The 57671-nt window shown below is 63.4% G+C and carries 46 protein-coding genes and 1 tRNA gene (2 of these 47 cut by a window edge); 27 read left to right on the top strand and 20 right to left on the bottom strand.

From position 1 onward, the window contains the following. The 11 genes from hpaD to OXH56_03785 form a co-directional block, all read left to right on the top strand. On the top strand, positions 1 to 180 hold the 3' portion of the coding sequence (hpaD, locus tag OXH56_03735; GenBank protein ID MCY3554414.1) for a 3,4-dihydroxyphenylacetate 2,3-dioxygenase. 816 nt of this gene lie to the left of the window's left edge; the window shows 180 of its 996 coding nt (coding positions 817–996); its start codon lies off the left edge, out of view; its stop codon occupies positions 178 to 180. Positions 181 to 222: 42 nt separating this feature from the next. After that, positions 223 to 1608 carry an amino acid permease gene (locus OXH56_03740; protein MCY3554415.1) on the top strand — a complete coding sequence of 462 codons (1386 nt, stop codon included), beginning with the start codon at positions 223 to 225 and terminating at the stop codon, positions 1606 to 1608. 25 nt (positions 1609 to 1633) lie between these two features. Next, complete coding sequence (locus OXH56_03745; protein MCY3554416.1) at positions 1634 to 3043, top strand: sulfatase-like hydrolase/transferase; 1410 nt, start codon at positions 1634 to 1636, stop codon at positions 3041 to 3043. A gap of 33 nt (positions 3044 to 3076) precedes the next feature. Then, positions 3077 to 4027: a phytanoyl-CoA dioxygenase family protein gene (locus OXH56_03750; protein MCY3554417.1), complete on the top strand. Its 951-nt coding sequence runs from the start codon at positions 3077 to 3079 to the stop codon at positions 4025 to 4027. 138 nt (positions 4028 to 4165) lie between these two features. Beyond that, complete coding sequence (locus OXH56_03755; GenBank protein MCY3554418.1) at positions 4166 to 5218, top strand: amidohydrolase family protein; 1053 nt, start codon at positions 4166 to 4168, stop codon at positions 5216 to 5218. Positions 5219 to 5221: 3 nt separating this feature from the next. After that, positions 5222 to 6514, top strand: coding sequence for a kynureninase (gene kynU, locus OXH56_03760; GenBank protein MCY3554419.1), 1293 nt, complete (start codon positions 5222 to 5224; stop codon positions 6512 to 6514). 156 nt (positions 6515 to 6670) lie between these two features. Next, positions 6671 to 8044 (top strand): NAD(P)/FAD-dependent oxidoreductase, encoded by a 1374-nt coding sequence (locus tag OXH56_03765; protein MCY3554420.1) that lies wholly within the window; start codon positions 6671 to 6673, stop codon positions 8042 to 8044. Positions 8045 to 8232: 188 nt separating this feature from the next. Then, positions 8233 to 9675: an aldehyde dehydrogenase gene (locus tag OXH56_03770; protein MCY3554421.1), complete on the top strand. Its 1443-nt coding sequence runs from the start codon at positions 8233 to 8235 to the stop codon at positions 9673 to 9675. A gap of 21 nt (positions 9676 to 9696) precedes the next feature. Then, complete coding sequence (locus OXH56_03775) at positions 9697 to 10110, top strand: Rid family hydrolase (protein MCY3554422.1); 414 nt, start codon at positions 9697 to 9699, stop codon at positions 10108 to 10110. Positions 10111 to 10126: 16 nt separating this feature from the next. Next, complete coding sequence (locus OXH56_03780) at positions 10127 to 10651, top strand: 3-hydroxyanthranilate 3,4-dioxygenase (GenBank protein MCY3554423.1); 525 nt, start codon at positions 10127 to 10129, stop codon at positions 10649 to 10651. Positions 10652 to 10927: 276 nt separating this feature from the next. After that, a complete protein-coding gene (locus OXH56_03785) occupies positions 10928 to 11182 on the top strand; it encodes a hypothetical protein (protein MCY3554424.1) in 255 nt (84 codons plus the stop codon). Between the two features lie 37 nt (positions 11183 to 11219). Here OXH56_03785 and OXH56_03790 read toward each other — a convergent pair whose 3' ends face one another. Continuing rightward, a complete protein-coding gene (locus OXH56_03790) occupies positions 11220 to 12416 on the bottom strand; it encodes an LbtU family siderophore porin (protein MCY3554425.1) in 1197 nt (398 codons plus the stop codon). Between the two features lie 392 nt (positions 12417 to 12808). Here OXH56_03790 and OXH56_03795 point away from each other — a divergent pair, with 392 nt between their 5' ends. Then, complete coding sequence (locus OXH56_03795; GenBank protein MCY3554426.1) at positions 12809 to 13813, top strand: tRNA-dihydrouridine synthase; 1005 nt, start codon at positions 12809 to 12811, stop codon at positions 13811 to 13813. On the opposite strand, the gene phoU is transcribed toward OXH56_03795, so the two are convergent. The 6 genes from phoU to OXH56_03825 form a co-directional block, all read right to left on the bottom strand. Then, positions 13746 to 14450 (bottom strand): phosphate signaling complex protein PhoU, encoded by a 705-nt coding sequence (gene phoU, locus OXH56_03800; GenBank protein MCY3554427.1) that lies wholly within the window; start codon positions 14448 to 14450, stop codon positions 13746 to 13748. The two genes, OXH56_03795 and phoU, sit on opposite strands and share 68 nt — an antisense overlap. A 5-nt stretch (positions 14451 to 14455) precedes the next feature. Then, positions 14456 to 15253 carry a phosphate ABC transporter ATP-binding protein PstB gene (gene pstB, locus OXH56_03805; protein ID MCY3554428.1) on the bottom strand — a complete coding sequence of 266 codons (798 nt, stop codon included), beginning with the start codon at positions 15251 to 15253 and terminating at the stop codon, positions 14456 to 14458. A 110-nt stretch (positions 15254 to 15363) separates the two neighbouring features. After that, positions 15364 to 16791, bottom strand: coding sequence for a phosphate ABC transporter permease PstA (pstA, locus tag OXH56_03810; GenBank protein ID MCY3554429.1), 1428 nt, complete (start codon positions 16789 to 16791; stop codon positions 15364 to 15366). Between the two features lie 34 nt (positions 16792 to 16825). Next, complete coding sequence (locus OXH56_03815) at positions 16826 to 17956, bottom strand: ABC transporter permease subunit (protein ID MCY3554430.1); 1131 nt, start codon at positions 17954 to 17956, stop codon at positions 16826 to 16828. Between the two features lie 30 nt (positions 17957 to 17986). After that, positions 17987 to 19714 carry a T9SS type A sorting domain-containing protein gene (locus OXH56_03820; GenBank protein ID MCY3554431.1) on the bottom strand — a complete coding sequence of 576 codons (1728 nt, stop codon included), beginning with the start codon at positions 19712 to 19714 and terminating at the stop codon, positions 17987 to 17989. 98 nt (positions 19715 to 19812) lie between these two features. Continuing rightward, entirely contained in the window at positions 19813 to 22761 is a 2949-nt protein-coding gene (locus OXH56_03825; protein ID MCY3554432.1) for a TonB-dependent receptor, read from the bottom strand. Between the two features lie 338 nt (positions 22762 to 23099). Here OXH56_03825 and ppk1 point away from each other — a divergent pair, with 338 nt between their 5' ends. Next, entirely contained in the window at positions 23100 to 25343 is a 2244-nt protein-coding gene (gene ppk1, locus OXH56_03830) for a polyphosphate kinase 1 (protein MCY3554433.1), read from the top strand. A gap of 132 nt (positions 25344 to 25475) precedes the next feature. On the opposite strand, the gene OXH56_03835 is transcribed toward ppk1, so the two are convergent. The 7 genes from OXH56_03835 to OXH56_03865 form a co-directional block, all read right to left on the bottom strand. After that, complete coding sequence (locus OXH56_03835) at positions 25476 to 25805, bottom strand: hypothetical protein (GenBank protein MCY3554434.1); 330 nt, start codon at positions 25803 to 25805, stop codon at positions 25476 to 25478. 113 nt (positions 25806 to 25918) lie between these two features. Further along, on the bottom strand, positions 25919 to 26248 hold the full coding sequence (locus OXH56_03840) for a hypothetical protein (GenBank protein MCY3554435.1): 330 nt from the start codon (positions 26246 to 26248) through the stop codon (positions 25919 to 25921). Positions 26249 to 26667: 419 nt separating this feature from the next. Beyond that, the gene (locus tag OXH56_03845) at positions 26668 to 28569 is read right to left on the bottom strand and encodes an ATP-binding protein (GenBank protein MCY3554436.1); all 1902 of its coding nucleotides are present in this window, start codon (positions 28567 to 28569) and stop codon (positions 26668 to 26670) included. A gap of 8 nt (positions 28570 to 28577) precedes the next feature. Continuing rightward, a complete protein-coding gene (locus tag OXH56_03850; protein ID MCY3554437.1) occupies positions 28578 to 29255 on the bottom strand; it encodes a response regulator in 678 nt (225 codons plus the stop codon). 305 nt (positions 29256 to 29560) lie between these two features. After that, positions 29561 to 30199: an endonuclease III gene (gene nth / locus OXH56_03855; protein ID MCY3554438.1), complete on the bottom strand. Its 639-nt coding sequence runs from the start codon at positions 30197 to 30199 to the stop codon at positions 29561 to 29563. 136 nt (positions 30200 to 30335) lie between these two features. Beyond that, the gene (gene polX, locus OXH56_03860) at positions 30336 to 32057 is read right to left on the bottom strand and encodes a DNA polymerase/3'-5' exonuclease PolX (protein ID MCY3554439.1); all 1722 of its coding nucleotides are present in this window, start codon (positions 32055 to 32057) and stop codon (positions 30336 to 30338) included. Between the two features lie 183 nt (positions 32058 to 32240). Further along, positions 32241 to 32627: a hypothetical protein gene (locus tag OXH56_03865; protein ID MCY3554440.1), complete on the bottom strand. Its 387-nt coding sequence runs from the start codon at positions 32625 to 32627 to the stop codon at positions 32241 to 32243. A 303-nt stretch (positions 32628 to 32930) separates the two neighbouring features. Between OXH56_03865 and OXH56_03870 the strand changes: the two genes are divergently transcribed. The 4 genes from OXH56_03870 (at position 32931) to OXH56_03885 (ending at position 36953) form a co-directional block, all read left to right on the top strand. Beyond that, entirely contained in the window at positions 32931 to 33623 is a 693-nt protein-coding gene (locus tag OXH56_03870; protein MCY3554441.1) for a metal-dependent transcriptional regulator, read from the top strand. Beyond that, positions 33620 to 34636: a metal-dependent transcriptional regulator gene (locus tag OXH56_03875; protein MCY3554442.1), complete on the top strand. Its 1017-nt coding sequence runs from the start codon at positions 33620 to 33622 to the stop codon at positions 34634 to 34636. The genes OXH56_03870 and OXH56_03875 overlap by 4 nt, the downstream gene beginning before the upstream one ends. A gap of 68 nt (positions 34637 to 34704) precedes the next feature. Continuing rightward, positions 34705 to 35538 carry a 50S ribosome-binding GTPase gene (locus tag OXH56_03880; GenBank protein ID MCY3554443.1) on the top strand — a complete coding sequence of 278 codons (834 nt, stop codon included), beginning with the start codon at positions 34705 to 34707 and terminating at the stop codon, positions 35536 to 35538. Continuing rightward, a complete protein-coding gene (locus tag OXH56_03885) occupies positions 35535 to 36953 on the top strand; it encodes a ferrous iron transporter B (protein ID MCY3554444.1) in 1419 nt (472 codons plus the stop codon). The genes OXH56_03880 and OXH56_03885 overlap by 4 nt, the downstream gene beginning before the upstream one ends. Here the strand turns inward: OXH56_03885 and cysN are convergent. The 3 genes from cysN to cysC form a co-directional block, all read right to left on the bottom strand. Beyond that, entirely contained in the window at positions 36931 to 38853 is a 1923-nt protein-coding gene (cysN, locus tag OXH56_03890; GenBank protein ID MCY3554445.1) for a sulfate adenylyltransferase subunit CysN, read from the bottom strand. The genes OXH56_03885 and cysN overlap by 23 nt on opposite strands. 78 nt (positions 38854 to 38931) lie before the next feature. Then, entirely contained in the window at positions 38932 to 39837 is a 906-nt protein-coding gene (gene cysD, locus OXH56_03895) for a sulfate adenylyltransferase subunit CysD (GenBank protein ID MCY3554446.1), read from the bottom strand. 8 nt (positions 39838 to 39845) lie between these two features. After that, positions 39846 to 40382, bottom strand: a complete 537-nt coding sequence (gene cysC / locus OXH56_03900) for an adenylyl-sulfate kinase (GenBank protein ID MCY3554447.1) — start codon at positions 40380 to 40382, stop codon at positions 39846 to 39848. A gap of 282 nt (positions 40383 to 40664) precedes the next feature. On the opposite strand from cysC, the gene OXH56_03905 reads away from it, so the two are divergent. The 10 genes from OXH56_03905 to OXH56_03950 all read left to right on the top strand — a co-directional run bounded on the left by OXH56_03905 (position 40665) and on the right by OXH56_03950 (position 55959). Then, complete coding sequence (locus OXH56_03905) at positions 40665 to 42143, top strand: TolC family protein (protein MCY3554448.1); 1479 nt, start codon at positions 40665 to 40667, stop codon at positions 42141 to 42143. Between the two features lie 3 nt (positions 42144 to 42146). Further along, positions 42147 to 43355 (top strand): efflux RND transporter periplasmic adaptor subunit, encoded by a 1209-nt coding sequence (locus tag OXH56_03910; GenBank protein MCY3554449.1) that lies wholly within the window; start codon positions 42147 to 42149, stop codon positions 43353 to 43355. Continuing rightward, positions 43352 to 46633 (top strand): efflux RND transporter permease subunit, encoded by a 3282-nt coding sequence (locus OXH56_03915; GenBank protein MCY3554450.1) that lies wholly within the window; start codon positions 43352 to 43354, stop codon positions 46631 to 46633. The genes OXH56_03910 and OXH56_03915 overlap by 4 nt, the downstream gene beginning before the upstream one ends. 122 nt (positions 46634 to 46755) lie before the next feature. After that, complete coding sequence (locus tag OXH56_03920; protein MCY3554451.1) at positions 46756 to 50511, top strand: UvrD-helicase domain-containing protein; 3756 nt, start codon at positions 46756 to 46758, stop codon at positions 50509 to 50511. Between the two features lie 302 nt (positions 50512 to 50813). Continuing rightward, positions 50814 to 51380, top strand: coding sequence for a peptide-methionine (S)-S-oxide reductase MsrA (gene msrA / locus OXH56_03925; GenBank protein MCY3554452.1), 567 nt, complete (start codon positions 50814 to 50816; stop codon positions 51378 to 51380). A gap of 86 nt (positions 51381 to 51466) precedes the next feature. After that, positions 51467 to 51829, top strand: coding sequence for a spore germination protein GerW family protein (locus OXH56_03930; GenBank protein ID MCY3554453.1), 363 nt, complete (start codon positions 51467 to 51469; stop codon positions 51827 to 51829). Next, positions 51826 to 52611, top strand: a complete 786-nt coding sequence (locus OXH56_03935; GenBank protein MCY3554454.1) for a DUF2953 domain-containing protein — start codon at positions 51826 to 51828, stop codon at positions 52609 to 52611. Before OXH56_03930 ends, OXH56_03935 begins: the two co-directional genes overlap by 4 nt. Positions 52612 to 52686: 75 nt before the next feature. Then, entirely contained in the window at positions 52687 to 54402 is a 1716-nt protein-coding gene (locus tag OXH56_03940) for a dihydroxy-acid dehydratase (protein MCY3554455.1), read from the top strand. An 18-nt stretch (positions 54403 to 54420) separates the two neighbouring features. Beyond that, positions 54421 to 55113 (top strand): phytanoyl-CoA dioxygenase family protein, encoded by a 693-nt coding sequence (locus tag OXH56_03945; protein ID MCY3554456.1) that lies wholly within the window; start codon positions 54421 to 54423, stop codon positions 55111 to 55113. Between the two features lie 33 nt (positions 55114 to 55146). Continuing rightward, positions 55147 to 55959, top strand: a complete 813-nt coding sequence (locus OXH56_03950) for a sugar phosphate isomerase/epimerase (protein ID MCY3554457.1) — start codon at positions 55147 to 55149, stop codon at positions 55957 to 55959. Here the strand turns inward: OXH56_03950 and OXH56_03955 are convergent. From OXH56_03955 to ddlA, 3 genes are all read right to left on the bottom strand, one after another. Further along, positions 55946 to 56587: a tetratricopeptide repeat protein gene (locus OXH56_03955; GenBank protein MCY3554458.1), complete on the bottom strand. Its 642-nt coding sequence runs from the start codon at positions 56585 to 56587 to the stop codon at positions 55946 to 55948. The genes OXH56_03950 and OXH56_03955 overlap by 14 nt on opposite strands. 55 nt (positions 56588 to 56642) lie before the next feature. Next, positions 56643 to 56715, bottom strand: a tRNA-Gly gene (locus tag OXH56_03960). A 294-nt stretch (positions 56716 to 57009) separates the two neighbouring features. Further along, positions 57010 to 57671 carry the 3' portion of a D-alanine--D-alanine ligase gene (gene ddlA / locus OXH56_03965; GenBank protein MCY3554459.1) on the bottom strand. 427 nt of this gene lie beyond the right edge of the window, so the window shows 662 of its 1089 coding nt (coding positions 428–1089); its start codon lies beyond the right edge, outside the window; the stop codon is at positions 57010 to 57012.

The raw sequence follows: 57671 nt of genomic DNA on the forward strand, positions 1-57671 counted from the left end.
GACTACGTCACCGTCGACCCGGACCATCCCGCGCGGGTCTGGGACCTGAAGGACACCCGGCGGCAGACGCTGTGGGGACAGGCCGCCCCGCGGTCCTGGTTCGAGCACGGCACCCGATTTCACGGGGTCGAGCCCGTCCCTCCGCGACTGGATGCCGCACCGGTCATCGCGCCGGAATGAGTACACGACGCACATCCAGGCCGCAATTCAACAGGAGCGCTCATGTCACATACCCATGACGACGAACTCGTAGAAGAGATATTGCCGGCGGGCCAACCCCGGCTGCTCCGGGTACTGACGGCAAAAACCGGTACGGCGGTAATCATCGGTGCGATCATCGGATCGGGCATCTTCATGGTGCCGAGCACGGTGGCCTCGCAGGTCGGTTCGCCCGCGCTCAGCCTGTTCGTATGGATCATCGGCGGCGTGCTGGCCCTGGCGGGCGCCCTGTGCTACGCGGAACTCGGCGCGGCCATACCGCGTAGCGGGGGCACCTATGCCTTTTTGAGGCGCGCCTACAACACGGACCTTGTCGCCTTTCTTTTCGGGTGGGCCTTTCTCTTCATCATCATCACCGGGGCCATGGGCGCGGTGGCCACCGTATTCGCCCGGTACGCCGGCGGACTCTTCGGCATTGAAGACCTCTGGACCGAACGGTGGCTGGCCGTGGGATGCATCCTCTTCCTGACCGTGGTCAACTGCCTGGGTGTCAAGATCGGCGGATCGGTTCAGAACGTGTTTGCCTTCATCAAGGTCGGAGCCGTCCTGGCCGTCATCCTCCTCGGGTTCTCCCTGGCATCGGGAACGGAAGTCTCCTGGACCCCGCTGGTGCAGGAAAAGACGGGAACCGCGCTGCTCGGCGGCCTGAGCCTGGCGATCCTGGGAGCGCTGTTCGCCTACAACGGCTGGTTTTTCGTGACGTTCATCGCGACCGAGATCAAGGACCCGGCGCGGAGCATTCCACGGGCGATTTTCGCCGCGCTGGCGATTGTGGCCACGGTCTATATCCTGGCCAACGTCGTCTACCTGACGGTTCTTTCCTTCGAAGAACTCCAGGCGTCCCGACGGCCGGCCGCCGATACCCTGCAGGCCCTGGTGGGACCCTCGGGCGCGATGGCCATTTCGGCGGCCATCATGCTGACCACTTTCGGCACGGTCAACGCCCAGCTGATGGTGGCGCCCAGGGTCTATCACGCCATGGCGAACCACGAGATCTTCTTCCGCGTGTGCCAGTACGTGCACCCCCGATTCCGGACGCCGGTGGTTTCCATCGTGATGCAGGGACTGTGGGCTTCGGTCTTCGCGCTGACCGGCACCTTCGTCGAGATCGTCAGTTTCGCCATGTTCTACACCTATATTTTCCTGACGCTGGCGGTGATCGGCCTCATGATCCTGCGGAGGAAGGAACCGGAACTGCACCGGCCGTACCGGGTGTGGGGCTATCCCGTAACCCCAGTCCTGTTCCTCCTGATCGCCGCGGGCGTGCTGGCCAACGCCCTGATCGGCGACTACACGCGTCCGTTGCTGGGCGTTCTGATCCTGGCCGTGGGCCTGCCCTTCTATTTCTACTGGAAGCGGCAGCAGCGGGCGAAACCGACGGCCGGCTAAGGCCGTCACGGAGTAAATCCGGCACATGTCCCGACCGCACGTCATCTACATCCTGTCCGACGAACACGCAGGCCAGGCCATGGGCCACGCGGGGGACCCCAACCTGCGGACCCCCAACATGGACCGCATGGCCGCGGAGGGCGTAAGTTTCGTGCGCGCCAGGGCCAACTGTCCCGTATGCACACCTTCGCGGGGCACTATTTTCTCGGGCCGCCATGCCCACGCCGGACCGGTGCAGGGGTTCCACGACGTGTACAAGCCAGCGGCACCGAGCACGGCTACGCTGCTCCGTAAAGCCGGCTACCATACCGCCTATTTTGGAAAGTGGCACTGTGGGACGGTGCGGGACCAGATCCCCCCGGAGGTGCGACGCGACCCGGGCTACTACGACCTCGAAGCCGCACCGCGCACGCCGGAGTTTCACCGGGGCGGTTTTCAGGACTGGTACGGATTTGAGATGAATAACGCGCCGTTCAAGGGATTCTACTATCGGAACGGCGACCTGAATCCCACGCGCATGCCGGGTTACCAGACCGACGCGTTGACCGACATGGCCATCGCGTACCTGCGGGACTACGACGGCGATCGGCCGCTCTTTCTCGTCCTCAGTGTGGAGCCGCCCCACTGGCCCCTGGAAGCGCCGGATGCCTTCATGCGGTTCGATCCCGCATCCCTGAAGACCCGCCCGAATTTCGGCCGCCAGGCCGGCCTCCTCGAGCGGCTCGCGGCCTACTACGCCATGATCGAGAACCTGGACGGGAACATCGGCCGCCTGCTTGACGCGGTGGGCGGCTTGGATGGTTTCCGGGACAACACGGTCACGGTGTACTTTTCGGATCACGGCGACTTCATGGGAAGCCACGGTCAGATGGAGGACAAGGGGCATCCCCACGAGGAGTCCGTCCGGGTACCCGCGGTCTTTCACGCTCCGGGGATCCTCGAGCCACAGGGTGCGCGGCCGGACCTGTTCAGCCTGGTGGACATGGCGCCCACGACCCTGGGCCTGGTGGGGGTGCCCGTGCCGGATCACATGCAGGGCGCCGACTTCTCTCCGGCTCTGAGAGGCGCGGACTTCGACGGACCCGGGGAAGTGTTGCTCGAAATGGTGGGCGCGCCGAGGGTGCACTTCGACTACGCGGACTGGCGCGGGCTGGTTACGGACCGGTGGAAGTACGCCTTCTACGAGACCGGCCACGAAGTGCTCTTCGACCTGTGGAAGGACCCCTACGAAACGCGAAACCTGGCGGACGCGCACCCGCCTGTGCTGGCGGACCTGAGGACCCGCCTGCTAAGCCTGCTGGAAGCCACGCGGGAACCCTATTTCGACGTGATCGTCCAGCACGGCGTCCGTCCCGACGGCCCGGCCCTGAACATATCCCGGCGACGGCGGGACGGCATCGCGCCGTCGTGGGACGACCTCATTCGCAACGCCTGACGCAGACGATCCTGCCCGATCCAGGGAGGCGACATGCTGGAACAATTTCAACGCGACGGATATGTCCTGGTGCCCGGCGTTTTCGACGACGAGGAAATGGACGCCGCGCTGGAAGCCATGGAGCGGAACTTCTATGGGAAACCCTACGCTTCCTGGCTGGAAGACTTCGAACGCGGCAAACAGAGATCCGTGGGCGACGGGTTCACCACGAAGCAGGACGAAGTGGTGGGTCGGTCCCAGTTTCCCGTCGGCGATCCGGCCCTCGACCGGCTCATCGAGAACGACCGCTACCTCGATCTTTACGAGCTATTACTGGGGGATCGGGCGAGTTACTGCAACGCCCACCTGTTCATGCGCACCGGACCGGTAGACGAGCGGTATCCCGATGAATCCTGGAGCGGATACCACGTCGACCACAACACGAACTGTGTCCTTCCCCCATCCGTGGACGCCTCGCGATTCTCGTACATCAACTCCGGGGTCTATCTCCATGACGTCGACGACGACGGCGCACCCATGCTGCTCGTACCCGGTTCGCACACGCGGGCGGCCGAGGTCTTCGCCGAGGGATGGGAAACAGGCAACATGGCGAGCGTCAGCCACGTCCGGGACATCCGCAAGGCCGGCCTGCAAGATCCGGTCCCGGCCGTGGGCACGAAGGGAACCGCCGCCTTTTATTCCTCCTACTTGCTCCATTCGGCGCAGCCCTTTCAAAACAAGCAAAAGCAGCGGGCCTTCTGGACCCTTTCCATGTGCCGCCGCGACGCCGATCGGTGGACCCGGTTTGCGAATCCATTCATCTACGGCGAGCGGGAATACATGATTCCCTTCATAACGGATACGAACCCACGCGTCCGGTCGTTGTTCGGCTGGCCCGAGCCCGGCCATCCCTACTACACGGAACAAACCCTGGGTCTTCTCGCGCGGGCCTTCCCGGGTATCGACCTGGTCCCCTATCGCCAGGCTTTGCACCGGGCATCATGACCTTGACAATACCGCGTGTTCCCCGTTATCCTGATCCTGTATCGTCCGTCCCTTTCAGGATGCGGAACGCGTCGCCCTGATCGCTTCGGGAAGGCGATCCGGAGGTCCCGTCGCCACCCCAGAACCTCTCCTGTAACCATGTGCGTATACACCGGCCCCAATCCCATACCCAAGATCGACATCCACACCCATATCCTGCCGGAGAACTGGCCGGACCTGCACAAGCGCTACGGATACGGCGGATTCGTCGAACTGGACCACTACCAGCCGGGATGCGCGCGCATGATGATCGACGGCAGACAGTTCCGCGAGATCCAGGCCAACTCGTGGGACCCGCCGACCCGGATCGGGGAATGCGACCACGCCGGCGTGCAAGTCCAGGTCCTCTCCACCGTCCCGGTGATGTTCAGCTACTGGGCGCAGCCGGCGGACGCGCTGGACCTGTCCCGCATGCTCAACGACCATATCGCCGATGTAGTCCGTACCTGGCCCCGGCGTTTCATCGGCCTGGGGACCGTGCCCATGCAGGCGCCCGAACTGGCCATCCGGGAAATGGAGCGGTGCGTCCGGGAGCTGGGACTGTCCGGCATTGAGATCGGGACCCACATCAACGGAAACAACCTGAGCGAACCCCACCTTTTTCCGGTGTTCGAAGCGGCGGCTGAACTCGGCGCGGCGGTGTTCATTCATCCCTGGGACATCATGGGACAGGAGTCCATGGAGAAGTACTGGCTGCCCTGGCTGGTGGGCATGCCCGCCGAGACCTCCCGGGCGATCTGTTCCATGATCTTCGGCGGGGTGCTCGAGCGCCTCCCCGACCTGCGCGTGGCCTTTGCCCACGGCGGCGGGTCCTTTCCCGCGACCATCGGACGGATCGACTACGGCTTCAAGATCCGGCCCGACCTGTGCGCGGTGGACAACGACGTGCTGCCGAGCGACTACCTGGGCCGGTTCTACCTGGATTCCCTCGTCCACGACAGCCGCATCCTCGACTACCTGATCCAGCTCATCGGACCGGACCACATCGCTATGGGATCGGATTATCCCTTCCCGCTGGGTGAAGCGGTGCCGGGCAGGATGATCGAGTCCATGAGCCACCTGGACGATGACGTCAAGTCCAGGCTGCTGTACCGCTCCGCGCTCAACTGGCTGAACCTGGAAGCAGACCGATTCTTCGGTGGGAACGACTAGACCATGGACACGCGATCCGACCAGCGAACGGACGCCGTCGAGATGGACGCTGTCGAGATGGACGCCAGGGACGGACTTGCGGGCTTCCGGCCGCGCTTTCATTTCCCGAGGGCCGGAAACGGGACGGAGGCGGTCTACCTGGTGGGCCATTCGCTCGGACTCCAGCCCATCGCCGCACGCGATTACGTGGAACGGGAACTCGACGACTGGCAGAGCCTGGGCGTCGAAGGGCATTTCAAGGGGGAGAACCCCTGGATGCCCTACCACGAAGCGCTGGCGGACCCGCTGGCCCGATTGGCCGGCGCCCTGCCCGGGGAAGTCGTCGCCATGAATACGCTCACGGTGAATCTCCACCTGATGATGGTCTCCTTCTACCGTCCGACCCCGAAGAGGTACCGCATCCTCGTCGAGGGCGCCGCCTTTCCCTCCGACCAGTACGCCGTCGCTTCCCAGGCGGCCTGGCACGGTTACGATCCCGACGAGAGCGTGATCGAACTGCATCCGCGGGAAGGGGAGGACACGATCCGCACCCGGGACATCGAGGACCTGCTCGAACGGGAGGGCGAGTCCATCGCCCTGGTTCTCCTGGGCGGGGTGAACTACCTGACCGGCCAGGCCTTCGACCTGGGCCGGATCACGGCGGTGGGCCATCGGCAAGGGTGCGTCGTGGGATTCGACCTCGCCCACGCCATGGGAAACCTGGAGCTGCGGCTGCACGACTGGGACGTGGATTTCGCCGTCTGGTGTTCCTACAAGTACCTGAACGGAGGGCCCGGCTGCGTAGGCGGGTGCTTCGTTCACGAACGGCACGGAAGGAGAGATGACCTGCCCCGGTTCGCAGGATGGTGGGGACACGAAAAGTCCACCCGGTTCCGGATGCCCTCGGCTTTCGAGGCGATCCCGGGCGCGGAAGGCTGGCAGCTGAGCAATCCGCCCATTCTCCCGCTGGCGGCCCTGCGCGCCTCGCTGGAGCTCTTCGACGAGGCGGGCATGGACCGGCTGCGCGAAAAGAGCATGAGGCTGACCGGGTACCTGGAACACCTGCTGCGGGAACGCTTCCCCGATGAACTGGCCATCATCACCCCGGCGGATCCGGAAGCGCGTGGATGCCAGCTTTCGCTCCGGACGGGGCCGCGAGGCGGCCGCGTGCATCGGCATCTGTCGGAACACGGCATCTGGTGCGACTGGCGCGAGCCTGATGTGATCCGCGTCGCCCCCGTACCGCTGTACAACGGTTTCTCGGACGTCCGCCGTTTCGTGGAGGTCATGGCAGAGGGCATGGAACGGACCGGGTGAGTCGAGCGGACCGGGTGAGTCGAGCGGACCGGGCGAGTCGAGCGGACCGGCGGACCGGGAGGACCAAGCGGACCAGGAGGACCGGGTGAGCCGCGAGGGCTGAGCGCACCAGGCAAGACGGTTTACGTTCCAGTTTTGAAACAATCGAGGGTTCTCATGGGGACCAATCGGGAAACCGTAACCCTGATCGGCGCGGGCCTGGCCGGATCCCTGCTGGCGATCTTCCTCGCCCGCCGCGGATTCCGGGTCGAGGTGTACGAGAAGCGGCCCGACATCCGACGCGATCCGGTGGGCCAGGCGGGCCGGTCGATCAACCTGGCCATGTCTGTGCGGGGCCTTCACGCGCTGGGGCAGGTAGGCCTGCGTGACGAAGTCCTGGCCATGGCGATCCCCATGGCGGGGCGGCTGATCCATCCCGTGGAAGGCGACCGGGTCCTGCAGCCCTACGGCCAGCGGGAGGACGAGGTCATCTACTCCGTATCCCGGGGTGAACTGAATCGGTTCCTGCTGAACGCCGCGGAGAGGCAGGACGGCGTGCGGCTGCATTTCAACGCCCGGTGCACCGGGCTGGAATTCCGTACCGGCGTGCTGTACGTCCGCGACGACGCGACCAATCACGTCCACTCCCTCCGTCCCGACCGGGTCATCGGCGTAGACGGCTCGGCATCGGCCATCCGGACCGCCATGATGAACGTGGACCGGTTCGACCTCTCCCAGCAGTACCTGACCCACGGATACAAGGAACTGACCATTCCCGCCGGACCGGACGGCGCATACAGGATGGAGCGCAATGCCCTCCATATCTGGCCGCGGGGCATGTACATGCTCATTGCGCTACCCAACCTCGACGGAAGTTACACCTGCACCCTCTTCTTCCCCCACGAAGGCAAGTACAGTTTCGCCAGCCTCCTGGAACCACGCCAGATACTGGACTTCTTCGAGATGCAGTTTCCCGATGCGACGGCGCTGATGCCCGATCTGGCCAACCTGTACCGCGACAATCCCACCGGGTCCCTGGTCACCCTCAAGTGTTTTCCCTGGCACTACCGCGACCGGGTGCTGCTTCTGGGAGACGCCGCCCACGCGATCGTGCCGTTCTTCGGCCAGGGAATGAACTGCGCTTTCGAGGACTGCACCGTCCTCGACGAATGTATCGAGACGCACTGGCCGGACTGGGGAAGCGTATTCGAGTCCTTCGGTCGCCGCAGGAAGAAAGACACGGATGCCATCGCCGACATGGCGCTGGCCAATTACGTCGAAATGCGCGACCTGGTCAGCGACCCCGGTTTTCAGTTGCGGCAGAAGGTGGGTTTCCTGCTGGAACAGAAGTATCCCGAGCGGTTCATCCCGCGGTATTCCATGGTGTCGTTCCACCGGTTCCCCTACAGCGAGGCACTGCACTGCGGCGAGATCCAGGAGGGCATCCTCCGGGAACTCTGCGCCTCCATCACCACGGCGGACCAGGTCGACTGGAACACGGCGGAGCGGCTCGTAGGGGAGCGCCTCGATGCCCGGATGACCCCCGGATGACCCCCGGATGCCCCCGGATGACCCCCGGATGACGGAACATGGCGGGGTGATCGTGATGCACGGCCGTCCGCCGGCTTGACAGGGCCACCGGCTTGACAGGTCTCCCGGACCGTTCTACATTACCTGTAACCTGGCGCGGCCCACCTGGCCTGACGTATCCAAAACCACATTTCCGGCGGTTTCGCAGCATTATGCATGTACTCAACTACATCGGCGGCGAATTGCGCGAACCGACCGGCGGCGCTTACCTGGACAATATCGAGCCCGCCACGGGCGCCGTAATCGGCAGGACGCCCGACTCCGGCACGCGGGACGTGGAGGAGGCGGTCGGTGCCGCGGAAAAGGCTTTCCCGGCCTGGTCGTCCCTGTCCGTCCAGGAACGATCCGGCCATCTCCTCCGCATCGCCGGCCTGATCGAGGAGAACCGCGAGGAACTGGCCCGGGCGGAATCGGACGATACCGGCAAGCCGGTAGCCCTGGCGGATACGGTGGACATCCCCCGCGCCGCGAGCAACTTCCGGTTCTACGCGACGGCCATCGAGCACTTCGCCAGCGACGCCCACGCCATGGGCAACTCCGCGCTCAATTACACCCTCCGGGCGCCCATCGGCCTCGCCGGGTGCATTTCCCCCTGGAACCTGCCCCTCTACCTGCTGACGTGGAAGATCGCACCGGCGCTGGCCGCCGGCAACTGCGTGATCGGCAAACCGTCGGAACTGACGCCCACGACCGCGTTCCTGCTGTCCAGGATATGCATCGAAGCGGGACTGCCCGCCGGGGTGCTGAACATCGTGCACGGCTACGGCCACAGGGCGGGCGCCGCCGTGGCGGACCATCCCGGCATTCCGGTCGTTTCCTTCACGGGCGGGACGGCCACGGGCAGGCGCATCGCGGCCGCGGCCGCGCCGAACTTCAAGCGGGTCTCCCTCGAAATGGGCGGCAAGAACCCGAATATCGTCTTCGCGGACTGCCCCTACGAGGACACCCTGCAGACCGCCCTGCTGTCCTCCTTCTCCAACCAGGGAGAAATCTGCCTGTGCGGTCCGCGCATCCTCGTCGAACGGTCGCTGTACGAGACCTTTCGGGACGATTTCGTGGAACGGACCCGCCGCCTGACCGTCGGGGATCCGAGGGATGCCGGCAACCGGCTCGGCGCCGTCGTGTCCGAAGCGCACATGGAAAAGGTCCTGTCCTACGTGGAACTGGCCCGGGAAGAAGGCGGGCGGGTCCTCTGCGGAGGGAAGCGGGTGCGGGTAAACGGCCGCTGCCGGGACGGGTGGTTCGTCGCGCCCACGGTGATCGATGGACTGGCGGCGGACTGCCGGACTAACCAGGAAGAAATTTTCGGTCCCGTGGTGACGCTCCTGCCCTTCGATTCCGACGACGAAGCGGTGGCCCAGGCCAACGGCACGCCCTACGGCCTTGCCGCCATGGTCTGGACCGACAACCTCGGCCGCGCCCACCGCGTGGCCGAGCGTCTGCACGCGGGCATCATCTGGATCAACTGCTGGATGCTGCGGGACCTCCGCACGCCCTTCGGCGGCATGAAGCAGTCGGGCGTGGGCCGCGAGGGAGGATTCGAGGCCCTGCGGTTCTTCACCGAGCCCAAGAACGTGTGCATCAAGATGTAGGCGGAACGCGGAGACACGGCCATGCAACAGCATTACGATTCCGACCGGGCCCCCGAACCGGTGGGACCCTATCCCCATGCCCGAAGGGTGGGAAACCTGCTGTTCCTGTCGGGCATCGGACCCCGTGCCAGGGACCGGCAGGACATTCCGGGCGTGACCCTGGGACCGGACGGTGAGATCGCGTCCTACGATATCGAGCAGCAGTGCCACGCCGTATTCCACAATGTCCGCTGCATCCTGGAAGACGCAGGCAGCACCTGGGAGAACCTCGTGGACATCACCGTGTACCTCACCGACATGGAGAAGGACTTCGCGGCATTCAACCGGATCTACCGCGAGTATTTTCGGGAGCATCAGCCCTGCCGCACCACGGTTGGGGTTTCCCGGCTCCCCACCCAAATCGCCATCGAATTGAAGTGCATCGCTACGATCTGAACAAGGAGGTCCGATCATGGCCGTAACGGCTCCATTCAATTTCAAGGCCTGGATAGACGAACACAGGCACCTGCTCAAGCCTCCGGTCGGCAACCAGTGCGTCTATTCGGAGGCCGAAGACTTCATCGTCATGGTCGTTGGCGGACCGAACGCCCGCAAAGACTACCATTACAATGAAGGCGAAGAGTTCTTCTACCAGGTGGAGGGCGATATCGTCCTGAAGATCATAGACGACGGAAAGCCGGTGGACGTCCCGATCCGGGAAGGCGAGATCTTCCTCCTCCCGGCCGGGGTTCCACATTCGCCCCAGAGACCGGCGGACACCGTGGGCCTGGTCATGGAAACCAAGCGGAGACGCGGCGAGATCGACGGATTCATGTGGTACTGTGAAAGTTGCGGGGAGAAACTTTACGAGGAACGTTTCGAACTGGAAGACATCGTCAGCCAGCTGCCGCCCGTCATGAACCGGTTCTTCAGCAGCGAAAAACACCGTACCTGCAGGATCTGCGGCGCGGTCATGCCGAAACCGGAAGGCGGGTGATCGGGAGACACGAAACCTTCGAAGTCGTATCCCCTGGTTTTCTGCGGGATAATGCAGGCCTTTTCCGACTAAGGGAATGTACCGCATCAAGATCGCGTTTACTGGGATTCCAACGTCCGTGTTCATGCGGAATGCGCCACGAATTTTGGATTTCTGTGAAAAAACGCGTTCATAGTCCGGATTTTAAGCAAAAAATCGACAAAAAGTTGACAAATTGCCGATTTGTGCTTATCTTTTGTTTAGTAGTCCGGTGATGCTTTCGGAAAGGGGTAGAATATGGTCCTGATTTACCGCGGATTCGAAGGCAACAGGGTGTTCAAGTGGTGCCGGGGAGACTCGGACCGGGTCAGCGTGATGTTTCCGGCGAAGCCCTTCTTCAACCGGTGCATCAGCCGCGTGCTGGACGAAACGCGTGCCGGCAAAAACGTCCTGGCCTGGGGAGATCCCGAAGGTCTGTCCCGCCTGGGAATGGCCCTCAACGAGCGGCACATACCGACGACGCCCTTCGGTGATGGCATCGCCATGCACTGATCGCGGCGACCGGAATCTGAATCGGCTTTACCGCTGCTCAGAATGCGACGCCCAGCTGCAGGGTGAAATTGCTCGTGTTCTCGCCGCTACCGCCCCTGGGTGTTCCATATTCTCTGTCGTGGAGCCACTCAAGCGTGCCGGAGAGCGTGTCCTTCCATATGTCGACGGAGACCGCGGACAGGTAGCGAATCGACGGTATGCCGAGTCCCGCCGCCTCCGAGGTACCCTGGTACCCCAGCGCGAGTGCTCCGCCCCTTCCCGCCAGTTCGAACCCATATCCGACCTCCAGGGACCAGGCCGCAGGGCGGGCGCCCCGGCCATCGAACGCCAGTACACCGGGAGCGTATCGATCCTGGGAGATCATGTACTCGGCGGTGATGGTCACACCGCTGTAGCGAATGGCCGTCGCCGCGGCCCATCCGGGCATCCGTTCATCGCTGCCTGTGGGTGGCCCTTCGTGGTCGGCGCCGTGGTGAGCGCCGTGGTGAGCGCCGTGCGCCTCCTCATCGTGTCCGAACACCTCTTCCTGAAAGCCGGCCAGCGTGCCCAGGTCATCGATAAACGACAGGTTGAAGGCGATTTCGTCGTCCTCGTTCACGTGTTTTCCATAGCCCACCACGGCCCCGAAACCGGACCGGGGTTTATTCGAACGCGCATCGTCTCCGTGGTACCCGTAGACGCTGCCCTGGAATTCGCCAAGGGAAACGCCCAGCAACAGGGACTTTTCCCTTTTGGACCCGAACTCGTAGGATAGCGGATCGACAATCGCACCGTTCTCCAGGGGACCGATACCGGCGTCTTGCACCGCCTGGAATCCGGCTGTTTCGAACAGGGTGAAGGGAAGGAACTGCACACCACCTTTGAGCCACCAACTGCCATCGGGCGGTCCGACGACGACCGAGCCCGTGATGAACCCCAGGTTGCGCCCGTCCTCCTCTTCACCGTGATCTTCTTCGTGCTCGCGTATCCATCCGAACTCCGAGCCAATCCACGCGTGGGGCTCGATGCCAACGCCCACTTCCAGCTGCTTGGCCGCGGTGGACGTGGAACTTTCTCCATCGGAAAACCGGCTCCGCTGCAGGGTAAACTCCGCAACCCCTCCGATTTCAATAAACCCGGGAAGTGACGCCTTGCCGGTATTCCCTTCGTTTACCTGTGCGGAAGTGATGCCCAAGCACAGCAAGGCTGGAAACACCGTGGCAAGGGCGGCCAGGATCTGTAACGTGTTTTTCAATGAATGAATCCCCTTGGTTCGTACTTCCGCTCCTTTGTGAATACCAGAAAACGTACAACATTTTTAGCCGAGACTAAATAATAAATTATAGGTGATAGATGTCAATAATTAGAATTTGATAAATCCAGATACGATCTTCACTATGCGGGCACCGCGTGATTGACGCCGCGCAGCATTGAATACACACCTGCAGGAAGGCAGATCGACGAGGCACCCACCGATGTTCGGCAACAGCCGGCAATCGTGCGGACAAAGACCTTGCGATCCGCCGGCGCCGCGGCTTACTTTGAACGCGACTGAGGGGATCCCGCGCGACGCCGGGTTGTCAACCGGCGTCACGTGCGGAATTGGATAAAATGCAGGAGTAAAAGACGCAGAACCACCCGGCACACATGACCCACGAAATCGCCATAGGTCCGCACCGCATAAAGTCGCTCAGACCCGGCATGCCCATCCTCACGCTGGCGCCCATGGCGGGCATCAGCAACTGGCCGTTCCGGTTGATCTGCGCGAAGATGGGCGCCCAGATGGTCGGCGTGGAGTTCATCAACTGCAATGCCATTCTCCACAAGAACCCGAAGACGCTTCAGATGATGAACTTCTGCGACGCCGACATCTACCGCGACACCGGCATGTCGCTGCTCGCGGCGCAGATCTACGGGAACGACATCGGCCGCATGGTGGAAGGCGCGCTGGTACTGGAAGAAAAAGGCGCGCAGATCATGGACATCAACTTCGGATGTTCCGTACCCAAGATCCTGCGTTCCGATTCCGGGGCCGCCTTCCTCAAGGACATCGACCGGATGATGAACGCGGTGCGCAGCGTGGCCGAGGCCGTTTCGATCCCCGTCATCATCAAGACGCGGCTGGGCTGGGACCACGACAACATCAGCATTCTGGAGGTGGTGAAACGCGCCGCGGACTCCGGCGCACACGCTGTGGCGGTCCACGCCCGCACCGTGGCGCAGAAATTCAACGGGAACGCGGACTGGTCATGGATCGCCCGCGCCGTGGAAGTCTCCCCCGTGCCGATCTTCGGAAACGGCGACGTGTTCACCTACAAGGACGCGGTGCGCATGGTGGAGGAGACGGGGTGCGCCGGCGTGATGATCGCCCGGGCCGCGCGGGACAACCCCTACATCTTCTCCGGCGCGCGGATACCGACGTTTACCGAGCGCGTCCGGCTTGCCCGGGACCACCTGGGCATGATGGTGGAGTACAAAGGGGAGAAGGTGGGCGTGATGGAGATGCGCAAGTTCTTCGCCTCCTACTTCAAAGGCTTCCCCAACGCATCCCACCTGCGGACCAGCCTCGTGCAGGTGGACACCGTCACGCAGGCCCACCGGATCCTGGACGAATGGGTGACGGAGTCGGATCTTCAACCGCATGATGCTTGATCACGCGGCCCTGGGAGAAATACACCACGCCTTCGGCGATGTTCGTGGCGTGGTCGGCCAGGCGTTCGATGTGGCGGGAAATGAAGATCAGTTGCATCGCCTGGGGCACCGACCCTGAATCCTCCTTCATGCAGGCCAGCAGTTCCTCGAAGATCTGGTCCTGCAATTGATTGACCTGCTCGTCCCGGTCGCAGACGTCCATGGCCAGTTGCTCGTCTCCGCGCACGAAGGCGTTGAGGCTGTCCTTGACCATGGACTGGGAAAGGTCCGCCATCCGCGGCAGGTCCACGAGCGGCTTCAGGAGAGGCAACCCGGCGAGCTGCTTCGTTTTCTTGGAAATGTTGACCGCTATGTCGCCCAGCCGTTCCAGGTCGATCGTGATCTTCATGCTGGCCGCGACAAAGCGCAGGTCCCGCGCGATGGGGTGCTGAAGCGCGAGCAATCGGATGCACTGCTCGTCGATCTCCAGTTCCATGGCGTCGATGGGTCCATCGCCGGCGATGACCTGGTCGCACAGATCGACGTCGCGCTCCATGAACGCGGTGACCGCCCTGGCGATCTGTTCCTCGACCAGCGCCGCCATGCTCAGCAGGGCGGACCTCAGGCCTTCCAGCTGTTGTTGGAGATGGGTTTCCATGACTTCTATCCCGCACGGCCCGTGATGTAGTCCTCCGTACGTTGGTCGCGGGGCGTGGTGAACATCGCGTCGGTCACGCCCATTTCCACCAGTTCGCCCTTGAGCATGAACCCGGTGGTTTCGGAGACCCGCGCCGCCTGCTGCATGTTGTGCGTCACGATAACAATGGTGTAATCGTCCTTCAGATCAAGCATTAATTCCTCGATCCTGGACGTGGCGACGGGGTCCAGCGACGAGCACGGCTCGTCCATGAGCAGGACTTCGGGTTCGACGGCGATCGCCCGTGCGATGCAGAGCCGCTGCTGCTGTCCGAGGGAGAGCCCGAGGGCGCTCTCTTCGAGCTGTTCCTGGACTTCTTCCCACAGGAAGGCCCGACGCAGGCACCGTTCCACGATCTCGTCGAGAAAATCGCCGGACTTCACGCCATGGATCCGGGGGCCATAGGCCACGTTCTCGTAGATCGACTTGGGAAAGGGATTCGGCTGCTGGAAGACCATGCCCACGCGACGGCGCAGCCGTGTGACGTCGGTGTCCGGTCCGTAGATGTCCACTCCGTTCATCCGGATCGTGCCCGTCATGCGGATCCGGGGAACGAGGTCGTTCATGCGGTTGATCAACCTGAGCAAGGTCGTCTTTCCGCAGCCAGACGGGCCGATGAAGGCCGTGATGACCTGGCGGTCGATCGCCATGGTCACGTCCTTCAACGCGGCCCGGTCCCCGTACCAGAAGGACACGCGCTCGACGTCCAGGATCGTTTCATCACGCAGGATCTTGGGCGTGACCGGTGCGTTTTCCGTCGTCATTCGCTGAGACCTCCTGTGCGCGCTTCCAACGTGCGCTGCTCGTGCGTGCTGCTTTTGCGCTGCTCGTGCGTGCTGCTTTTGCGTACCGCTATTGAGCGCTCCAGGAACTCCTATGCCGCGGCCAGCGAATAGCGTTTCCTAAGCCGGCTTCGGAGACCGATCGCCGCGGCGTTCAACGCGACCACGATGGCCAGCAGCAACAGCGTGGACGTGTACGCCATGGGTAGAGACGCCTCCCCACTGTCCGCCCTGAAACCCGTATCGAAGATATGAAACCCCAGGTGCATGAACTCGCGTTCCAGGTGCACGAAAGGCCAGGCGCCGTCCACGGGCAACTCGGCGGTAAAAGCGACGACCCCCGTGATCATCAGCGGGGCCACGGTCCCGGCCGCCCGCGCCACGGACAGGATCAGGCCCGTGAGTATGGACGGCAGCACCACCGGCACGACGACACGCCAGAGCGTCTCGAACCGCGTCGCGCCCAGGGCGTGAGACGCTTCGCGGAGTCCCGGGGGCACGCCGGCCAGACCCTCCTCCACGGCCACGATGACCACGGGCAGGGTGAGCAGGGCCAGGGTCAGCGCGCACCAGAGGATGCCGCCGCGGGCGAAGGTCGGTTCCGGGAGATCCGCCGGGAACAACAGACGGTCCAGGGTTCCTCCCAGAAAATACACGAAGAACCCGAGTCCGAAAACCCCGAATACGATGGAGGGAACCCCGGCCAGGCTGTTCACGGCGATCCGCACTGCGTTCAGGAACGGACCCGGTTTTCCGTATTCTCTCAGATAGAAGGCCGCCAGCACGCCGAAGGGCATGACGACAACCGACATGAGAATGACCATCGCCGTGGTGCCGAAAATCGCCGGATAGACTCCTCCCAGCCGGTTCTCGTCCCGAGGAGGCGACCACAGGTAGGACCAGGCGCTACCCATGTAGTGGCGCACTTTCGTCCACGTGGTCATCGCATTGGGTGCGTAGATCCGCTGAACGTTCGCGAGGGAAACGGTGTGTTGCCGGTCATCCGCCAATGACAGGACGATGGACAGCGCCCGCTGCCTGCGCAGGCGTTCCAGTTCCGGGGACTGCTCCTGGTAATGGGCCCGAACGGCTTCGTAACCCCGGGCGACGACCATACCGTCGTCCACGAAGGAATCCAGGAAACCGAAGAGGTCCCCGCCCCGGACCTGCTCCACGACCACGGCCTCGCGCGGGACGTCGCGCCTCGCGACCCGCCCTTCATTCAGCCAGGTGAATTCGTCCGGATACCGTGCCCGGTCACCGGTTCGGACCTGCAACCGATACGCCGCGGTACGTTCCCCTGCTAAGCCGGTGATCCGGACACTGACGCGGGATGTCTCCTGGCCCAGGACAACCCTGCCGTCGCGCAGTACGTACCGCGTCAGTTCCTGGGGCCAGAACCCGCCCAGTCCGTGCACGACGATAACCAGGATCAGTCCCGCCACCATCAGGAAGCCGAGGATCAGGGCCCCGCCGGACATCCAGATCAGGGCGTCATCCTTTGACCACTTCGAAACCATCGCGTCTCCCTGCGGCCGGCGGATCATCCGGCGCTCAAGCATAACGCCGTCTCAGCCGCCTTCGAACCAGTTCGGCCGCGGTGTTGATCGCAAAAGTCGAAACGAGCAGGAGAAAGGCGGCGAAAAACAGGACCCGGTAGAGCGTGTCGTCCCGCGCGGCGTTCGGCAGGTCGAGAGCCACGCTGGCGGACAGGGCCCGGAACCCGGTGAAGGCGGACCAGTCCATTACCGGGACATTGCCCGAGATAAACAGCACGATCATGGTCTCCCCGATCGCCCTGCTGAATCCCAGCAGGACGGCGGCCAGTATGCCGGATCCCGCGGCGGGGAGGACGATGCGCACCGCGGTCTGCCAGCGCGTGGCCCCCAGTGACATGGATCCTTCCAGGAATGAGCGGGGCACCGTGGAAAGCGCTTCCTCGGACAGGGTAAATATGATTGGGGTCACGGCCAGGCCCATGACCATGCCCACGACGATTGCGTTCCGCTCCGCGAAGGCCAGACCCAGCGAGGCTTCGAACCAGGTCTCGTAGCCGGCCCGCAGCCAGGCGGCCTTCAGCAGCGCCCCGCATTCCAGGGCCAGCCATCCGCCGGCGAGGACGGCAACCAGAAGCAGCCAGATCTCCCGGCCCGGAGGATCGAACGCCCGGAACCGGACCGGGGCATGGTGCCTGATGAGAAAAGCAGCCACCACCGCGCCGGCAATGAATACCGGGGCCAGGAAGAGAGCGAAGACGTGGGAGGCAAGGAACGGCGCAAGCCAGACGCCGCCGATGAAGCCGAGTACGACACTCGGCACCGCGGCCATGATTTCCACCAGCGGTTTCAGTCTTTCCTTCAAAGCCCGAGGCAGGAACTGCGACGCGTAGAGCGCGGCGAGCACCGAGACGGGCACCGCGAAAAGCAGGCTGTACACCGCGCCTTTCAAGGTCCCGGAGATCAGCGGCAGGATGGGGTACCCGGCGTCGATTCCATTGGTGCCGGAAACGCCCCACCGGTATTCCGCGGGCGACGTGAACAGGGGGTAAATCACCCACATGACCACGGCGAAAACCGACAGGATGGTCAGGATCAACACTGCGCCGCCAAGCGCGGCGAATCGTCCGACCAGCAGATCCAGCAGGCGGCGCCGGTCCATCCGGCGTCCTCGGGGGCGATCGGTCATCCGGAGGTCCTGGAAAAGGATTTAACCTGATTACTTCAACAGGGTCATCTTCCGGTTGAATACGTGGGCGGTCCGCCCGTCCGCGGTCGCCTCGAAGCGATAGAAATACACGCCGCTCGAGAGTTGCCGCGCGTCCCAGTGCTCGGTGTAATGTCCCGGAAGCCTGATATCGTTCACCACCGTCGCCACCCGCTGGCCAAGGAGATTGTACACTTCGATCAATACATGGCTCGTCGACGATACGGTGTAATCGATGTTCGTGGCCAGGCTGAAGGGGTTCGGACTGTTCTGCGCCAGGCTGAAGCCATCGGGTGCATCTGCGCCGGGATCAGCCGGTTCCGGCGGCATGGGTGCCGGTGCGGTGCTGAAATAGCCCAAAGCTGCAAGCGCCGACCAATGATCCGCCCAGTTTTCGGTTCCGAAAGCGCCCGCGTAATCGACGTCCGCAAAGAACCCGCTGCTCCGGGGTGCTTCCATGAGCCTGCTCCCATCCCAGGCGGGACTGGTGCTGCCGGGACGCGGATCCAGGCCCAGGTTCCGGTTCCAGCTGATGCCCTGCAGCTGCGGGTCCGTGATCCTATTGGCGTTGCCCTCGTTGGCGAGCAGTTCCCTGGTGTGGTTATCACCTCCCAGTTCCGCGGGCGAACTCCCGGCACCGAACCTGCCCAGGATATTATACCGGAAGGCCAGGTCGCCCGCGTCCAGGCGCGCCTTGCTGTCCTGCGCGCCGCGGGTCGGATCCAGGTCCTCGATCGACAGCGCGTGGCCCTGGAACTCGGTGAAGATGCTGTTGAAATACATCCCGCCCGCGTTGTCGCGGAAGATGAGGGCGTTGTTGTCCTTGCCGCCCGTCGACGCCGCGCCGCGGCCAATGTAGGTAGCGTTCATGATCGTGGGACGGGCGTATGGCCGGCCGTCCTCCGGGTCCGTGCCGCCGTCGTGCTCGCCGGCATGGTCGCCCAGGGACGGGTCCTGGATCGAGAACCAGAACTGGTGCTCGCCCCGGAAGCCCTCGTCGTAGTCGAAGGCGTCATCGCCTCCGAATGCGGATATCAGGTAGCGCGTATTCACCGTGCCGCCGAACCATTCGAAGCCGTCGTCCTGGTTGTAGAACACTTCCACGTACTCGATGGTCGTGCCGCGGCCCACACCGGCCATGGTCAGCCCGTTGATCTCGTTGTCCGCGCCGATGACCGCGCCGCCGTGCCGGATCGACACGTACCGCAGCACGCCCGAGTTGTCGTCGTCGTCGGGATGCGATCCACCACCGTAGATACCCCGCGGTTCGGTCGTCGCGTCGATGCCTTCGATGTTGTTTTCACCGGTGGCGGTGTTGATGGACGCCCGGCCCAGAATGATGACGCCGCCCCACAGCCCGCGGGAAGCGGTGGGGGACGACAGCAGGATGTCATCCGGATCATCGACGTCGTCCGCTTCGGCCGTGAAGATAATCGGATTCCGGGCGGTCCCGTCGGCGAGGATCCTGCCGCCCCGGGCTACGATCAGGGCCGTATCCTCGCCCTCGGTGGTCGTGGGACGGGCCTTGATCACCGTGCCGGCCTCGATGGTCAGCGTCTCGCCGTCTTCGACGAAAACCAGGCCGGACAGCAGGTAGGTGTTATCTGAAGTGAAGGCTGTATTGCCGACGATGTCTGCGTCGGTGATAGTGACTACGGGATAGGTGGGGGGCTGTGCTTCTGCGAGGACCGGGAAAACCAATGATGCGGAAACCAGGGCGATGGGTATCCACCGATGCATGCCTTCTCCTAAAAGGGGTTGCGGTCGAGTTGTGAAGATGAAGTCATAGTCGTCCTTTCGGGCCAGCGGGTCGGCGGGCCGGCCCGTCGGCGGGTCTGTTATATCCCGTACGAGAAACCCAGGGAGAACGTCCGGCCCCGCTTGTACAGGCTTCGGATGAACTCCTCGTTGTTGAACGGATGCACCTTCTTGATGTCCGGATCCAGCAGGTTCTTGGCGGAGAACTTCAGCGTTACCCGGTCCCACAGCCTCTGCGATCCCGTGATGTCCAGCATGCCGGCGGGCTGCTCGAAGGCGTTGGGCGTCCCGCCCGTGCTCACTTCGGAAAGCCTTTCGCCGAAGATGTTGTAGTGGACGCTCACCAGGGTACCGATGTCCGTGTTGTCGTACATGGCGTCGATGTTGACTACGTAGGGAGACTGGCCCTGCAGCTTGCGGGTCTGCGCCGCACCGGGATCGAGCGCCCGGATGATGGCGAGTTCTGACGGCGCGATATCCACCTGGGACCTGATCAGGGACAGGTTGCCGCCGACCTGGAAGTTACCCAGGGACGGATGAAGCTGGTCGAGCTGCTTCCGGAATTCCAGTTCCAGCCCGGAGACGCGCGCCCTGTCGACATTCTGAAACTGGATTTCGCCGTTCGTCGTCACGATTGCGCGCTCGATCGGGTTCTCGAACTTCTTGTAGAAATAGCTGAGGGCATAGATCTCGCCGGGACGGTTGAACCACTCCCATCGGAAATCGTAATTGTCGATCAGCGTACGCTTCAATTCGCTGTTCCCCACGAAGATGTAATCGCCGACAAAGAGGAAAGAGGCGAATGGGGCCAGTTCGCGAAAGGAGGGCCGCGCCAGGGTCCGGCTGTAGGCGCCCCGGACATTCATGTTGTCCACGACCTGGTACACCGTGTTGATCGAGGGCAACCAATCCTTCTCGTCCAGCCTGCCGGGTGCAAGGGAGGTTTCATGGCTGGCCACGTCCAGCAGGGTGGACTCGTACCGGGCGCCGCCCGTGATCTTGAACCGCCTGGTGAGCGGCAGGTCCAGCATCAGGTAACCGGCCCGGATTTCCTGGTCGCCGTCGTAGTTGTTCTTCAGGTCCGTGTCCTCGGAAACGAAATTCCCGAACCGGGTAAACCCGGGCGTATCCTGAAGTTCGTCGGGAAGGATCCCGGTGCGTGCCGTGGAGAAGAAGACCACCGGGTCATTTCGGTACTGCAGGGCGTCCTGCCTGAAGGAAAAACGCCGCTCCCTGAAGGTGTGGTCCTTGTGCAGGTAGGCCCCGCCGAACTTCAGGCGAGCCGTCAGTCCGTCCCATGGCGTAAAGGGCAGCGTCATATCCAGCTTGAAGTCCCGGTTGGATTCTTCCAGGTTGCGGAAGTATCGGGTCGGCGCCGCGTAGTTGGACAGGGCGATCGTGTAGCTGTCGATATCCGGCGCACCTTCGCCGGCCGCATCGACCGTCTGGAATTCGTTGGTAAAGTACCGCAGGTCCGGCTCGTCCTGGTTCGACCTGATGAAGGCGCCGGTCCATTCGATTTCCATGTTGGATACGGACGGCATAACGTGCTTGCCGCGGAACTGCAGGGACCGCATCTCGCGCTCGATGAAGGACAGCACGCGGGTCTCGTACCGCACGTTTTCACCGGGCAGGGAAGAAGGCCAGGCGCCGGTCTGGAATCGGGACAGTTTTTCGCCGCTGCGGTTATAAAGTACATTGACGCCGATCTCGTGGGTGATGCTCGGTTGGTAGGTCGCGTTCACGAGGCCGCCCCAGAGCACTTCTTCGGACCCGCTCATGTCCGTCGCGAACCGCTCCCTGTTCAACCCTTCGGACTCCCGGGACACGCGCTTCCAGATCCCGGACGCGCCGTTGTCATACGCCGAGATGTTCCGATTGTAGCTCACGCTGCCCAGCATCCCGAACGGACGTTCCGCGATCTCGGTCTGGTTGCCGATCGAAAACGCGTAGCTCTGACCGAGTCCGCCTTCAATGGTGGTCGGCGTCATCGACTTGTCGGTAAACGACCTGGAATACAGATCCAGGAGTTGCGCGGCTTCCGGGTCCCGGAGTGCGCTGGTGATGCTGGGAATCTCCACGTCGGGATTCCGCAGGGGCAGGGGAATATCCCGGGTGCCGTCGTCGAAGCCCAGGAAATCGTATTCGCCGCCATCGTAGCTCAGCATGTCCTTGAAGGAAGACTGGGTGTTGTACTTCGTGGCCGTGGAGAAGGACATGGTGAAAGATTCGGGCAGGGACTTGGTCTTTACGTTGACGCTGCCGCCGGTGAAGTTGCCCGGCTTGTCCGGCGTGAAGGTCTTTTCCGTGGTGATGTTGTCCAGCAGGTTCGCCGCGAAGATATCCATCTGGACCGACTTGCTGTTGGGATCGGCGTTCGGCAGGGAGGTACCGTTCAGCTGGGCGGTACTGTACCGTTCGCCCAGTCCGCGAATATAGACGTACTTGCCGTCCACCACCGAAGCGCCGGTGACGCGGGTCATGGCCGCGGCCACGTCGCCCTGGGCGCCCCGGGAGATATCCTCGGCGCTGATGGCGTCGCTGATGGAAAGGGCGTTCTGGCGGCGCTTCAACAGTGACGCTTCCGTGTTTTCCAGGGACCGGGCCGTCACCTCCACCACGTCCGCCACGATGAGTTCCTGTTCGACGGTTATGTCTATTCTGCTCACCTGGCCCGGGTCGACCTGGATCTCGGTGACCCGCTTCCGCGCGTACCCGATCATGGATACCTGGACGGTGTGCAGTCCCGCGGGGACATTCCGGATCAGGAAGGCGCCTTCGAGATCGGCCATCGCGCCAAGCTCCAGGCCCACCACCACCACCGTGGCGCCGATGAGCGGATCGCCTGTCTCCGCATCCACGACCGTACCCGAAATGCGGCCCATGGACGCCTGTCCGCGGGCCTCCATCGCGGTGAACGCCAGGAGCGCGAGTGCGGCCGCGAATACCGCTGCCTGCATCCATGTGGTCCGCCAGGTTCCGTCGTATTTCGCGTCGAGGCTGTTCCCGAACCGGTATGTCTTCGCCATGTGCGGCATCTCCCCATGTTTACGTCGAATCAGTCCTTCTGCAGGTGCCTGGGATGCAAGCTTGAACCGAACACGGCATTATTATAACAAGGCTATTTGACGATTCTGTTACGAACAGCGTACAAGGCCATGACGATATGATTAAAGTTCGTTTTTCCTGCCGGAAGGGACCGGCGGGTCAAAGACGGCTTGACAAGAACGCCGTCCGGCCTGCTTTATGGATACTTGATCCGGCGGACGAGTCCGCAGACATCCGGAACGGCAGTCGCAGTGCGGAATCGCACGCGTCGGGCCCGCCACGCGGCGTGAATCCGCATATCCTCCAGGTGGCTGAAGTCATGTCTTCCCCGAATGGAAACAACACCCGAACCGCCACGGTTCGAACCATCGCTTCGAGGAGAGCGGGACGCCGTTTTACCCACAAACCCCGGCCTCCCGTCGCGCCGCTGGTGACGAACTACTGGCGCCCGGAACACTTCTTCAACCGGGAACTGAGCTGGATGGAGTTCAACGCGCGGGTGCTGGAAGAAGCGCTCGACCCGACGGTTCCCCTGCTGGAACGGGTGAAGTTTCTGGCCATTTTCAGCACCAACCTGGACGAGTTCTTCATGATCCGCGTCGCCGGCGTCAAGCGACAGATCGACGCGCAGGTCCAGTCCACGCGTACCGCCGACGGCCTGAGTCCCCGCGAGGTGATGACCGCGCTCTCGTCCCGGATGCACGAACTGGTCAACAAGCAGCACGGCCTGTTCATCAACGAGATCCGCCCGCAACTCACCGAGCAGGGCATCGACATCCTGGAGCCCGAGCAACTCAGCCCTTCGCAGAAGGCCTATCTGGACGAGTACTTCCGGAAGACCATCCTGCCGGTGGTGACCCCGCTGGCGGTGGACCCCGGCCATCCGTTTCCCTATCTGGCCAACGGCACACTCTGTCTCGTGGCCGAAATCCGCAAGATCCAGAAGTCCGTTTTCCCCCATACGGACCTCTCGGTCATCCATCTGCCGACCTCGGTCATGCCGCGGTTTCTCGAACTCCCGTCCGAGAACGGCCGGCAGGCGTTCTTCATGCTGGAGGACGTCATCCAGATGAACCTCGACCTGTTCTACAACGGTTACGAGGTGCTGAACTGCGCGTCGATCCGCGTGACGCGGGACGCCGACGTGGATTACGTGGAGGAGGGCGCGGAGGACCTGCTCAAGGTCATCGAGGAGGGTATACGCAACCGGCGCAACGGTGCCGCGGTACGGCTGCAGTACGACCCCGAGCTGTCTTCGCGCATCCTGGACGTCCTGGTGGATGAACTGGAACTGGAGCCGGAGGACCTCTACCCCACGGAAGGCTTCACCGCTTTTTCCGATCTCATCGAACTGTACGATGCCGTCGACCGGCCCGATCTCATGGACGAACCCTTCCCACCCCAGCCGGCGACGTCCTTCGAAGGCGCGCCTTCCATCTGGGAAGCCATCAAGAAGGACGACATCCTGCTGCACCACCCCTTTCATCAGTTCAACGCGGTGGTCCGGTTCGTCTCGGAAGCGGCGGAGGATCCCCAGGTTCTCGCCATCAAGATGACGCTGTACCGGGTCAGCGCCAATTCGCCCATCACCCGGGCGTTGACGCGGGCGGCGCAGAACGGCAAGGAAGTCTCGGTGCTGCTGGAGTTAAAGGCCCGGTTCGACGAGGCCGCGAATATCCAGTGGGCCAGGCAGCTGGAGGAGGCGGGGGCCCATGTCATCTACGGCATACCGGGTATCAAGGTCCACTGCAAGGCCTGCCTGGTCGTGCGCCGGGAGGGCGAGGGGATACACCGGTACTGTCACCTGGGTACGGGGAATTACAACGACAAGACGGCGCGCATCTACGCCGATTTCGGCCTGTTCACCGACAAGGAGGAGTTTGGCGAGGACGTAACGCAGCTCTTCAACCTGCTGACCGGCTATGCGCTGCCCTCGCGCTTTCACCATCTCATCCTTTCGCCCACGTCGATGCGGGAGGACATGGTGAAGCGGCTTCAGCGGGAGAGCGACCGGGCCCGCACCGGGCATCCGGCCCTGGTGATCGCGAAGATCAACTCCCTCGTCGACCCGGACATGATCGTGGCCCTGTACCAGGCTTCCCAGGCCGGCGTGCGGATACAACTGATCATCCGAGGCATATGCTGCCTGAGACCGGGCGTCCCGGGATTGAGCGAGAACATCAGCGTCATCAGCATCGTAGACCGGTTTCTCGAGCACGTCCGGCTGTTCTATTTCTACAACGACGGGAACCCGGAATACCTGTTTTCCAGCGCGGACTGGATGGACCGGAACCTCAACCGGCGGGTCGAGATATCGTTCCCGGTCATCGACAGGGCGCTCCAGGCGGAGTTGTGGGCGTATTTGAAGATCCAGTTGAAGGATAATGTGAAGGCGCGCGAATTGCAGTCGGACGGGACCTACCGATACGTGAAGAAGGCGGGAAGGCGATTCCAGTCGCAGCGGGAACTGTACGAACTGGCCTGCGAGACCGTTAGGATAAACGCGGACCGGAAGATGAAGCAGTCCGCGGCTTCACGGACTGCGCTGACCGCCCGGAACTGAGGAGATCGGGAGGAAACCGGTACCAGGAGCAACCGGTACCGGGGACAACCGGTACACAAAAAAAACAGGCGGACCAGGGAGGTCGTGAATTCCCCGGTCCGCCTGTGTGTTTTTACGTCGACTATCTCTCTGTTACCACCCGATACGGGCCTTCGTCCTTTTCAGAAGAATGGTAACGACGCCGGCGTACAGGACGGTGCTGACCGGATCAATGATCGCGTCAAGGGTCGCGCCGATGGCCGGTATGTTGCTAAGCACGTCCATGCCCGCTGCCGCACCGACGGCAATCGTAACCGCCAGGTAGCCCGTGGCGTCTTCCGCGTCGACCGAAAGGTGCGCGTGCAACAGGCCGAGGATGACCAGCAACAGCCCGACAACGGTACCGTCAAGCAGCATACCGCTGACCAGCCCCTCATGCAACGCCAGCAGCACCGCGAGTCCAACGACTATCCGGGATGCCATATATCTTACCTCCTAAGCACTTGAAAACGACTCGGTTCAGGGAAGGCCGGGTGAACCTTCGCGGCACGGAACGCCGCGGGTCCCCGGCACGGAAGGCCGCGGGTCGCGGCCGTCTATCCCTTGAGCCGGTTTAACGTACGCATGATCAGGATGGAAAACACGCTGGCGTACAGCGCTGAGCTGGCCGGATCCAGAATGCCGTCCAGGGACATTCCGATGACCGGTATGCCACTCAACACATCTGCGCCCGCAGCCGCGCCTACCGCGATAGTCACGACCAGGTAGTCCGTCGCGTCCTCAGCGTCTACTCCCATGAAGCCGTAGACGATACCCAGGAGCACAATCAGGATCATTATGGCCCCGCCATCATTCATCATGCCACCAGCCAACCCCTGGATGATCGCCAGAAGGGCGATCAAACCCACAATTACTCTGGTTGCCATATCTACCTCCTGGAGGAGAATGGTTTTGCCACCGGCCCGCACCAGCGCGTTACCGTGGCGGGAACTACGGCGAGACGAACTTGCGTCGCGTACGCACAGTAAGCCGCACCTGTAACTAACTTCCTTCGAAACGGTTCAGTCGGACGCGCGCGTCCGCGCATCGTGCGACTGCCTTCAGAAGCCTGGCCGGAGAACTGCGTATCGGGGTCGTGTTCCCGATGGATTTATTCTATTTTTTGGGTTATGTACCCAATAAATATCAGAAGGAAAGCACTGTCAAGGGTAAATGTTTGTTTTGATCCAAAAAACACAGGAATTACAGCGGATAAACACGACGGCCCGTCGATCGAGCGGACCATGGAACGAATGGTCCTGTCCGGCACATCCCGCCGGGTGCTTCGCGGAAGAAATGGTGCGGTCTAAGTGGTTCCGCCCGTTGAAGTTTCGCTGACCGATTCTCCCGGTGCCCGGGTGGGGCTTTCGGACGCTTCGGTCTCTTCGGACGGCTCGTCTTCGGACGGCTCGTCTTCGGACGGCTCGTCTTCGATCCACGCGGGAAGGGAGAGGTAGAAGGTCGCGCCTTCGCCGAGCCTGCTCTCGACCCACGCCCGGCCGTTAAGCAGTTCCATGGTGTGCCGGACGATCGCCAGGCCCAGGCCAGTTCCGCCAAGGGCCCTGGACCGCGCCCGGTCAACCCGGAAAAACCGTTCGAAGATCCTTGGAAGCGCCTCGGACGGAATACCCGGTCCGGTGTCGGCGACCGAAAGGACGATCTCGTCGCCCTGCTCCTCGGTGCCGATGGTGATCGATCCTCCATTCTCCGTGTATTTCACGGCGTTGTCCACCAGGTTGGACAGGGCCCGTTCCATGAGTTCGGGATCTCCGCGCACCGGTCTGTCCGTTTCGAACCGCAGGGAGAGCGTCAGCTGCTTGCGGTCGATCTGCTTCGCGAAGATCTCGGCGACCCGTTCAGAAACCCGGTCCAGGCGGCAGGACGTGAATTCGACCTCGTACCGGCCCGATTCTATGCTGGACAGTTGCAACAGGTCCTCGAGCAGCGCCTGCAGGCGGTCGGCATGGTGCTGGATGGACGTCATGAAGCGGTGGAGCGCGGCGGTATCCTCCATGGCGCCGTCCAGCAACGTCTCCACATAGCCCTTGATGGAGGTCAGCGGCGTCCTGAGTTCGTGCGACACGTTGGCCACGAAGTCCTTCCGGACCTGCTCCAGGCGGCGCAGTTCGGTCATGTCGTGGAACACGGCAACCACCCCGTGGAGCTGCTCCCCGATGCGTACGGGGGTCAGGTGCACCTGGAAGATGCGCTGGTTCCATTCCAGGGTCAGATCGAACACGGTATCCTCGTGCAGGGACGGCGCCGTATCGATCGCGGCGTCCACCACGCTCTGCAGGTCGTGGTTGCGCACGACCTCGATGGGACGCTTGTTCAGGCACCACGCGTCCACGTCCATCATGCGCTTGAACGCCGGATTGACCATCAGGATCCGCCCTTCCGCGGAGGTCACCAGTACGCCCTCCGCCATACCGGACAGCACCGCTTCGAGCTGGGCGTTCTCTTCCCTGATCTGCGAAAGCCTTTCCCTGGACTGCGCGGCCACCTCGTTCAGGGCGGCCGCCAGGGAGGACAGTTCGACGTGCGCCGGCGCGGAAGCGGTGACCTCGAGGTCTCCGGCAGCCTGCCGCCGGGCGACTTCCGTCATGCGTTCGATCGGGCGGGAGACCAGTCTCTCCGTGCCCCAGCTCAGCACGAAGCTTAAAAGGAGGCCGATGCCGAGGGCCGCAAGCACGATTTTCCATATGTGGGATTCGATCCACCGGAATTGCTGCAGCGGCAGCGCGACCCGCACGACGCCGCTGGCCTGTTCGGTCCGGAAGGGGACCGCCACGTAGGCCATGTCGGTTTCCAGCGTGTTACTGTAGCGAATGCTGTTACCGACTCCCGACGCGATGGCTTCGAGGATCTCCGGCCGGTCGCCGTGGTTCTCCATGAGGGGGATGGAAGAAAGGGGGATGGAAGAATCACCGGCCACGACGCCGTCGTCCCGCACCACGGTCACCCGGGCGCCGCACTGCTCGCCCAGGCGGTCCGCGATCGGATCGATCGTCTCTGGTGAAAGCGAAGGAAGGGGGGCGTTTTCCAGGTAGGACTGGATCAGGCGGGCGTCATTGAGCAACTGCTCGCGGGTATGGCTGCTGACATCCTCGCGGAGGGACGTGTTCAGATAGATGTACACGGCGCCCGCCACCACCAGGGTAAAGGCGACGTAGCCGATCAGGATCTTTGTCTGTAGCGAAAATCGCATGACCAGGCCTACCTGGCGAAGCGGTATCCGACCCCCCGCACCGTTTCCACCATGCCGGCGGCCTCGCCGAGTTTCTCGCGCAACCGCTTGATGTGTGCGTCCACGGTGCGTCCGTACCCCATGTAGTCATACCCCCAGACCACGTCGAGCAGCTCCTCCCGGGTCTGTACCCTGCCGCGCCGCTGAAAGAGAACGGCCAACAGCTTGAACTCGGTGGCGGTCAGGGACACCGTGCCGCCCGAAACGGACACGTGGTGGCCTTCCACGTCGATGACCAGGGGTCCCGCCCGGACGGGGCCCGGGGATGCCGGTTCGGACCGGCGGCGCAGGATGTTCCGGATGCGCAGGGCGATCTCCCGGGGACTGAAGGGTTTGACCACATAGTCGTCGGCCCCCAGTTCAAGACCGATGATCCGGTCGATTTCCTCGCTTTTCGCGGTCAGCATCAGGATGGGTATGGACCTCGTGCGTTCGTCCTGTTTCAGAATGCGGCATACGTCGGTGCCTTCGAGTCCGGGCAGCATGAGGTCGAGCACGATGAGATCAGGGGTCTCGTCGCGGGCTTTTTCGAGCGCGGCCGGGCCGTCCGCCGCCACGATGACATCGAAGCCGGATTTCTCCAGGTTGTACTGGATGATTTCCACGATATCGGGTTCGTCGTCTATGACCAATATCGTCTGGCGCATTCCCCTTCCTGTCGGTTTGGAGGGACCATCTCTCGTGCGTCACTCGGGTGGTACTTCTCGCGCACGGTTCAATGAAGCGCACACTCGGCGCGCGGCGTGTCTCGAGAACTCGCGCATGACGTGCGGACCGCACGCACGCAGGCGGCTCAATTCAGGTATCTGAAATATACCCGGCGCGAGGCCCGTTGAAAACACAAATCGGCGGCCGGGCCGGCGGCCAAGACGGTGTACGGCCGGCGGCCGAGACGGTGTACGGCCGGCGGCCGAGACGGTGTACGGGCCGGCGGGCGGACCGGCAATGGTGCCTACTTTGCCGAAGGGCACAGATCGCTCAGGACGCATTCGTCGCATTTCGGACGCCGGGCGACGCAGGTCTTCCTGCCGTGGGACGCCAGAAGGTGTCCCAGGCCGGTCCAGTCCGATTCCGGCACAAACTTCATCAGGTCGCGCTCGATCCGGTCGGGGTCGGCCTGTTTTGTGAACCCGAGGAGCCCGGACAAGCGTTTCACGTGGGTGTCCACGGCGATCCCCGGAATCCCGAAGGCGTTGCCGCGCACGACGTTGGCGGTCTTTCGTCCCACGCCGGCCAGATTCGTCAAGTCCTCCATGGCCGAAGGCACCTCGCCGCCGTGGTTATCGACCAACGACCGGCAGCATTTCCGGATATTGGCCGCCTTGTTGCGGTAGAAGCCCGTGGTGAAGATGTCCGCTTCCAATGCTTCGGGCGCGGCGTCCAGGTAGTGACTGGGGGACGGATACTTCCTGAAGAGGGATTCCGTGACCACGTTTACCTGCTTGTCCGTGCACTGCGCCGAGAGTATGGTCGCGACAAGCAGTTCAAAAGGCGTGGTGAAATTCAATGCCGGTCCCACGTCGGGGTAGGTCTTCTTCAGGCGGTCCAGGACCTCCGCCATGCGTTCACGCTGTGCTTTCATGGTCGGCATGTTCAGTATTTCCAGTTGGGACCGGGCACGTACGGGCGGACCAGGCGGGCCAGGCGGACCGGGCACGTGTGGGCGGACCAGGCGGGCCAGGCGGACCGAGCTCGTGCGGGCGGATCAGGCGGACCAGGCGGACCGCTTAATTCGCCGTCGTACTGAGACGCCCGGCCTTCAGCCCGATCAGCTCTTCCGCCGTCAGGCTGTTCAGGAGTCGATCGGGCGTCACGCCTCCCTTGCGGACCATGGAAAGTCCGTATTCCACGTAGTCCAGTTCGTCCACGTGATGGGCGTCGGGCCCGATACTGAAACGGGCGCCCCGGGTCATGCCGTAATCGAGATGTCGCCAGTCCAGGTCGAGACGGTGGGGATTCGCGTTGACTTCTACGGCGACGTTGTGGGCCACCGCTTCGTCGATGAGGCGGGCTACGTCCACGGGATAGCCGTCCCGGGCCAGCAACAGCCGGCCCGTGGGGTGTCCCAGAATGGTCGTGTGCGGATTCCGGATCGCCTTGACCATGCGTTCTGTCATATCCGCTTCGGACATGTTGAATATGGAGTGTACGGAAGCCACGACCAGGTCGAAGGTGGCCAGGACCTCGTCCGGGTAGTCCAGGCTCCCGTCGGGGAGGATGTCGGACTCTATACCCTTCAGGATGCGGAAGTCGTCGTACCGGGCGTTTAGCTCGTCGATTTCCTCCTGCTGCTCCATGACCCGTTCGATGCTCAGTCCCTGGGCATAGGCCGCGGTCCGGCTGTGGTCGCAAACCGCGATGTAGCCGTACCCCCGCGCACGGGCGCCCTCGGCCATTTCCCGGAGGCTGTGCATCCCGTCGCTGTAGGAAGTATGGTTGTGGATCACGCCGAGGATATCCGCCTTCGACGGCAGTTCCGGCAACCGGTTCTCCGCGGCCATGGCGACCTCTTCGCCCCCTTCCCGCAGTTCCGGGGGTACGAACTGAAGGCCGAGCAGGTCATAGATCACGGATTCGTCGGGACAGGGGATCACGGCGCGGTCGCGAATGACGTGCCGGTCGGTGATGGTGATCCCCCGGTCGTCGGCGTGCCGGGCGATCTTCGTTCGGTGGCCTTCGCTGCCCGTCCAGTGATACAGCGTGACGGCGAAGGTTTCGTCCGGAACGCAGTGGATCCGAACGGGCAGCCCGGATGGTCCGATGACGGTAACGTCACGGTCATCCTGCGCCTGTACCTCGCCGAAACGATGCAGGATGGGCTTGATCCCCTCCGGGTCGGGATGGCCCACGACGAGGTCGGTCTCACGGATGACTTCCATCCTGCGCCTGACGTCTCCGGCGACCTCGGCGCGCCAGACGTCTGGGTGGCGGAGCAGGTCGTCCGCCAGGGACTTCGCCTCCTTCAACGCCCGGTCCAGGAGATGGAACCCGCGCGACCGCTTGATCAGGTCGATCCCCTTGAGCACACGCTCCTGGGTCTTGGCACCGAACCCGTCCAGCTTGACGAGCCGGTTCTCCCGGCAGGCGTATTCCAGTTCCCCCACGGTATCGATGCCGAGATGGTCGTAGATCGTTCGGATCTTCCGCGCGCCGAGGCCCCTGATGGTGAGCATTTCCTGGAACCCGCCCGGCACCGTTTGAACGAGGGACTGATGATAGCTCGACTGCCCGTCACGGACGAGTTCGGTGATGTGGCGCACCATGGAGGCGCCCAGGCCGGGGACCTTGTCCAGCCGGTCTTCGATCACCATGTCCGCAACCGGTTCGGCGAGGGTCTCCACGCGGCGCGCGGCGTTTGCGTAGGCACGGGTCTTGAAGGTATTCTCGCCCTGCAGGATCAGAAGCGAACCGATCTGGCTGAGCACCTTGCCGATCTGTTTGTTGGTCATGACTGGATTCCATCCCGGTGCGTCTTATCGTCCCGGCATGTCGTGACGCACTGGCGCGTCTTGAGGTACCGGCGCGTCTTAGCGTCCCGGTGCGTCTTGACGTCCTGGCATGTCGTGACGCCCTGGCGCGTCGTGACGCCCTGGCGCGTCGTGACGCCCTGGCGCGCACACATCAGGTATTTTTCAGCGCGCGGAGCGGGCATGCTTTTGGCAAGATTCGACGAATTCCGGCAGCCTTTTCACGAATTCCGACCTGGGCACCGCCCGTTCGCAGCCCGCCTCCCGGGCACGAACGAAGGCTTCGGGCCGCGTATGCCGGCCGTAGGCCATCATGGGTACGTCCCTGGTCGCTTCTCCGGCCTTCAGATGGGAAATCAGGCCCACGGCGTCGGTACGCGAAAGATCGAGATCCACGATGATCGCGGTGGGTGGGCCGTCCTCGGATTCACCCGGGATTTCGTTCGCTTCCGCCACGAAGCGCGGCATGCCGCCCAACTGGCGGATAGTCTCTCCGATTTTGGCAGAGAAGAACAGGTCGTCCACCACAACGAGAATGGTATGTTCAGTCATCACGACTCCAGGCTCGCATCACGACTCCAGGCTCGCATCACGCTGGCTGATGGATTTTCGGCAGTTCGAATATAAAGTCGGGCGTCTACCGTAAACAAGGGTATTGTTTCGGTCCGGCGCGTGGTCCTCCGAGGACACGGTGGCGCTCGTTCGGACGAGTCTGCCGACGCCCTTCCGGACGTACCTGGTTTTTTATCGATCTAATTGTTGACACATACATCATCAAACTATATATTTATCCTAGTCTAAAAATAACGGCGCTTCGATTCGCGCAACGCCGTACCAGGATTTGGGGATATTCCCATGCCCACACCAGCTACCGAAGACTACCTCAAAGCCATCTACAAGCTGCAGGAAAATGCCGAAACCGCGTCGACCAATGCCGTCGCGGACCGGATGGGTGTATCGGCCGCCTCCGTCACCAACATGATGAAGCGGCTGTCGGAGTCGGGACTGGTCGAGCATCGGCCGTACCAGGCGATCAGGCTGACCGACGCGGGCAGGAAGATTGCCCTCGAAATCATCCGCCACCACCGGTTGCTTGAGGTGTACATGGCGGAAGCGCTCGGGTTCACGTGGGACCAGGTGGACGCGGAGGCGGAACGGCTCGAACACGTGATCTCCGAAGAGTTCGAGGACAAGATCGACGCCATGCTGGGATACCCGACGACGGATCCTCACGGTTCGCCGATTCCGACGAAGGACGGGGCCATAGCCACCACGAACCACAAGAAGTTGTCCGACATGGAAACCGGCCGAACCGTAGTCGTCCGCCGCGTGACCGACACGGATCCGGAGCTGCTCCGGTACCTGGCGAAACTCGGCCTGCGGCCGGAAAACACCGTGGAGGTGCTGAATAAGGAGCCCTTCGAAGGCCCCATGCTCCTGCGCGTCGCCGGGGAGGAACACCACGTCGGTCGCCAGGTCGCCCGTACCGTCCTGGTTGAAAGCCTGCCGGCCGGCGAAGGGATCGACAAGGGGCGGGCAGACCCATGACCGGTGTCATCGTGCTCATCGTAGCCGGCGCGCTCTTCGTGCCGCAGTACGGCCTGTTCTGGCGCATCCGGCGCCGGCGCTGGCTGCAGTCCCGCCAGGCCGTGGAGGACGCCCTCGCACATCTGCACCAGTTTCAGCATGACGGCCGCCCGGCATCCGTGGAGTCCCTTTCCAATACCCTGGGCACGTCGACGAAACACACGCTGGTCCTGGTCAACCGAATGGCGCAGCTGGACCTCGTGGTCGTGACGGGTCAGGGCATGCGGCTCACGGCGGCAGGCCATCGTTGGGCGCTCCAGATCGTACGGGCCCACCGGCTGTTCGAGCGGTATCTCGCCGATGAGACTTCGGTGCCCCGAGAAGAGATCCATGCCCGCGCCCACCGGCTGGAGCACACGGTGACCGAGGCGCAGGTCGACAAGATGGACGCCGACATGGGCCATCCCGCCTTCGATCCCCAGGGAGATCCGATCCCGAACGCCGCCGGCGACATGAAAGAGATCGAGAGCCAGAAACTCGTCGACTGGCCGGAGGGCGTCCCGGCTCTGATCGTGCATATCGAGGACGAACCGCCGGAAGTGTACGCCCAGATCATCGCCGAGGATCTCCATCCCGGAATGGTCATCACGATCATGGACATGTCGCCCGTGCGGGTAGTCATCGGCACGCCGGACGCCGAACATGTGCTTGCGCCGGTCGTCGCCGCGAACGTGTCCGTACGGGAGGCGCCCACCGATGACCTCGAACCGGCAGGCGTACCGCTCACCACGCTGGCGCACGGCGAGACGGGAAGGGTCGTCGGACTGGCGCCGGCCTGCCAGGGCCTGACCCGAAGGCGATTCCAGGACCTGGGCCTCACGCCCGGCGCACGCGTCGAGCGGGTCATGCAAAGCGCCTTCAGCGACCCCACGGCCTACCGGGTTCGGAATACGATGATCGCGCTGCGCCGTGAGCAGAGCGATCTGATCCGGATCGAAAGAGCACCGCAGAAGGAACAGGAGATCGACGCATGAGTACCGATGCCGCACCGCGCGGAACGTCCGCGCCGCAAGGATCGTCCGCGACACCCGGGACCCCCGAAATGACGGGATCGCAAGGAACTTCCGCGCCGCCCGGCCACGACTGCGTGTCGTGCGCGCTCCAGGAGAACCTGGTGCAGATGGGCGTTTCGCTGGACCGGTGGGACTATGTCATCGCCCTGGCGGGTAATCCGAATGTGGGTAAGAGCACGGTCTTCAACGCGCTGACCGGATTGAAGCAGCATACGGGGAACTGGCCCGGGAAGACGGTGAACCGGGCCGAGGGCGGCTTCGAGTTCAACGGCAGAAGGTACAAGATGATCGACCTGCCCGGCACGTATTCCCTGCTGTCGGCGTCCATCGACGAGGAGATCGCCCGGGACTTCATCCTCTTCGGCCGCCCCGACTGTACTTTGATCGTCGTCGACGCCACCATGCTCGAGCGCAATCTCAACCTCGTGCTGCAGGTGCTGGAGATCACGGAAAGAGCGGTAGTCTGCCTGAACCTGATGGACGAGGCCGAGCGCAAGGGAATCTCGGTGGATCACCGCTCGCTCTCCCGGGAACTGGGCGTGCCGGTCGTGCCCGTGTCTGCCCGGAAGAAGGAGGGACTGGGCCTTTTGATGCGCACGGTCGCCGACGTGATCGAGGGTACGATCAAGAACGCGCCGCGGCGCATAACGGGCAACGACGAACTCGACCGGACGGTGGATACGATCACGGGCATGCTTCAGGCATCCTACCCGGACCTGCCGAACCCCCGCTGGATCGCCTTCAGGCTGCTCGACGGCGACTACCGGGTGCGCAAGGCGCTGGAAACCGGAGAATTCAGCCGGATGGGCGTCCAGGCCGACGTAATCGACGGAGGAAGTAATCGACGGAGCATGAACTCATGAGCGAGACTTCGACAAAACACACGGCCGGCGAGGACATTCTCGGCCGGGTCGAGGAGATGCAACGGGGCCTGGACGGATCTTACCGGGATGAAATCGTCGAGGCCATCTACCAGGATGCCGAGGCCATCACCCGGAAGGTGGTCCGCACCGACGAAACGGCCTCCTATCCCTGGGACCAGAAGCTGGACCGCATCGTGACCTCGAGGATCTGGGGCCTGCCGTTCATGGCCCTGCTCCTGGGCGTCGTCTTCTGGATCACGATATCGGGGGCCAACGTGCCCTCCTCCATGCTGGCGGAAGGACTGTTCTGGCTGGGTGCGCGCGGCGTCGAGTTCTTCGAGTGGCTGGGCATGCCCTGGTGGGTCACCGGGTTCATCTGGCACGGCGTCTACCGGGGACTGGCCTGGGTGATCGCCGTCATGCTTCCGCCCATGGCGATCTTCTTTCCTATTTTTACCATACTGGAAGACCTGGGGTACCTTCCCCGCGTGGCCTTCAACGTCGACGCCCTGTTCAAGAAGGCGGGCGCCCACGGCAAGCAGGCGCTCACCATGAGCATGGGACTGGGCTGCAACGCGGCCGGGGTCGTGGCCTGCCGGGTCATCGATTCCCCCAGGGAGCGGCTGATCGCCATCCTCACCAACAACTTCATGCCCTGCAACGGGCGGTGGCCCACGCTGATCATACTGGCCACCCTCTTCGTGGCGGCGGCCTTCCCGCCGGCCTTCGCGGCCATGGCCGCGGCCGGCTCCCTGGTCCTCATCGTCCTGATCGGCGCCGCGACGACCCTGCTGGTGTCAGCCATACTGTCCCGGTCGTTCCTCCGGGGCGAAGCCAGCAGCTTCACGCTGGAGCTTCCGCCCTACCGGCGTCCCAGCATTCTGCGCGTGCTCTACACCTCGCTGATCGACCGGACGATCTTCGTACTGTGGCGTGCGGTGGTCATGGCCGTGCCGGCGGGCGGCGTGATCTGGCTGCTGAGCAACATCCACACCGGGGGTCAGAGCCTGACGGTCTGGGTCTCCCAGTGGCTGGAACCCGTGGGGCGGGCCATCGGTCTCGACGGCGTGATCCTGCTGGCCTACATCATCGCCATCCCCGCCAACGAAATCGTGGTCCCGACCATCATCATGGCCTATACCGGCGCGGGCATGATGATCGAACTGGACACGATGGCGGAGCTGCAGCATCTCCTGGTGAACCAGCAGGGGTGGACGCTCCTCACCGCCGTCTGCCTGATGCTCTTCTCCCTGCTGCACAACCCCTGTTCGACTACCATGTGGACGGTCTACCGGGAGACTCGGAGCGTGAAGTGGACCGTGGTGAGCGGTCTCATGCCCCTGGCCATCGCATTCCTCCTGCTCTTCATCGTCGCCCAGACCGCCTACTTCGTCATGGGGCTGGCGGGATGGTAAGCAGGTAGCCTTTCTCCTTCAACACCGCTACGATGCGTGAAACCGAATGGTCCACCGGGTCGGTCTCCGACGCGACCTTCACCGCCGGGTCAATGGGCCTTTCGTAGGGGTAGTCCACGCCGGCGAGGTTGCGCAGGAGACCCCGGTCCGATTTGGCGTAACAGCCCGTGGTATCGTGCTTCCGGCACCAGTCGAGCGATGCGTCGACGAAGACTTCCACGTACCTGTCGATCCCGATCCGCTCGGCCACCTGGCGGCGGCCATCCTCGCTCGGCGAAATGAAGGAGGCGACGACGATGAGGCCCGCGTCGTTGAGCACGCGGGCGCATTCGGCCACGCGCCGCAGGTTCTCGGCCTGGTCCGCCGCCGAGAAGCCCAGGTCCCGGCTGAGTCCGTTGCGGACGACCGAACTGTCCAGCACCACCACCGAGTACCCCTCCTCGTAAAGCGCCGCCTCGAGTCCGAAGGTGACGGCCGACTTGCCCGATCCCACCAATCCCGTGATCCAGATCGTGCAGGGCTTCTGTCCATACCGCACGATCCGCCGGTCCGGGTCCACCAGGCTGGTCCGCTTCGACGTGGTGGCCCGGGGTTCGGAACCGGCGTCCACGTCCATGGGCACGCGGTCTTCCGGCAGCCGGTCGATGATCATGCCCGCGGCCACGGTATTGTTCGTCAGGTAGTCCACCAGGATGAAACTCCCGGTCAGCCGGTTGTTCAGGTACGCGTCGTGGAAGAGAGGCCGGTTCGAGGTCAGGGCCACGCGGCCGATATCGTTCAGCGCAAGGCGGGAGACGTCGACTTTGTGCAGGGTATCGACGTCGATCCGGTAGTCGACGTGATCGATGCTCACGCGGGCGGTCTGCGTGGTCTGCTTGATCAGGTAGTGACGCGACGGATCCATGGGCGCCTCGCTCATCCAGACCATCATGGCTTCGAACCGCCGGTCCACGTGGGGCAGGTTCTTGGGATGGACGATCATGTCGCCCCGGCTTATGTCCACCTCGTCCTCCAGCTGCAGCGAAACGGACATGGGCGGATAGGCCTCTTCGAGGTCGCCATCGAAACTGGATACGGACTGCACCCGCGTCCGGTTCTGCCCGGGCAGAATCAGCACTTCATCCCCGGGCCGGACCACGCCGGACAGCACCGAACCCGCGTAGTACCGCGCATTCTGGTGGGGGCGGATGACGTACTGCACGGGAAAGCGCAGGTCCACCAGGTTGCGGTCGGTCAGGAACTGCACGTCCTCCAGGATATCCAGCACGGACTGCCCGTGGTACCACGGCATGCGGCCGCTCTTCTCCACCACGTTGTCGCCGTGGAGGGCACTCACCGGAACGATCCGGATATCGCTCACGTTTAACTTGGCGGCGTAGTCCAGGAAGGCGCGGCGGATGTCGTCGAAGACCGCTTCGCTGTAATCCACCATGTCCATCTTGTTTACGGCGACGACGAGGTGCTGGATACCGAGCAGGGACGTGATGAAAGCGTGACGGCGGGTCTGCGTCAGCACGCCGTGGCGCGCGTCGACGAGCACGATCGCCAGGTTGGCGCCGGACGCGCCGGTCGCCATGTTCCGGGTGTATTGTTCGTGGCCCGGGGTGTCGGCGATGATGAACTTCCGCTTCGGCGTCGAGAAATAGCGGTAGGCCACGTCGATGGTGATGCCCTGCTCCCGCTCGGCTTTGAGGCCGTCCAGCAGCAGGGCCAGGTCGGGCGCTTCGTCTTTGCGGGCCAGTTGCTTGAGCGAAGCGAGGTGGTCCTCGTAGATGTTCTTCGAGTCGGCCAGGAGCCGGCCGATCAGCGTGGACTTGCCGTCATCCACGCTGCCCGCCGTACTGAAGCGCAGCAGTTCCTTCTCTTCATTCTGTCTTAAAAACGTCCGGATGTCGGTCATTTCAGTTTGCACTGCCGGTCGCATGGGCGGACCACCGCTTCGGTGGCCGGACCACCGTTTCGGTGGCCGGACCGGCTGTCAGAAATAGCCCTCCCGCTTCTTCAGTTCCATTGACCCTTCCTGGTCGTGATCGATGATGCGGGTGGAACGTTCCGAGATGCGCTCCACCATCATTTCCTCGATGATCTCTTCGACAGAAGAAGCGGCGGATCTTACGGCGCCGGTGCAGGGCGAGCAGCCCAACGTGCGGAACCGGCAGACCATGGAGCGGGGGGTCTCACCAGGCAGCAGGCGGGCCTGGCCTTCAAGGGGGATCAGCTGCTCTCCCCGGACCACGACCTCGCGCTCCCGGGCGAAATAGAGGGGTACGACCGGGATGTCCTCCCGGTGGATGTACATCCAGACATCCAGTTCGGTCCAGTTGGAGAGGGGGAAGACCCGGATGGACTCCTCCTGGCCGATGCGGCAGTTGTAAAGGTTCCACAGTTCGGGCCGCTGGTTTTTCGGATCCCACTGGCCGAACCGGTCCCGGAAAGAGAAGAACCGTTCCTTAGCCCGTGATTTCTCCTCCTCGCGCCGGGCGCCGCCCAGCGCGGCGTCGAAGCGCCCTGCCTTCAGCCCGTCGAGCAGGGCCTGCGTCTTCAACAGGCCACAGCACCTTTGCGTGCCCAGGTCGTAGGGATTGGTACCCGCGGCGATTGCTTCCTCGTTGCGGTGGACGATCAGGTCCGCCTCGTATTCCTCGGCCATGCGCCTTCGGAAGTCATACATCTCCTCGAACTTGTACCCGGTGTCGACGTGCATGAGCGGGAAGGGCAGTTTCTGTGGATAGAAGGCCTTGCGCGCGAGGTGCAGCATGACCGAGGAATCCTTGCCGACGGAATACAACATGACGGGTCGCTCGAATTCCGCGGCGACCTCGCGCATGACGTGGATGCTCTCGGCTTCGAGCTGCATCAGGTGTGAGATGGAATATCGGGGCATGGACGATGCTACAGCAAGGGGGTGATGTGGTCTATGACCATCTTCTCGGATTCCGCGGCGGTCAGCCGCGAGGTGTCGATGCGCAATTCCGGTGCTTCCGGTGCTTCGTAGGGATCGTCCAGTCCGGTAAACCCGCTGATCTCGCCCCGCCTCGACCTGGCGTACAGTCCCTTTACGTCCCGGGCCTCGCATACTTCCAGGGGCGTAGATAGGTGCACTTCGATGAACCGCTCGCAACGTTGCCGTACTTCATCCCGGGCTTCCCGGTAAGGCGAAATGAGCGACACGATCGTACAGATGCCGTTTCGCTCGAGGACCGACGCCAGGTAACCCACACGGGCGATGTGGGCCATGCGTCCGGGTCTGTCGAACCCCGTATCGGGGAAAACGGCCCGGATTTCATCTCCGTCCAGGCGTTCCGCCTTGATCCTGCGCACCTGCAGTTGTCGGTGGACCCGGTCCGCGATCGTGCTCTTTCCCGATCCGGACAACCCGGTGAACCACAGGACAAAGGGCTTTTTCGCTTCGCGCGGCCTATCCCCCATGCCTCTTCTCCTGTGTTGCCCGTCCGCCTGGTCCGCCTGGTCCGCCTGGTCCGCCCGGGGCGACCGGTCCGTCCGGCCCGCCCGGGGCGCATACCATATAATGCAGCCGCGAACGAATTGCAACAGATATATGAAATGGGCCGCAAGGGTTTATCCTGCGGGCTGTCCAACGATGAAATGCCTTGACGGAAACAACCGATGTTCCGAGTTTCCCCTGTGTTCGACGTTCGTCCGGACAGGCGTGCAACAAGGATCGCCGCCACCGCCCGGCAGGAGGTTTTCTTGCGATCAGCCATGGCCATGCTCGTGTTCGCATTCGTGTCCGCGGCACTGGTATCGAGCTGCGCTTCGGCGCCGAAGCCGCAGCATCCGTCCCTTGATACCCCGGTACCCCTGCAGTGGACTGCCGCGCCGTCGGAAGGCGGCACGATCGATGCGCGCTGGTGGTCGGATTTCAGCGACGCCCGGCTGGACGGGCTCATCGACGAAGCCCTCTCCCGCAACTTCCAACTCCAGTCGGTCACCGGCCGAATGCAGGCCGCACGGGCCCAGGCACGCATCGTGGGCGCTCCCCTGCTGCCCCAGGTCAGCCTGGATTTCAACCGTACCAGGACACGGCGGAACTTCATCGGATTCCCGATTCCCGGCGGGAACGGCGGTGTGCTGAAGACGACGTCGACGAACTACGGCGTGTCGACGAACATCAACTGGGAGATCGATCTGTGGGGCCGGCTGAGCGATGACAAGGCGGCCGCGCTGGCGGATCTGCAGGGATCACAGGCAGACCTCTACGGCATCCGTTCCTCCGTGGCCGGCCAGACCGCCAAGGCGTGGTTCGCCGCCATAGAAGCCCGCCGCCAACTCGAGCTGGCCCGGGCGACGAGAGACAATTTCAGCGAAGTGAACGAACGGATCGAGAACCGGTACGCCCGCGGACTCAGACCCGCTCTCGACCTCCGCCTTTCACTGGCCAACGTGGCCGCGGCCGAGGCCGTCGTCCTCCAGCGGATGCAGGCATACGACGGCGTCGTCCGGCAGCTCGAGATTCTGCTCGGCAGGTATCCCTCGGCCGAACTCGCCATCACTTCAGACCTTCCCCCCGTACCCTCGACCGTGCCGGCCGGACTGCCCGCCGATCTCATCGCGCGCCGGCCGGACCTGATGCTGGCCGAGCGGCAGCTCGCCGCGGCCGGCGCCCGTATCGGCGTCGCGAAGAAGGCGCGGTACCCGGCCATTCGCCTTACCAGTTCGGGCGGGACGTCCACGGCCGCGCTGACCGACCTCCTCGATGGCGATTTCATCGTCTGGAGCCTCGTGTCCAGCCTGCTGCAACCCCTGTTCCAGGGCGGAAGGCTCAGTGCGGGCGTGGACCTGGCCGAGGCCAACAGGGACCAGGTCCTGGCGAACTTCGCGGACCGGGCCCTGCGCGCCTACGGGGAGGTGGAAACCGCCCTGGCGGCGGACGGGCTCCTCAGGCGGCGCGAAGCCGCGCTTCTGGAGGCCACGACGCAGGCCGCGGCCGCCCGCGAACTGGCGGAATCGCGATATCACGGCGGACTGAGCGATGTGATCACCATGCTGGACGCCCAGCGGCGCGCCTTCGATTCCGAGGGACAGTACCTGGCCGTGCGGCGCCAACGGCTGGACGCCCGGGTGGACCTCTACCTGGCGCTGGGCGGCGGATTCGAAGGTATGTTACCGGAAACCGGTGAACCAGGAGATCTACGAGCCATCGGGGAACCAGGAGATGTACAGGAGTAGAAAATGAACAAGTGGCTTAGAATAACTCTTCCGCTAGCCATTGTCGCGGGATCTGTGCTGATCATGGTCTTCCTGGTCCGCAGCCGGCCCGTGGTGGAAAGCAGGATGCCGGACATCCCACCTCCTTTGGTTCGCACGACCGTCGCGACGCTGGACACGGTAAGGCTCTCGGTACGGTCCCAGGGCGCGGTGATGCCGAGGACCGAGAGCGCGCTTTCGGCCGAGACGGACGGTCAGATCGTCTTCGTGTCGCCTTCCTTCGTACCCGGCGGGTTCTTCGAAAGAGACGAACTGCTGGTGCGCCTCGACCCGCGCGACGCGGAACTGGCGGTCACGCGGGCCGCCGCGGATACGGCCCGGTTCGCCACCGCGCTGCAGATCGAGCAGGAGGAAGCCCGCCTCGCCCAGGACGAGTGGAGTCGGCTGGGATCGGGCGAACCCATGCCGCTTGTCCTGAGAGAACCTCAACTGGCCCAGGCCCGGGCCAACCTGGAAGCGTCCATCGCGGCGTTTCAGCAGGCGAAGCTTAATCTGGATCGAACGGAGATCCGCGCGCCCTACGCCGGCAGGGTCAGGAAGAAGAACGTGGACGTGGGCCAGTTCCTCCGGCGGGGCGAGGCGTTGGCGACCATCTATGCCATCAACTACGCCGAGATACGGCTGCCCATCCCCGACGAAGAACTGGCCTTCTTCGATACGCCCATGCAGTTCCGCGGCGAGACGCCCCGCGCCGCGGGCCCCCCGGTCGTGATCAGCGCCGAATTCGGCGGCCGGCGGCACCGATGGGACGGCACGGTGGTCCGCATGGAAGGCGAAATCGACCCCATGAGCCGGATGGTCTACGCGGTGGCCAGAGTTCAGAATCCTTATGGCCGGGGCGCAGATCCCGACCGGCCGCCCCTGGGCATCGGCATGTTCATCGAAGCGGAGATCATGGGCAAGCGCTATTCCGATGTGGCGGTACTGCCGCGTACGGCCATGCATGGCGAGAACCGGATCGCCGTCGTCGATGGCGAAAACCGGCTTCGTTTCCGGCGTGTCGAGATCCTCCGGATAGCGTCCGACCAGGTATACATCCTAAGCGGAATCGAGACGGGCGAACGCGTCTGCCTGTCCGTCCTCGAAACCCAGGTGGACGGCATGGAAGTGCGCGTACTCGAAACGGGCTCGTCCGGAACCGTCGTACAGGAAGAGGAAGGCACGGGCAGATGAACTACGTACTGGCCTGGTTCGCCCGCAACAACGTGGCGGCCAACCTGCTCATGATGACGATCATCGTGGGCGGACTGCTGATGATTTCCCGGTTAAAGGTCGAGATCTTTCCCGAGTTCGAGACCGACCTCGTCATCATCACGGTCCCCTACCTGGGCGCGGCGCCGGCCGAAGTGGAAGAAGCGGTATGCGTCCGGGTGGAAGAAGCTATTCAGGACCTGGACGGCATCAAGAAGCTGAGTTCCACCGCGTCGGAAGGGGTCGGCAGGATCCAGGTCGAGGTGGACCCTGACGCCGACGCACGGACGTTGCTGCAGGATCTGAAGTCCCGCGTGGACGCCATCGACACCTTCCCGGCGGAAACGGAAAAACCTGTGATCCAGGAGATCATCTTCCGGCGCCAGGTTATCGACGTCGCCGTGGCCGGGAGGCTGGACGAGCCGTCCATGAAACGGCTGGCCGAAGAGATCCGGGAAGACCTGCTGGCCCAGCCGGAGATCAGCAATGTGACCCTGGCGAGCGTCCGGCCGTACGAGATATCGATCGAGGTTTCCGAGGCCGCGCTCCGCCGCTACGGGCTGACTTTCTCCGAGGTCGTCGGCGCCGTGCGGAATTCCTCGCTCGACCTGCCTGGCGGATCGGTGAAGACCCCTGGCGGCGAAATCCTGCTCCGATCGAAGGGACAGGCCCTGGTCGGATCCGAATTCGACCGGATCGTGCTGCGGTCCCGCTCCGACGGTACGCGGCTACTCCTCAGCCACGTGGCCCGGGTCGTCGACGGATTCGCGGAAACGGACGTCTCTTCCCGGTTCGACGGAAAACCGGCCGCCCTGGTGAAGGTCTTCCGCGTGGGCAATGAGAATATCCTCGACGTCTCCGGCGCCGTGCATCGATACGTGGCTGCCAGGCAGGCGGAACTGCCGGACGGCGTCGAACTGATCACCTGGCAGGACCAGTCCCGGCTCCTCGAAAGCCGGCTCGACCTGATGATCAACAACGGCCAGCTGGGTTTTATGCTCGTATTCCTCTGCCTGGCCCTGTTCCTGCGCATCCGGCTGGCGTTCTGGGTCGCCCTGGGTATCGTCATCTGCTTTCTCGGCACTTTCTGGATGATGCCGCTGGTGGGCGCTTCCATCAACATGCTCTCGCTATTCGCCTTCATCATGGTGCTCGGCATCGTGGTGGACGACGCCATCATCGCCGGAGAGAACATCTACGCGCACCAGGAAAGGGGAGTGGAACCCGCGACGGCTTCGCGGATGGGTGTCCAGGAGATCGCCAAGCCCATTACCTTCGCGGTACTGACGACGATCGTCGCCTTTATGCCCATGTTCTTCGTGGATGGGCTCATGGGGAAATTCTTCGAGGTTTTTCCCATCGTGATCATCCTCATGCTGCTTTTCTCCCTGATCGAATCCCTGCTCATACTGCCCACCCACCTGCGCCACGGCCAGCCGAAGAAGAAGGAAGATCCGCTGCCCCGAACGTTCCTGCTGATCAGGCCCTTCTACCTCGTGCTCTTCTACGCCGACAAGTGGCTGTACGAACTGCAGGACAACGTGGCCCGGTATCTCCGGCGATTCGTGGAAGGCGTCTACGTCCCTCTACTTAAAAAAGCCCTCTCCTGGCGGTACCTCACCCTGTCCATCGGCGTCGGCGCGATCATCCTCACCACCGGACTCGTGGCCGGCGGCATCCTCCGCTTCGTGTTTTTCCCGACCGTGGAGAACGAATTCGTCTCGGCGCACCTTACCCTGGCCGAGGGCACGCCCGCCGAGGTCACCGACCGGTATATCGCGCTGATCGAAGACAGCGCCGTACTGCTGCAGAGACAGGTCGGCGACGAAATCGCCCGCGACGACCCCGGGAGCGATACCGAGGTCATACGGAACATCATGGCGGCCATCGGCGAACAGCCGAACGCCGCCCGGGCGCAGCAGAACGCGGGGAGCATCATCGGGTCCGCCCGGTCCTCCCACATCGGTGAAGTCGTGCTGGGCCTTTCCCCTTCGGAGACCCGGAACATCAGCGGCGAGGAAATCGTGAACCGCTGGCGGGAGCTCATCGGTCCGATACCGGACGTCGTGGAGCTCTCGTTCACCTCCTCCCTCTTCAACGCGGGCGAGGCGATCAACATCGAACTGTCCAGCCCCGATCCCGAAGCGCTGCTGCAGGCGACCGCCGAATTGAAAAGTACGGTGGCGAACTACGACGGCGTCATGGACGTGGCGGACGATTTCAGGCCGGGCAAGCAGGAGATCAGACTGAACGTAACCCCCGAAGGCGAGGCCCTCGGCATCACCATGGCGGGGCTTTCCCGGCAGGTCCGGCAGGCCTTCTTCGGTGAAGAAGCCCAGCGGATCCAACGGGGCCGGGACGACGTCCGCGTGATGGTGCGTTATCCCGAATCGGAAAGGCGGTCCCTGGGCGACATGGAGAACATGCGCATCCGGACGCCGGCCGGCATCGAAGTACCCTTCTCTCTCGCGGCGCGCGCGGAAATGGGAAGAGGTTATTCCAATATTCGTCGGACGGACCGGAAACGCGTCATCACCATCACCGCCGACGTGAACGACGCCGTCGCCAGTTCCAATGACGTGCTCAGCGACCTCACGTCCTCGTACCTGCCGTCGCTGATGGCTAAGTACCCGGGCCTGACCTACACGCTGGAGGGACAGCAGCGCAACCAGCAGGAGTCCATCGAAAGCCTGAGCTTCGGGTTCATGGTCGCCCTGCTCGTGATCTACGGACTGCTGGCCATCCCCTTCAAGTCCTACGTGCAGCCCATGATCATCATGAGCGTCATCCCCTTCGGCATCGTGGGGGCGGTCCTGGGCCATCTGATCATGGGATTCGCGATTTCGCTGCTCTCCCTCTTCGGCATCGTCGCGCTGTCCGGCGTCGTAGTGAACAACAGCCTGGTGCTGGTGGACTTCATCAACCGCGGGCGCGAACGTGCGGGACCCGACGCGGACCTGCACGAGATCATCCGGAACGCGGGGGTCGCCCGGTTCCGGCCCGTACTGCTGACCTCGCTCACAACCTTCGCCGGACTGATTCCGATCCTGATGGAGAGGAGCCTTCAGGCGCAGTTCCTCATCCCAATGGCCATATCCCTCGGATTCGGCGTGCTGTTCGCGACCGCCATCACGCTGGTCCTGGTTCCTATCTGCTACTACATCCTCGAAGACGGACTCGCCGTCCTGTCCACCGTCCGGAAACGGCTGAGCGGACAGGTCCTGGAACCGGGCGAAGCGGCCGAATCACCGGCTTCCTGACCACCCGGCCCGCATCGCCCGGACCACCTCGCCCGGACCATACAAACTCCTTGCCCGAACCCGTGTATTCCCCCATCTTTCCAACAGGTGCGGCAACGCCGGATTGACCGGGAACCGGGTACTTGCGGCGGACGGAATCCGCGACGGATCAACGAACGGGGAACGCCTTGCCCTTCCACGCCGATCTGCATCTCCACTCCCATTACTCGAGAGCGACCAGCAAGAACCTGAACCTGGAGCACCTGTACAAGTGGGCCCAGCTGAAGGGCATCCGGGTAGTGGGCACCGGGGATTTCGTGCACCCGGGCTGGATGGATGAGCTGGAAGAGAAACTGCAACCGGCCGAAGAGGGCCTGTTCAGGCTGAAACCCGAGCTCGAGCGGGCGATGGACGGCCAGGTGCCGGCCGCCTGCCGGGCGCCGGTCCGTTTCATGCTGACGGTCGAGATATCGAACATCTACAAGCGGCTCGGCCGCGTGCGGAAGGTGCATAACATCATCCTGGCGCCCGGATTCGAGGCCGCCAAGACCCTGCAGGCCCGCCTGGGCGCCATCGGCAATATCCAGTCGGACGGACGGCCCATCCTGGGACTGGACTCCCGGGACCTGCTGGAAATCACCCTCGAGACCGACCCGCTGGCCTGCCTCATCCCCGCCCATGTCTGGACGCCCTGGTTCTCGGCCCTGGGATCCAGGGGTGGTTTCGACCGGATTTCGGACTGCTACGGTGACCTCACGGAACACATCTTCGCCGTCGAAACCGGCCTGTCGTCCGATCCGCTCATGAACTGGCGGCTGGAGCAGCTCGACCCCTACGTGCTCGTATCGAACTCAGACGCCCATTCGCCCGGAAAGCTGGGCCGCGAAACCACCCTGTTCGACACGTCCTGCGACTATCCCGCGATCTACAGCGCCCTGTCCGATCCGGAGGACGAGGGACTGGCCGGGACGGTGGAGTTCTATCCCGAAGAAGGCAAGTACCACTTCGACGGACACAGGAAGTGCGAAAGAAGGATGCACCCGAAGGATACGATCGAGGCGAACGGCCTGTGTCCGGTCTGCGGAAAGCCCGTGACCGTCGGGGTCATGGCCCGCGTGGAAGCGCTTGCGGACCGCGAGGAGGGGAAAAAGGCACCCCGCGCGCGCCACTTCTTCAGCGTGATCCCCCTGCCCGAGATCATCGGCGAGGCGAAACAGGTCGGACCCGGGACCAAGACGGTGGATACGGTTTACCAGGCCATGGTCTCGCGTCTGGGCAGCGAACTCGACATCCTCCTGGACATTCCGGAAGACGACATCGCACAGGTCGGCGGTTCCCTGATCGCCGAGGGCATTCGCCGCATGCGCGTCGGCGAGGTGGATATCCTTCCGGGGTATGATGGAGATTACGGGGTGATCAAGTTGTTCAACCCGGAGGACCGGCTCGGAGCCGACACGCAGATCGCCCTGCTGGAAGATCTCCCCTCGAAGGAAAAGAAACCGGTTCGAGCTGAACCCGTGCCGGATGATACGCCGGCAGTGGGGGAGGATGATACGCCGGAGGCGGAGGAAGTGTCTCCGGTACATACCAACGGGAACGCCGAAGTCGCGTTCGTGAAGGCCGAGGTCGAGGCTTCAGTGTCGGCCGTGCCGGAGGCGACGGTGGACACGGACCCGGGCGTGACAGAACCGGCTGAGACGGGTCCGGACGGGGCGGTACCGGTGCAGGTGGATCCTTCCGGGGCACCTCATGAAACCTCGCCTTCCGTGACCGTTCTGGAAGCGCCTGAAGCTCCGGTAGACGCGACCTCGATGAGCGGTCCGCTCAATGAAGATCAGCAGAAGGCCGTGATGTACCGCGAGGGACATCTGCTCATCGTGGCGGGGCCCGGCACCGGGAAGACCCACACGCTGACCCACCGCATGGCGTACCTGGCGCGCCACGAAACCACGCCAGGCCGCCTGCTGGCCGCGACCTTCACCAACAAGGCCGCTGGGGAGCTGAAGGCGCGACTGGGAACGCTGCTCGAAGGGCAGGGCGGCACGGACGGCACAGACGACACGGCTGTCACAGACGACACGGCTGTCACGGACGACACGGCTGTCACGGACGACACGGCTGTCACGGACGACACGGTTGTCACGAACGCCATGAATGGAACGACCCCCATGGTCGGCACCTTCCACGGAATCTGTCTCGCCCTGATGCGCCAGTGGTCCCGCCATGCGAGCATCCCCTTCAGCCTGAGCGTGGCGACGCCCGACGACCAGGACCGCCTGGCCCGCGCGCAGTGGCCGCAGGAAAACGCCGTGCAGCGGAGGAGGCGGCTGGAGGAGGTCGCCCGATGGAAGGCGTCGGGCCGCAGCGGTGAAATACCGGAAACCGTGTCGGCGTATACCCGGCTCCTGCGACGGCATGGACTCCTGGATTTCGACGACGTCATTCTGGAGACTACCAAGCTTCTAAGGTCGGACGAGCGGTTCCGGCAGAGCGTGCACGAGCGGTTCCACCACGTTTTTGTGGATGAGTACCAGGACATCAACCCGGCCCAGCACGACCTGCTGAAGATCCTGGTGGAAGGCGGCGCGCGGATCACCGCCATTGGCGATCCCAACCAGGCCATCTATGGGTTTCGCGGAGCGGACACCCGCTATTTCCACTCCTTCGAGGACGATTTCCCCGGTGCGGAGGTACGATACCTCAGTGAGAACTACCGTTCCGCGGCTAACCTCCTCGACGCCTCGTCCCAGGTCATGCGCGCGTCCGGTGTTTCCAAGGCGCCGCCGCTGGTCGCCGCGCTCTACGTCCAGGGACGCCTGGTCATCCGGGAGACCCCGTCGGATCGGGCCGAAGCCGAATATGTCGTGCACCAGATCGAACGCATGGTGGGTGGAACCAGCCATTTCTCCCAGGACTCGGGACGACTGAAAGACGGAGCGGACCCGGGCGAGGAACGATCCTTCGGCGACATCGCCGTACTTTACCGGATGAACAGTCAGAACACCGCCCTGTTGGAAGCCTTTGAGCGCAGCGGAATACCGTATCACGTCGCAGGGGATACGTCCCTCATCAACCGTCCGGCCGTGCAGGAGCTCGTGACCCTGCTTCAACTGGGCGACGGACGGACCGTCACCACAGGCTCGGCACTGCGGTGCCTGTCTTCGACGATCGACGGACTGGGGGACCGGACCGTGGAACTCATCGAGGAACTCTGGAAAAAACGCACGCAGATCACGATCGACCACGTGGCGGAGCTGATGGATCACCCACGCCTGCTCATGAAACGATCCAGGAACGGCGTGGAAGCCCTGCTGAATGACCTGAAGACGATCAATTCCGACCTGGAGAAGCGGACGGCGGCCCACATATTGGAGAACCTGGCGCGCTCTTCCATCTGGGACAAGCTGAAGTGGCGTTATCCCAGGGCGGATGACAGCCTGCGTGAGCTTGCCCGGTACGCCCGTATCGAAACGGAACTGCCGGTTATGCTCGACAAGCTGCTGCTCAGCCAGGAATACGACGCTTTCGGCGAAGCGTCTGAGCATGTGCATCTCATGACCCTGCACGCGGCCAAGGGACTCGAATTTCCGGTCGTCTTCGTCGTGGGGTGCGAAGACGGCCTCGTGCCCCTGCAACACGGCGGCGAGGTATCGGACGTGGACGAGGAGCGTCGCCTGTTTTACGTGGCCATGACCCGTGCGAAGGAACGGCTATACCTGGTTCGGTCCGGGAAACGCATGCTGTTCGGGGAGGTGCGTGCCACCCGGCCGTCACCCTTCCTGACCGATATAGAAGAACAGTTGAAACAGTACGACCGTCCGCAAGATCAGCATAAACCGGTCCGGCGGCGGAAAAAGGCGAAATCCAAACCGACGAACCAGTTGAGCCTGTTCGGCTAGATCGATCCCCCACGCAATCCGGACGGGTCCGGTCATCGTGAAAGGAGATCCCCATGTTCAATGCAAAGCGCATTCTGCCGATCGCACTCATCGCTGCACTATTCGCCTTTACCATGTACACCGTGTATACCGTGGCCCGGACCGGCGGCGAACCCGCGCCGCGATCAGGCGAGATCGCGCAGACCGGGCAGGCCATGCGGACCGGCGAGATCGCGCAGACCGGGCAGGACATGCGGACCGGCGAGATCGCGCAGACCGGGCAGGCCATGCGGACCGGCGAGATCGCGCAGACCGGGCAGGACATGCGGACCGGCGAGATCGCGCAGACCGGGCAGGCCGTGCGGACCGGCGAGATCGCGCTGGCGACCTTCGCCGGGGGCTGTTTCTGGTGCATGGAGCCGCCCTATGACGAACTGGATGGCGTCATTTCGACCATCGCGGGTTATATCGGAGGAACAACGCGCAATCCGACTTACGGGCAGGTAACGACCGGCCGTACGGGACACACGGAAGCCATGGAGGTCCGTTACGACCCGTCGAAGATCTCTTACCAGGAACTGCTGGACGTCTTCTGGGTGAACATCGATCCCACGGTGGACGACCGGCAGTTCTGCGACAGGGGCAACCAGTACCGCGCCGGGATCTTCTATCACGACGCGGAACAGAAAGCGCTGGCCGAGGCATCCAGGCAGAAGATCATCGATTCCGGCCGGTTCGACCGCGTGGTGACCGAGGTCACCCCGGCGTCAACGTTTTACCGGGCCGAAGAATACCACCAGGATTACTATATCAAGAACCCGTTGCGATACAAGTTCTACCGGTACAACTGCGGCCGGGACCGCCGTCTCGAGGAACTGTGGGGCGACTGACAGGATCTTGCGCGGCGCACCCGACGGCCGGCCATACGCACCCGGCGACCGGACACACGGACCAATAACCAAAATGGAGACCTTGCATGGCTGATCTGGAAAATCTGGTCAAGACCACGCTAAGTGAAATGAGAGAGATGACCAGGGCGCAGTCCGTCGTCGGCGATCCCGTGGAGGTCGGGAACACGACGGTCGTCCCCCTGGTCAGGATCGGATATGGCTTCGGCGGAGGCGGAACATCGGGTAAGGAAGGAGATCGGGGCGGCAGCGGCGGAGGTGGAGGCGTACAACCGGTGGCCGTGCTGGTCGTCAGTGACGGGGAAGTCCGGCTGGAACGCATGGCGGGCCAGTCCGGGTTCTCCTCGGCCACGAACTCGATGGCGGATCTCGTGAAGTCGGTGCTGGACCGGTGGTTGAAACATCGATCGGAAAAGAAAGCTGAACCTTGATCTCGTACTTCGAACCCTATCTGCTCATACCGGTCGCCGTCCTGCTCTCCATACTGATGCTACTGGCGATTCCCGTGACGATCAACTTCTCGGTCATTCGCCAGGAGGAGGTCACTGGCAGGATCACGTTCGGGTGGCTGTTCGGCCTGCTCCGCATCTCTCCTTCCCTATCGAGCGGCGCCGGCCGAAAGCGAAAGCGCAGGCGGAAGGCCCGCGCGGCGGCTGAATCGACTGAATCAGGCGCACCGGACGTGACAGGCGGACCGGAAGGACCAGACGGACCGGAAGGACCAGGCGGACCGGACGGACCAGGCGGACCGGAGGCCCCCTCCGCGCGCACCTCGGCCGACGGTAAACGTGCTTTGGCGGAGCGCTTGCGCCGGGTACTGAAGACGAGGGGATTCGTCCGGGGCGTGCTGAGATTCCTGCGTGACATGGCCCGATGCGTTCGTTTCGTTTCCTTGCACGTCGCGGGCCGTTTCGGGTTGGACAATCCCTGTGACACCGGCCGGCTCTGGGGCTCGTTCTGCGCCCTTACCGGATTCCTCCACGGCACCGAGCGCGTGCGGCTGCAGGTCGAACCCGATTTCGACGAAGCGGTATTCGAGCTGGACAGTCGGGGCGAGATCCGTATCATCCCCGTCACCCTGTTCTTTCCCTTCATACGGTTTGTCCTCGCCCCCGCCACGCTGCGCGCGGTCTGGTCGGCGTCGCGGCGGACCGAGCGGACCCGGCCGGACAGGCGGGCCCGGCGGAGCGGGCGGAACGAGCGGAACGAGTAACGCCAGGCGGCCTGGTCGGCGTCCGGCCAGACCGGGTAACGACAGGCCATTTACCGATCTAAGTCAGGAGCATGCATGTCATCGTCTCTTCGCAGCGCCCGCTGGTTCGGACCCAGAGACAAAGTGGGATTCATTCACCGAAGCTGGATGAAGAACCAGGGACTTCCGGATCACGTCTTCGACGGCCGGCCCGTTATCGGCATCTGCAACACCTGGTCGGAACTGACGCCGTGCAACGCCCATTTCCGGACTATCGCGGAGCGGGTGCGCCGGGGCGTCTACGAAGCGGGCGGATTCCCGGTCGAGTTTCCCGTCATGTCCCTGGGCGAACCCCTCATGCGGCCCACCACCATGCTCTTCCGCAACCTCGTGAGCATGGACGTGGAAGAGACCATCCGGGCCAATCCTCTCGACGGGGTCATCCTGCTCGTCGGTTGCGACAAGACCACCCCGGCCCTGCTCATGGGCGCGGCGAGTTGCGACCTGCCCACCCTGGCCATCTCGGGTGGCCCCATGCTCAACGGCCGGTTCAGGGGACGGAATATCGGGTCCGGAACAGACGTCTACAAATTCAGCGACGAGGTGCGCGCCGGGACGATGAGCGAGGAGGAGTTCCTCGAGGCGGAATCCTGCATGAACCGGTCCACTGGACACTGCATGACCATGGGCACGGCCTCCACCATGGCCAGCGTCGTGGAAGCGCTGGGCCTGGGCATGCCTGGCAACGCCGCCATCCCTGCGGCCGACGCCCGGCGGATGAAGCTGGCCCACGAAGCGGGCGCGCGCGTGGTGGAGATGGTTCGGGAGGACCTGCGCATGTCCCGTATCGTCACGCGCGAGGCCCTGGAAAACGCCATCCGGGTCGTCGGGGCCGTCGGGGGTTCCACCAACTCGGTCGTGCACCTGCTGGCCATCGCGGGCCGCCTCGGTGTCGATCTCTCCCTCCAGGACTGGGACAAACTAGGCTGCGACATCCCGTGCATCGTGAACCTGATGCCGTCGGGAAAATACTTGATGGAGGATTTCTATTACGCAGGTGGCCTGCCGGCCGTGATCCGCGAACTGGGCGACCTGATCCATCGCGACGCCCTTACCGTGAACGGCAGGACCATCGGGGAGAACACGGCCAATGCGCCCTGTCACGACCAGGACGTAATCCGGACGCTGGACGCGCCGCTGACTAAGGCCGGGGGACTCGCCGTGCTCCGGGGCAACCTGTGTCCCGACGGCGCCATCATCAAGCCCTCGGCGGCGTCGCCCGGACTGATGAGGCACCGCGGCCGCGCCGTGGTGTTCGAGAATATCGAAGACCTTCACGACCGTATCGACGATCCGGACCTGGACGTGGAAGCGGATGACGTCCTGGTGCTGAAGAACTGCGGGCCGAAGGGATATCCGGGCATGGCCGAGGTGGGGAACATGCCCCTGCCGTCGAAGCTGCTGCAGCAGGGCGTTACGGACATGGTACGCATATCCGACGCGCGCATGAGCGGCACGGCCTTCGGCACCGTCGTGCTCCACACGGCGCCGGAAGCCGCCGCGGGTGGCACGCTGGCCCTCGTTCAGGACGGCGACATGATCGCGCTGGACGTTGGGCAGCGCCGTCTCGAACTCGAAGTGCCCGAGGATGAACTGGCACGGAGGCGGGACCGCTGGGCGCCTCCGGAACCCGCGATGGACCGGGGATACTGCCGGTTGTACGTGGACCACGTGCTCCAGGCCGACCGGGGCGTGGACTTCGATTTCCTGGTCGGCGGAAGCGGCGCGCCGGTGGCCAGGGACTCACACTAGCGCTCCCGGGAGACGGGTATGCTCAAGGTGCCGGACGGGGCCCCTTCATCCTTCGAGGAGAACGGTTTTCTTCTCGTCGAATCCGTGTTCACGGCGGAGGAAATGGCGGCCTGCAAGACCGTGGCGAAGGAGCTGGTGGCAAACGCCTCGGGACCGTCGGGCGTTCACGTGTGGATGTGCGACACCATCCCGGCCCGCTTCGAATCGGTTTCCTGCGACCCCCGTATGGCGGCCATCCTGCGGCCGCTGATCGGCCCGCGTATCGAGTTCCTCAGCGCGAAGCCCGTGTTTAAATCATCGTCGGTCCACTTCGCTTCGCCCTGGCACCAGGACCAGGCGTACTGGGGCGGCGCGACCAAGTGGTCCGCCTGGATCGCGCTTGAAGACGCGACGACGGAAAACGGCTGCCTGAAGGTCATACCCGGTTCCCACCGCCGGAAGCGGGATCATGCGTCCGTGCGGGACGCCAGGGGATTCACCAACCGCGTCTCCGACGATGAGCTCGAGGGCGAAACGATCATCGACGTGGAAATGAAACAGGGGGACGTGCTGGTGTTCCACGACCAGTTGCTGCACAGTTCCCACCCGAACCGGTCCGGCCGGGAACGCTGGTCCTTCATCCCCACCTACCGGAACGCGGATGTGCCCGATACATCCACGGTCTGGACCACTTCGAAACCCATGGAAACGCGAAGCCGAGGACCCGCATAACCGACACGGTCTGTTCCAACCCAAGGAGACGAAATGAAAATCGCCCTGCAGGAAGGCCTGCTCCCAGGCGGCACGCTTGACGAGAAACTGGATTTCGCCGAGTCATTGGATGTCGAAGGCCTCGAGATATCGGGAAGAGGGCCGGCCCGGCGCATCGAGGAACTGGAATCCGCGCTGCGGAACCGCGGCATCCGGCTGGTCTCGCTCTGCGGCCAGGGCACCTTCGACTTCCTGGACCCGGACGTCGACAAGCGGGACCACAGCATTGCCGAGGCGAAGGAGAACCTGCAGGTGTGCGGGCATTTCGGCGCCGTCGGTCTCATCCTGCCGCCCATATTCGGGCCGCCGCGCCTCCCGGACCTCACGCCGCTGGCCGACGCCGTCACCCTGGAAATGCAGTTGTTGACGGAAATCGTACGGGACCTGGCCGCATTCGCCGCGGAGCAGCAGACGAAGGTGTTGCTGGAACCGTTGAACCGCTACGAGGAACACCTGCTCAGGCAGCAGGAGCGGGGCATCGAGATCATCCGGCGGGCCGGCGATCCGCCGTCGGCCAGCCTGCTGTGCGACTTCTTCCACATGCACATCGAGGAGACGAACACACCGGCCACGCTCCGGCGCATCGGACGCCGTTACGTGGGCTACGTGCACATGGCCGACAACACACGCCAGGAACCGGGCTCCGGAGATATCGACTGGCGCGCCGGGCTTTCGGCCCTCAGGGACATCGGTTTCGACGGATACCTGGCTTATGAATGCGGCATCACCGGGGACAGCGAAACGGAGAGAAGGGAGACGCTGTCGAGGTCCGTGCGGTTCATCCAGGACCTCATCAAGGAAGGATGATGTCCCGGTTCTCGTAGCGGATCCGCATCAGGAATTCGGGGCCCAGGGTCTTCCTGATGCGCTTCACCGAAGAACGGGCCTCGAGATGGAGGGGGTCCAGGGTAATCACCTCTATGTAGGCGTCGTGGGCTTCCTCCAGCTTTTCCAGCTTCTCCAGGGTCCGGCCCAGGTCAAAAAAGCTCTCCACCGCCCACAAACGGTCTTTATCCCTGGTAATCGCCTCCCGGAATTCGGCCACTGCCGCTTCGTACTGGCCGGCGGCGTCATATAGGCGTGCGGCCATCAGCCAGCAGGGCACGTAGTCCACGTCCCTGATCCGGGCCATGTGCACGTACCGGATCGCTTCCCTGACGTCTCCCCGTTCAAGAAGAAGGCGGCTCATCCCCACGTAGGCCGGCGCGAAGCCGTCATCGAGCCGCATCGTCCTTTGCAATGCCGCTTCCGCCTCGTCATGGGTGCCCGATTCCAGCAGACTCAGCGCCTTCGCGTATTCGGCCTCGGGCGTATCGAGCGAACCGGAGTACTGCATGGTCTTCGCGCCGCACCCGGCAAACACCAGGGCCGCGATGACCAATCCAAGGCTGGCCAGGCCGCTAAGGCCGGCCGGGCCGACCGCCGCTCTGCTCACGGGTACCTCCCTCAAAAGAAAACGCCCTGTGGACCGGGACGCCACAGGGCAGACAGGCGGGAAACGGGGCTCGAACCCGCGACCCTCAGCTTGGGAAGCTGATGCTCTGCCAACTGAGCTATTCCCGCGGGATGGACAGGACCGGAGACGGCCGCTGCACAAGGTATTCTAACCCGGCGACCGGCGCCGTGTCAAGTGAAAACCGGTTAGCGTTACGCCTTTCATGATGGTGGGCCCGGGGTATGTCCAAATCCAAATCTTATGTTGATTTTTATTTCAATCAACATTGACAATATAAAAAGCCTGTGAAACAAACATACTGCCGGGAGTGGGGCAGGAGGGCGTGGCGCAGGAGGGCGTGGCGCAGGAGGGCGTGGCGCAGGAGGGCGTGTTGCTTCCAGACCGGACCTCTGACGCGCGGGTCAGGTCTCGAGAGACTTCTCTTCATCGAACCGCTCCAGCGCGAGCTGGATCAGGCGGTCGATCAGGTCGGCGTAGGAAACGCCGGCGACTTCCCACAGCTTGGGAAACATGCTGATCCGGGTGAACCCAGGTATGGTATTGAGCTCGTTGACCAGGACTTCGCCGTCCTCCTTCAGGAAAAAGTCCACCCGGGACATGCCCTCGCAGGCCAGCACCCTGTGAGCCTCCACGGCGGTCGCGCGGATCTCCTCCGTCAGTTCCTGCGGCAACCTGGCCGGAATCTCCAGTTCGGCGCCGTGCTCGTCGATGTACTTCGCCTCGTAAGAATAGAACTCATGAGTGGGCCGTACCTCGCCCAGGCCGGAGGCACAGGGCCGGACATTCCCCAGCACGGCGCATTCGATCTCGCGGCCGCTTACGTATTCCTCCACCAGGACCTTCCGGTCGTACCGGAACGCTTCCCGCACGCCCGCTTCGAATTCACAGGCATCGCGGGCCTTGGTGATGCCGACGGAGGAACCCAGGTTAGCGGGTTTGATAAAACAGGGTATGCCCAGGCGGTCCCGCACCTCATCGAAGGAGATCCGGTTTCGCTCGGAGGACACGAAGGTCATGAACTCGGGTATGGCGATGCCCGCATCCCGCAACAGGCGCTTCATCA

It is taken from the genome of Gemmatimonadota bacterium (assembly GCA_026702745.1).
Taxonomy (GTDB): domain Bacteria; phylum JAAXHH01; class JAAXHH01; order JAAXHH01; family JAAXHH01; genus JAAXHH01.

Excerpts from the sequence above, each read along its gene's own strand:
- OXH56_03930 (MCY3554453.1), top strand. The coding sequence starts at position 51,467 with ATGGCTGATCTGGAAAATCTGGTCAAGACCACGCTAAGTGAAATGAGA.
- OXH56_03765 (MCY3554420.1), top strand. The coding sequence starts at position 6,671 with ATGGGGACCAATCGGGAAACCGTAACCCTGATCGGCGCGGGCCTGGCC.
- OXH56_03885 (MCY3554444.1), top strand. The coding sequence starts at position 35,535 with ATGAGCGAGACTTCGACAAAACACACGGCCGGCGAGGACATTCTCGGC.
- OXH56_03795 (MCY3554426.1), top strand. The coding sequence starts at position 12,809 with ATGACCCACGAAATCGCCATAGGTCCGCACCGCATAAAGTCGCTCAGA.
- OXH56_03850 (MCY3554437.1), bottom strand. The coding sequence starts at position 29,255 with ATGCGCCAGACGATATTGGTCATAGACGACGAACCCGATATCGTGGAA.
- OXH56_03880 (MCY3554443.1), top strand. The coding sequence starts at position 34,705 with ATGACGGGATCGCAAGGAACTTCCGCGCCGCCCGGCCACGACTGCGTG.
- OXH56_03775 (MCY3554422.1), top strand. The coding sequence starts at position 9,697 with ATGCAACAGCATTACGATTCCGACCGGGCCCCCGAACCGGTGGGACCC.
- OXH56_03825 (MCY3554432.1), bottom strand. The coding sequence starts at position 22,761 with ATGGCGAAGACATACCGGTTCGGGAACAGCCTCGACGCGAAATACGAC.
- OXH56_03910 (MCY3554449.1), top strand. The coding sequence starts at position 42,147 with ATGAACAAGTGGCTTAGAATAACTCTTCCGCTAGCCATTGTCGCGGGA.
- OXH56_03750 (MCY3554417.1), top strand. The coding sequence starts at position 3,077 with ATGCTGGAACAATTTCAACGCGACGGATATGTCCTGGTGCCCGGCGTT.
- pstA (MCY3554429.1), bottom strand. The coding sequence starts at position 16,791 with ATGGTTTCGAAGTGGTCAAAGGATGACGCCCTGATCTGGATGTCCGGC.
- OXH56_03780 (MCY3554423.1), top strand. The coding sequence starts at position 10,127 with ATGGCCGTAACGGCTCCATTCAATTTCAAGGCCTGGATAGACGAACAC.
- OXH56_03745 (MCY3554416.1), top strand. The coding sequence starts at position 1,634 with ATGTCCCGACCGCACGTCATCTACATCCTGTCCGACGAACACGCAGGC.
- msrA (MCY3554452.1), top strand. The coding sequence starts at position 50,814 with ATGCGGACCGGCGAGATCGCGCAGACCGGGCAGGCCGTGCGGACCGGC.
- nth (MCY3554438.1), bottom strand. The coding sequence starts at position 30,199 with ATGCCGACCATGAAAGCACAGCGTGAACGCATGGCGGAGGTCCTGGAC.
- OXH56_03820 (MCY3554431.1), bottom strand. The coding sequence starts at position 19,714 with ATGCATCGGTGGATACCCATCGCCCTGGTTTCCGCATCATTGGTTTTC.
- OXH56_03940 (MCY3554455.1), top strand. The coding sequence starts at position 52,687 with ATGTCATCGTCTCTTCGCAGCGCCCGCTGGTTCGGACCCAGAGACAAA.
- OXH56_03740 (MCY3554415.1), top strand. The coding sequence starts at position 223 with ATGTCACATACCCATGACGACGAACTCGTAGAAGAGATATTGCCGGCG.
- OXH56_03875 (MCY3554442.1), top strand. The coding sequence starts at position 33,620 with ATGACCGGTGTCATCGTGCTCATCGTAGCCGGCGCGCTCTTCGTGCCG.
- kynU (MCY3554419.1), top strand. The coding sequence starts at position 5,222 with ATGGACACGCGATCCGACCAGCGAACGGACGCCGTCGAGATGGACGCT.
- OXH56_03845 (MCY3554436.1), bottom strand. The coding sequence starts at position 28,569 with ATGCGATTTTCGCTACAGACAAAGATCCTGATCGGCTACGTCGCCTTT.
- OXH56_03785 (MCY3554424.1), top strand. The coding sequence starts at position 10,928 with ATGGTCCTGATTTACCGCGGATTCGAAGGCAACAGGGTGTTCAAGTGG.
- OXH56_03840 (MCY3554435.1), bottom strand. The coding sequence starts at position 26,248 with ATGGCAACCAGAGTAATTGTGGGTTTGATCGCCCTTCTGGCGATCATC.
- ppk1 (MCY3554433.1), top strand. The coding sequence starts at position 23,100 with ATGTCTTCCCCGAATGGAAACAACACCCGAACCGCCACGGTTCGAACC.
- OXH56_03755 (MCY3554418.1), top strand. The coding sequence starts at position 4,166 with ATGTGCGTATACACCGGCCCCAATCCCATACCCAAGATCGACATCCAC.
- OXH56_03815 (MCY3554430.1), bottom strand. The coding sequence starts at position 17,956 with ATGACCGATCGCCCCCGAGGACGCCGGATGGACCGGCGCCGCCTGCTG.
- pstB (MCY3554428.1), bottom strand. The coding sequence starts at position 15,253 with ATGACGACGGAAAACGCACCGGTCACGCCCAAGATCCTGCGTGATGAA.
- OXH56_03865 (MCY3554440.1), bottom strand. The coding sequence starts at position 32,627 with ATGACTGAACATACCATTCTCGTTGTGGTGGACGACCTGTTCTTCTCT.
- cysN (MCY3554445.1), bottom strand. The coding sequence starts at position 38,853 with ATGACCGACATCCGGACGTTTTTAAGACAGAATGAAGAGAAGGAACTG.
- cysC (MCY3554447.1), bottom strand. The coding sequence starts at position 40,382 with ATGGGGGATAGGCCGCGCGAAGCGAAAAAGCCCTTTGTCCTGTGGTTC.
- cysD (MCY3554446.1), bottom strand. The coding sequence starts at position 39,837 with ATGCCCCGATATTCCATCTCACACCTGATGCAGCTCGAAGCCGAGAGC.
- OXH56_03950 (MCY3554457.1), top strand. The coding sequence starts at position 55,147 with ATGAAAATCGCCCTGCAGGAAGGCCTGCTCCCAGGCGGCACGCTTGAC.
- phoU (MCY3554427.1), bottom strand. The coding sequence starts at position 14,450 with ATGGAAACCCATCTCCAACAACAGCTGGAAGGCCTGAGGTCCGCCCTG.
- OXH56_03915 (MCY3554450.1), top strand. The coding sequence starts at position 43,352 with ATGAACTACGTACTGGCCTGGTTCGCCCGCAACAACGTGGCGGCCAAC.
- polX (MCY3554439.1), bottom strand. The coding sequence starts at position 32,057 with ATGACCAACAAACAGATCGGCAAGGTGCTCAGCCAGATCGGTTCGCTT.
- OXH56_03945 (MCY3554456.1), top strand. The coding sequence starts at position 54,421 with ATGCTCAAGGTGCCGGACGGGGCCCCTTCATCCTTCGAGGAGAACGGT.
- OXH56_03835 (MCY3554434.1), bottom strand. The coding sequence starts at position 25,805 with ATGGCATCCCGGATAGTCGTTGGACTCGCGGTGCTGCTGGCGTTGCAT.
- OXH56_03870 (MCY3554441.1), top strand. The coding sequence starts at position 32,931 with ATGCCCACACCAGCTACCGAAGACTACCTCAAAGCCATCTACAAGCTG.